Annotated in this window: 58 protein-coding genes and 2 tRNA genes (1 of these 60 cut by a window edge); 43 read left to right on the plus strand and 17 right to left on the minus strand. The window is 70.1% G+C overall.

Annotated elements, in window-relative coordinates; translation table 11 throughout:
• Window positions 1-145: 145 nt before the first annotated feature.
• The 4 genes from DEJ09_RS00005 to DEJ09_RS00020 all read left to right on the plus strand — a co-directional run bounded on the left by DEJ09_RS00005 (window position 146) and on the right by DEJ09_RS00020 (window position 4593).
• Window positions 146-1144: a RimK family alpha-L-glutamate ligase gene (locus tag DEJ09_RS00005; RefSeq protein ID WP_111087241.1), complete on the plus strand. Its 999-nt coding sequence runs from the start codon at window positions 146-148 to the stop codon at window positions 1142-1144.
• A 147-nt stretch (window positions 1145-1291) separates the two neighbouring features.
• Window positions 1292-2332: an LLM class flavin-dependent oxidoreductase gene (locus DEJ09_RS00010; protein ID WP_071406522.1), complete on the plus strand. Its 1041-nt coding sequence runs from the start codon at window positions 1292-1294 to the stop codon at window positions 2330-2332.
• A complete protein-coding gene (locus DEJ09_RS00015; RefSeq protein WP_110864074.1) occupies window positions 2332-3651 on the plus strand; it encodes an O-acetylhomoserine aminocarboxypropyltransferase/cysteine synthase family protein in 1320 nt (439 codons plus the stop codon). The genes DEJ09_RS00010 and DEJ09_RS00015 overlap by 1 nt, the downstream gene beginning before the upstream one ends.
• A 9-nt stretch (window positions 3652-3660) precedes the next feature.
• Complete coding sequence (locus DEJ09_RS00020) at window positions 3661-4593, plus strand: 4-(cytidine 5'-diphospho)-2-C-methyl-D-erythritol kinase (protein WP_111087242.1); 933 nt, start codon at window positions 3661-3663, stop codon at window positions 4591-4593.
• 63 nt (window positions 4594-4656) lie between these two features.
• Here the strand turns inward: DEJ09_RS00020 and DEJ09_RS00025 are convergent, their stop codons facing one another.
• Entirely contained in the window at window positions 4657-6309 is a 1653-nt protein-coding gene (locus tag DEJ09_RS00025) for a glycosyltransferase family 39 protein (RefSeq protein WP_111087243.1), read from the minus strand.
• A 95-nt stretch (window positions 6310-6404) separates the two neighbouring features.
• Here DEJ09_RS00025 and DEJ09_RS00030 point away from each other — a divergent pair, with 95 nt between their 5' ends.
• The 6 genes from DEJ09_RS00030 to DEJ09_RS00055 are packed head-to-tail and all read left to right on the plus strand — an operon-like array spanning window position 6405 to window position 11837.
• Complete coding sequence (locus tag DEJ09_RS00030) at window positions 6405-7463, plus strand: ThiF family adenylyltransferase (RefSeq protein WP_181433206.1); 1059 nt, start codon at window positions 6405-6407, stop codon at window positions 7461-7463.
• A 59-nt stretch (window positions 7464-7522) separates the two neighbouring features.
• Window positions 7523-7939 (plus strand): molybdopterin-binding protein, encoded by a 417-nt coding sequence (locus DEJ09_RS00035; protein WP_111087245.1) that lies wholly within the window; start codon window positions 7523-7525, stop codon window positions 7937-7939.
• A complete protein-coding gene (modA, locus tag DEJ09_RS00040) occupies window positions 7936-8742 on the plus strand; it encodes a molybdate ABC transporter substrate-binding protein (protein WP_111087246.1) in 807 nt (268 codons plus the stop codon). The genes DEJ09_RS00035 and modA overlap by 4 nt, the downstream gene beginning before the upstream one ends.
• Window positions 8743-8745: 3 nt before the next feature.
• The gene (locus tag DEJ09_RS00045) at window positions 8746-9546 is read left to right on the plus strand and encodes an ABC transporter permease (RefSeq protein ID WP_111087247.1); all 801 of its coding nucleotides are present in this window, start codon (window positions 8746-8748) and stop codon (window positions 9544-9546) included.
• Window positions 9543-10583: an ABC transporter ATP-binding protein gene (locus DEJ09_RS00050; RefSeq protein ID WP_258373736.1), complete on the plus strand. Its 1041-nt coding sequence runs from the start codon at window positions 9543-9545 to the stop codon at window positions 10581-10583. Before DEJ09_RS00045 ends, DEJ09_RS00050 begins: the two co-directional genes overlap by 4 nt.
• A 12-nt stretch (window positions 10584-10595) precedes the next feature.
• Entirely contained in the window at window positions 10596-11837 is a 1242-nt protein-coding gene (locus tag DEJ09_RS00055) for a calcium:proton antiporter (protein ID WP_258373737.1), read from the plus strand.
• On the opposite strand, the gene DEJ09_RS00060 is transcribed toward DEJ09_RS00055, so the two are convergent.
• From DEJ09_RS00060 to DEJ09_RS00070, 3 genes are read right to left on the minus strand one after another with little or no spacing between them, the layout of a single operon-like run.
• Window positions 11812-12054 (minus strand): MoaD/ThiS family protein, encoded by a 243-nt coding sequence (locus DEJ09_RS00060; protein WP_111087248.1) that lies wholly within the window; start codon window positions 12052-12054, stop codon window positions 11812-11814. The genes DEJ09_RS00055 and DEJ09_RS00060 overlap by 26 nt on opposite strands.
• Window positions 12055-12057: 3 nt before the next feature.
• Entirely contained in the window at window positions 12058-13110 is a 1053-nt protein-coding gene (moaA, locus tag DEJ09_RS00065) for a GTP 3',8-cyclase MoaA (protein ID WP_111032935.1), read from the minus strand.
• Between the two features lie 5 nt (window positions 13111-13115).
• Window positions 13116-14360 (minus strand): glycosyltransferase family 87 protein, encoded by a 1245-nt coding sequence (locus DEJ09_RS00070; RefSeq protein WP_181433207.1) that lies wholly within the window; start codon window positions 14358-14360, stop codon window positions 13116-13118.
• Window positions 14361-14429: 69 nt separating this feature from the next.
• Between DEJ09_RS00070 and DEJ09_RS00075 the strand changes: the two genes are divergently transcribed.
• From DEJ09_RS00075 to pheA, 4 genes are read left to right on the plus strand one after another with little or no spacing between them, the layout of a single operon-like run.
• Window positions 14430-16025, plus strand: coding sequence for a molybdopterin-dependent oxidoreductase (locus tag DEJ09_RS00075; protein WP_181433208.1), 1596 nt, complete (start codon window positions 14430-14432; stop codon window positions 16023-16025).
• A complete protein-coding gene (locus DEJ09_RS00080; protein WP_111087251.1) occupies window positions 16022-16510 on the plus strand; it encodes a hypothetical protein in 489 nt (162 codons plus the stop codon). Before DEJ09_RS00075 ends, DEJ09_RS00080 begins: the two co-directional genes overlap by 4 nt.
• A 28-nt stretch (window positions 16511-16538) precedes the next feature.
• Window positions 16539-17084 carry a MarR family winged helix-turn-helix transcriptional regulator gene (locus tag DEJ09_RS00085; RefSeq protein WP_027466075.1) on the plus strand — a complete coding sequence of 182 codons (546 nt, stop codon included), beginning with the start codon at window positions 16539-16541 and terminating at the stop codon, window positions 17082-17084.
• Between the two features lie 39 nt (window positions 17085-17123).
• Window positions 17124-18080, plus strand: coding sequence for a prephenate dehydratase (pheA, locus tag DEJ09_RS00090; protein WP_111087252.1), 957 nt, complete (start codon window positions 17124-17126; stop codon window positions 18078-18080).
• Window positions 18081-18113: 33 nt separating this feature from the next.
• On the opposite strand, the gene DEJ09_RS00095 is transcribed toward pheA, so the two are convergent.
• Window positions 18114-19184, minus strand: coding sequence for a diacylglycerol kinase family protein (locus tag DEJ09_RS00095; RefSeq protein WP_111087253.1), 1071 nt, complete (start codon window positions 19182-19184; stop codon window positions 18114-18116).
• A gap of 54 nt (window positions 19185-19238) precedes the next feature.
• Here DEJ09_RS00095 and serS point away from each other — a divergent pair, with 54 nt between their 5' ends.
• From serS to DEJ09_RS00120, 5 genes are all read left to right on the plus strand, one after another.
• Window positions 19239-20501, plus strand: coding sequence for a serine--tRNA ligase (gene serS, locus DEJ09_RS00100; protein WP_111087254.1), 1263 nt, complete (start codon window positions 19239-19241; stop codon window positions 20499-20501).
• Complete coding sequence (locus DEJ09_RS00105; RefSeq protein ID WP_084741461.1) at window positions 20498-21361, plus strand: HAD family hydrolase; 864 nt, start codon at window positions 20498-20500, stop codon at window positions 21359-21361. Before serS ends, DEJ09_RS00105 begins: the two co-directional genes overlap by 4 nt.
• Window positions 21362-21444: 83 nt before the next feature.
• Window positions 21445-21529 (plus strand) — tRNA-Ser (locus tag DEJ09_RS00110).
• Window positions 21530-21531: 2 nt separating this feature from the next.
• Entirely contained in the window at window positions 21532-22062 is a 531-nt protein-coding gene (locus DEJ09_RS00115) for a GNAT family N-acetyltransferase (RefSeq protein WP_111087255.1), read from the plus strand.
• On the plus strand, window positions 22059-22622 hold the full coding sequence (locus tag DEJ09_RS00120) for a GrpB family protein (protein WP_111087256.1): 564 nt from the start codon (window positions 22059-22061) through the stop codon (window positions 22620-22622). The genes DEJ09_RS00115 and DEJ09_RS00120 overlap by 4 nt, the downstream gene beginning before the upstream one ends.
• Window positions 22623-22706: 84 nt before the next feature.
• Here DEJ09_RS00120 and DEJ09_RS00125 read toward each other — a convergent pair whose 3' ends face one another.
• Complete coding sequence (locus tag DEJ09_RS00125; RefSeq protein WP_111029862.1) at window positions 22707-23402, minus strand: SDR family oxidoreductase; 696 nt, start codon at window positions 23400-23402, stop codon at window positions 22707-22709.
• Window positions 23403-23486: 84 nt separating this feature from the next.
• Here DEJ09_RS00125 and DEJ09_RS00130 point away from each other — a divergent pair, with 84 nt between their 5' ends.
• Window positions 23487-23942 carry a helix-turn-helix domain-containing protein gene (locus DEJ09_RS00130; RefSeq protein WP_111029863.1) on the plus strand — a complete coding sequence of 152 codons (456 nt, stop codon included), beginning with the start codon at window positions 23487-23489 and terminating at the stop codon, window positions 23940-23942.
• 70 nt (window positions 23943-24012) lie between these two features.
• Here the strand turns inward: DEJ09_RS00130 and DEJ09_RS00135 are convergent, their stop codons facing one another.
• Window positions 24013-25026 (minus strand): LacI family DNA-binding transcriptional regulator, encoded by a 1014-nt coding sequence (locus DEJ09_RS00135; protein WP_258370519.1) that lies wholly within the window; start codon window positions 25024-25026, stop codon window positions 24013-24015.
• A gap of 76 nt (window positions 25027-25102) precedes the next feature.
• Window positions 25103-26368 (minus strand): Gfo/Idh/MocA family protein, encoded by a 1266-nt coding sequence (locus tag DEJ09_RS00140; protein ID WP_375537946.1) that lies wholly within the window; start codon window positions 26366-26368, stop codon window positions 25103-25105.
• A gap of 202 nt (window positions 26369-26570) precedes the next feature.
• Here DEJ09_RS00140 and DEJ09_RS00145 point away from each other — a divergent pair, with 202 nt between their 5' ends.
• From DEJ09_RS00145 to DEJ09_RS00165, 5 genes are all read left to right on the plus strand, one after another.
• Window positions 26571-27545: a carbohydrate ABC transporter permease gene (locus tag DEJ09_RS00145; protein ID WP_228516654.1), complete on the plus strand. Its 975-nt coding sequence runs from the start codon at window positions 26571-26573 to the stop codon at window positions 27543-27545.
• Window positions 27546-27556: 11 nt separating this feature from the next.
• Window positions 27557-28498 (plus strand): carbohydrate ABC transporter permease, encoded by a 942-nt coding sequence (locus tag DEJ09_RS00150; RefSeq protein ID WP_181433209.1) that lies wholly within the window; start codon window positions 27557-27559, stop codon window positions 28496-28498.
• Window positions 28499-28524: 26 nt separating this feature from the next.
• Window positions 28525-29898, plus strand: coding sequence for a sugar ABC transporter substrate-binding protein (locus DEJ09_RS00155; RefSeq protein ID WP_220034900.1), 1374 nt, complete (start codon window positions 28525-28527; stop codon window positions 29896-29898).
• 96 nt (window positions 29899-29994) lie between these two features.
• The gene (locus DEJ09_RS00160) at window positions 29995-30465 is read left to right on the plus strand and encodes a BLUF domain-containing protein (protein WP_051596847.1); all 471 of its coding nucleotides are present in this window, start codon (window positions 29995-29997) and stop codon (window positions 30463-30465) included.
• A 108-nt stretch (window positions 30466-30573) separates the two neighbouring features.
• Window positions 30574-31182, plus strand: a complete 609-nt coding sequence (locus DEJ09_RS00165) for a ScbR family autoregulator-binding transcription factor (protein WP_181433210.1) — start codon at window positions 30574-30576, stop codon at window positions 31180-31182.
• A gap of 24 nt (window positions 31183-31206) precedes the next feature.
• Here the strand turns inward: DEJ09_RS00165 and DEJ09_RS00170 are convergent, their stop codons facing one another.
• The 3 genes from DEJ09_RS00170 to DEJ09_RS00180 form a co-directional block, all read right to left on the minus strand.
• Window positions 31207-31635: a BLUF domain-containing protein gene (locus DEJ09_RS00170; RefSeq protein WP_017888306.1), complete on the minus strand. Its 429-nt coding sequence runs from the start codon at window positions 31633-31635 to the stop codon at window positions 31207-31209.
• Between the two features lie 76 nt (window positions 31636-31711).
• A complete protein-coding gene (locus DEJ09_RS00175; RefSeq protein WP_111047677.1) occupies window positions 31712-32866 on the minus strand; it encodes an AI-2E family transporter in 1155 nt (384 codons plus the stop codon).
• Between the two features lie 10 nt (window positions 32867-32876).
• Window positions 32877-34094 (minus strand): MFS transporter, encoded by a 1218-nt coding sequence (locus DEJ09_RS00180; RefSeq protein ID WP_111087260.1) that lies wholly within the window; start codon window positions 34092-34094, stop codon window positions 32877-32879.
• A gap of 68 nt (window positions 34095-34162) precedes the next feature.
• On the opposite strand from DEJ09_RS00180, the gene DEJ09_RS00185 reads away from it, so the two are divergent.
• The 3 genes from DEJ09_RS00185 to DEJ09_RS00195 are packed head-to-tail and all read left to right on the plus strand — an operon-like array spanning window position 34163 to window position 36258.
• Complete coding sequence (locus DEJ09_RS00185; RefSeq protein ID WP_111087261.1) at window positions 34163-34942, plus strand: MSMEG_4193 family putative phosphomutase; 780 nt, start codon at window positions 34163-34165, stop codon at window positions 34940-34942.
• A 33-nt stretch (window positions 34943-34975) separates the two neighbouring features.
• The gene (locus tag DEJ09_RS00190) at window positions 34976-35503 is read left to right on the plus strand and encodes a DUF3090 domain-containing protein (protein ID WP_071406497.1); all 528 of its coding nucleotides are present in this window, start codon (window positions 34976-34978) and stop codon (window positions 35501-35503) included.
• Window positions 35500-36258, plus strand: coding sequence for an SCO1664 family protein (locus DEJ09_RS00195; RefSeq protein WP_111087262.1), 759 nt, complete (start codon window positions 35500-35502; stop codon window positions 36256-36258). The genes DEJ09_RS00190 and DEJ09_RS00195 overlap by 4 nt, the downstream gene beginning before the upstream one ends.
• A 71-nt stretch (window positions 36259-36329) precedes the next feature.
• Here the strand turns inward: DEJ09_RS00195 and DEJ09_RS00200 are convergent, their stop codons facing one another.
• Together DEJ09_RS00200 and DEJ09_RS00205 are read right to left on the minus strand one after the other, a co-directional pair.
• Window positions 36330-38348 (minus strand): VWA domain-containing protein, encoded by a 2019-nt coding sequence (locus DEJ09_RS00200; RefSeq protein WP_111087263.1) that lies wholly within the window; start codon window positions 38346-38348, stop codon window positions 36330-36332.
• Window positions 38341-39726, minus strand: coding sequence for an AAA family ATPase (locus tag DEJ09_RS00205; protein WP_111087264.1), 1386 nt, complete (start codon window positions 39724-39726; stop codon window positions 38341-38343). Before DEJ09_RS00205 ends, DEJ09_RS00200 begins: the two co-directional genes overlap by 8 nt.
• 224 nt (window positions 39727-39950) lie before the next feature.
• On the opposite strand from DEJ09_RS00205, the gene DEJ09_RS00210 reads away from it, so the two are divergent.
• The 6 genes from DEJ09_RS00210 to DEJ09_RS00235 all read left to right on the plus strand — a co-directional run bounded on the left by DEJ09_RS00210 (window position 39951) and on the right by DEJ09_RS00235 (window position 45714).
• Window positions 39951-41405, plus strand: a complete 1455-nt coding sequence (locus DEJ09_RS00210) for an MFS transporter (RefSeq protein WP_375537947.1) — start codon at window positions 39951-39953, stop codon at window positions 41403-41405.
• Between the two features lie 169 nt (window positions 41406-41574).
• Window positions 41575-42255: a GntR family transcriptional regulator gene (locus DEJ09_RS00215; protein ID WP_111087265.1), complete on the plus strand. Its 681-nt coding sequence runs from the start codon at window positions 41575-41577 to the stop codon at window positions 42253-42255.
• Between the two features lie 202 nt (window positions 42256-42457).
• On the plus strand, window positions 42458-43732 hold the full coding sequence (locus DEJ09_RS00220) for an LCP family protein (RefSeq protein WP_258373738.1): 1275 nt from the start codon (window positions 42458-42460) through the stop codon (window positions 43730-43732).
• A 513-nt stretch (window positions 43733-44245) separates the two neighbouring features.
• A tRNA-Ser gene (locus tag DEJ09_RS00225) sits at window positions 44246-44335 on the plus strand.
• Window positions 44336-44523: 188 nt separating this feature from the next.
• A complete protein-coding gene (locus DEJ09_RS00230; RefSeq protein ID WP_111087266.1) occupies window positions 44524-45348 on the plus strand; it encodes a hypothetical protein in 825 nt (274 codons plus the stop codon).
• Window positions 45349-45474: 126 nt separating this feature from the next.
• The gene (locus tag DEJ09_RS00235) at window positions 45475-45714 is read left to right on the plus strand and encodes a hypothetical protein (protein WP_111087267.1); all 240 of its coding nucleotides are present in this window, start codon (window positions 45475-45477) and stop codon (window positions 45712-45714) included.
• Here DEJ09_RS00235 and DEJ09_RS00240 read toward each other — a convergent pair whose 3' ends face one another.
• Window positions 45715-46068 carry a hypothetical protein gene (locus DEJ09_RS00240; RefSeq protein WP_111087268.1) on the minus strand — a complete coding sequence of 118 codons (354 nt, stop codon included), beginning with the start codon at window positions 46066-46068 and terminating at the stop codon, window positions 45715-45717. It abuts the gene before it with no gap.
• A 124-nt stretch (window positions 46069-46192) separates the two neighbouring features.
• Complete coding sequence (locus tag DEJ09_RS00245; RefSeq protein WP_146245629.1) at window positions 46193-46555, minus strand: hypothetical protein; 363 nt, start codon at window positions 46553-46555, stop codon at window positions 46193-46195.
• A gap of 252 nt (window positions 46556-46807) precedes the next feature.
• Between DEJ09_RS00245 and DEJ09_RS00250 the strand changes: the two genes are divergently transcribed.
• From DEJ09_RS00250 to DEJ09_RS00280, 9 genes are all read left to right on the plus strand, one after another.
• A complete protein-coding gene (locus DEJ09_RS00250) occupies window positions 46808-47641 on the plus strand; it encodes a hypothetical protein (RefSeq protein ID WP_111087270.1) in 834 nt (277 codons plus the stop codon).
• 338 nt (window positions 47642-47979) lie between these two features.
• Window positions 47980-48927, plus strand: a complete 948-nt coding sequence (locus tag DEJ09_RS00255; protein ID WP_111087271.1) for a tyrosine-type recombinase/integrase — start codon at window positions 47980-47982, stop codon at window positions 48925-48927.
• Window positions 48924-50711 (plus strand): hypothetical protein, encoded by a 1788-nt coding sequence (locus DEJ09_RS00260; RefSeq protein WP_111087272.1) that lies wholly within the window; start codon window positions 48924-48926, stop codon window positions 50709-50711. Before DEJ09_RS00255 ends, DEJ09_RS00260 begins: the two co-directional genes overlap by 4 nt.
• A complete protein-coding gene (locus DEJ09_RS00265; protein WP_111087273.1) occupies window positions 50704-51672 on the plus strand; it encodes a tyrosine-type recombinase/integrase in 969 nt (322 codons plus the stop codon). Before DEJ09_RS00260 ends, DEJ09_RS00265 begins: the two co-directional genes overlap by 8 nt.
• Window positions 51673-51698: 26 nt before the next feature.
• Window positions 51699-52697, plus strand: a complete 999-nt coding sequence (locus tag DEJ09_RS00270; RefSeq protein WP_111087274.1) for a metallophosphoesterase — start codon at window positions 51699-51701, stop codon at window positions 52695-52697.
• A gap of 211 nt (window positions 52698-52908) precedes the next feature.
• Window positions 52909-53133 (plus strand): hypothetical protein, encoded by a 225-nt coding sequence (locus tag DEJ09_RS17865; RefSeq protein ID WP_146245631.1) that lies wholly within the window; start codon window positions 52909-52911, stop codon window positions 53131-53133.
• A 74-nt stretch (window positions 53134-53207) separates the two neighbouring features.
• Complete coding sequence (locus tag DEJ09_RS00275) at window positions 53208-53795, plus strand: hypothetical protein (RefSeq protein WP_111087275.1); 588 nt, start codon at window positions 53208-53210, stop codon at window positions 53793-53795.
• Window positions 53792-54166: a hypothetical protein gene (locus DEJ09_RS17870; protein WP_146245632.1), complete on the plus strand. Its 375-nt coding sequence runs from the start codon at window positions 53792-53794 to the stop codon at window positions 54164-54166. The genes DEJ09_RS00275 and DEJ09_RS17870 overlap by 4 nt, the downstream gene beginning before the upstream one ends.
• The gene (locus tag DEJ09_RS00280) at window positions 54163-54564 is read left to right on the plus strand and encodes a hypothetical protein (RefSeq protein WP_111087276.1); all 402 of its coding nucleotides are present in this window, start codon (window positions 54163-54165) and stop codon (window positions 54562-54564) included. Before DEJ09_RS17870 ends, DEJ09_RS00280 begins: the two co-directional genes overlap by 4 nt.
• A gap of 74 nt (window positions 54565-54638) precedes the next feature.
• Here DEJ09_RS00280 and DEJ09_RS18495 read toward each other — a convergent pair whose 3' ends face one another.
• Entirely contained in the window at window positions 54639-54818 is a 180-nt protein-coding gene (locus DEJ09_RS18495; RefSeq protein ID WP_111087447.1) for a histone-like nucleoid-structuring protein Lsr2, read from the minus strand.
• Between the two features lie 61 nt (window positions 54819-54879).
• On the minus strand, window positions 54880-55168 hold the 3' end of the coding sequence (locus DEJ09_RS00290; protein WP_146245633.1) for a hypothetical protein. 446 nt of this gene lie beyond the right edge of the window; 289 of the gene's 735 nt are visible here — the last part of the coding sequence; its start codon lies beyond the right edge, outside the window; it ends in the stop codon at window positions 54880-54882.

Below are 55168 nucleotides of genomic sequence, written 5' to 3' on the forward strand. Positions count from 1 at the left end.
ACAAGCGCGCATCGTGCGACACGCCCGCCCCCGCCGCCAGCCCGCCCCCGCCCCGCGCCCCGCGCCCCGCACACTCCCGCCCCCGAGAAGCAACGCCACGTCACACACTTGGGCACGTGCGGTATACCGTGCCTAGGGTGGGGGCGTGAGCACTCCGCGCGTGTACGTCATCCACGAGAACCCCGAGTGGTTCCCCCCGCTCGCCGCCGCCTTCGAGGCCGAGGGCGTCCCGGTCGAGGAGATCCTGCTGACCGAGGGGCAGATCGACCTCGCGGCCGAGCCGGCCCCCGGCGTCTACTGGAGCCGCATGTCCGCAAGCTCCCACACCCGCGGCCACGAGCACAGCAAGGAGTACACCCGGGCGATCCTCGGCTGGCTCGAGCGTGCCGGCCGCCAGGTCGTCGGCGGCAGCCACGTGCTCGAGCTCGAGGTGTCGAAGGTCGCCCAGCACGGGCTCCTGCAGCAGGCCGGGTTCGACGTGCCGCGCACGACCGCCGTGTTCGGCACGACGACGCTCAAGGACGCCGCCCGCACCTTCACCGACGGGCAGGACGTCCCCTTCATCACGAAGCACAACCAGGGCGGCAAGGGCCTGGGCGTCCGGCGGTTCGACTCGCTCGCCGAGTTCGACGCCTACGTCGACAGCCCCGAGTTCGAGGCCCCGGTCGACGGCATCACCCTGCTGCAGGAGTACCTGACGGCCCGCGAGCCCTTCATCACCCGCGTCGAGTTCGTCGGCGGCGAGTTCGTGTACGCCGTCCGCGTCGACACCAGCGCCGGCAGCTTCGAGCTCTGCCCCGCCGACGCGTGCGAGGTGCCGCAGGTCATCGCGGGTGCCGTCTGCGACGTGCCCGGCACCGAGACCGTCGGCGCGCCCCCGGCGTTCGCCGTCCGGACCGAGATCACCGCCGAGCACCCGCTGGTCCAGCAGCTCCGCACGATCCTCGCCGACCAGCGCATCACCATCGCGGGCGTCGAGTTCATGGAGACGACGGACGGCCGCACCGTCGTCTACGACATCAACACGAACACGAACTACAACCCCGCGGTCGAGGAGTCCGCGCCGGCCTCCGGCCCGCGCTCCATCGCGAAGTACCTCGGTGGCCTGCTGGCAGCGGAGTACGCGGCGCAGCTCACGGCCTGAGAACGCAAGAACCACCGGACTGGAGGCCCGTGGCGGGCCCGCCACGACTGCCTCCGCTGGCTCCGGCAGCGCGACCCGCACAACGCTTCGCGTCGTCAACCAGCGGCTCCCGCCCGTCCGCCTTTCCCACACCCCCAAGGAACCAACGTGCGATTCGGATACTGGACCCCGCTCTTCGGCGGCTGGCTGCGCAACGTCGACAACGAGAACATGCCGGTCACCTTCGACTACGTGAAGCGCCTGGCGCAGCGCGCCGAGCGGATCGGCTTCGACCTGACGCTCGTGCCGGAGCTCAACCTCAACGACATCAAGGGCACGGCGGCGCCCTCGCTCGAGGCGTGGTCGCTCGCGGCGGCCATCGCGGCGACGACCGAGCGCCTGGAGATCATGGCGGCGATGCGTCCCGGGTACCACCTGCCCGCGGTGACGGCGAAGCAGGCGGCGACGATCGACGACATCTCGTGCGGCCGGTTCACCTTCAACGTCGTGAGCGCCTGGTGGGCGGAGGAGGCGAAGCAGTACGGCGGGATCTTCTCGGAGCACGACGACCGGTACAAGCGCACCGCGGAGTTCGTCGAGGTCATGAAGGGCCTGTGGCGCGAGACCCCGTACTCGTTCTCGGGCGAGTACTACGACATCGAGAACGCGCACCTCGAGCCGAAGCCCCGCGTGACGCCGCGCATCTACGCCGGTGGGGAGAGCGAGGCCGGCAAGGCTGCGATCACCGGGTACGCCGACGCCTACGTCACGCACGGCGGCACGGTCGAGGAGCTCCGCGCGAAGATCGACGAGATGAAGCAGCGCCGCGTCGACGCCGGTCTGCCGCCGTTCGAGGCGTTCGGCATGGCCGCGTACGTCATCGTGCGCGAGACCGAGGAAGAGGCGCAGGCCGAGCTCGCCCGGATCACCGACGTGCAGCACGGCAAGGCGTACGAGTCGTACCAGGACTTCATCTCGAAGTCGCAGCTCGAGCACGTGCCCTCGCTCGAGGACTACTCGGTGTCGAACCGCGGCCTGCGCCCCGGGTTCGTGGGCACGCCGTCGCAGGTGGCCGACCGCATCCGGGAGTTCGAGGACGCCGGGGTCGACACGCTCCTGCTGCAGTTCTCGCCGCAGCTCGAGGAGATGGACCGGTTCGGCGAGCAGGTCATCCCGCTCGTCCGGCAGTCGGTCGGGGCGCAGTCCTGATGGGTGCCACGCCGACCAACGCCGAGGACGGCTGGGCGTTCGAGACCCGCCAGATCCGCGCCGGCTTCAAGGCCGACCCGGGGTGGGGCGCGAACGTGCCGCCGATCGCGCAGAGCGCCGCGTACGTCTACCCGTCGGGCGAGGACGCGGCCGCGCGCTTCATGCTCGACGCTCCCGGCCACACCTACACGCGGGTGAACAACCCGTCGGCGGCAGCCCTCGAGCGCCGGATCGCCGACCTCGAGGGCGGGATCGGTGCGCTGGCGCTGGCGTCCGGGCAGGCGGCGACGTCGCTGGCCGTGCTCGGTGTCGCACGCGCCGGTGACCACGTGGTGTCGAGCGCCTCGCTGTACGGCGCGACCTATACGCTGTTCGCGTCGACCCTGCGGGACCTCGGCATCACCTTCACGTTCGTGCAGGACCCGACCGACCTGTCCGAGTGGGCGGCGGCGGTGCGTCCGGAGACGAAGGCGTTCTTCGGCGAGTCCATCCCGAACCCCCGCGGGGACGTCCTGGACTTCGCCGGGGTGGCCGGGGTCGCACACGAGGCCGGTGTGCCGCTCATCGTCGACAACACCATCGCGACGCCGTACCTGGTGCGCCCGATCGAGCACGGCGCCGACATCGTCGTGCACTCGGCGACGAAGTACCTGGCCGGACACGGCAGCGCAATCGCCGGGCTCATCGTCGACAGCGGGAACTTCGACTGGGCCGCGCACGCCGACGCCTACCCGCAGCTGGCCTCGACCGAGCAGTCCGGGTTCGCGAACACGAACTTCGCCGAGAAGTTCGGGCGACGGGCGTTCATCCAGCGCACCCGCTCGAAGCTGTCCGCCGACCTCGGGCCCGCGATCGCACCGTTCAACGCGTTCCTGGTGCTGCAGGGCATCCAGACGCTGTCGCTCCGCATGGACCGGCACGTGTCGAACGCCGCCACCGTGGCGAGCTGGCTCGACGCACACGAGCAGGTCGAGCACGTGCACTACGCCGGCCTGCCGGACTCGCCGTGGCACCACCTGCAGCAGCGCTACGTGCCGAAGGGGCCGTCGGCCGTGCTGTCGTTCGACCTGGCCGGCGGTGTCGCCGCGGGTCGCCGGTTCGTGGCGGCGCTCGAGCTGTTCGACCACGTCTCGAACCTCGGTGACGTCCGCTCGCTCGTCGTACACCCGGCATCGACCACCCACGTGCAGATGACCTCGGCCGAGCGAGCGGCCGCCGGGGTGGGGGACGGCCTCATCCGCCTGTCGATCGGCCTCGAGCACATCGACGACATCACCGCGGACCTGGCGCGGGGGTTCACGGCAGCCGCAGCGGGATAGGTTGGGCGCATGACCACGTTGGCCGCACCGACCCGCGTGCGGACGCGCGCCCCCGGCAAGATCAACGTGTTCCTGTCCGTCGGGGCGCTGCAGGACGACGGCTACCACGACGTCGCCACGGCGTACCAGGCGGTGTCCCTGTACGAGGACGTCACCGCCGAGGCCGCCGACGACTTCTCGGTCGCCTTCACCGGGCCGATCGACACGAGCACTGTGCCGGTCGACGAGTCGAATCTCGCCATCCGTGCGGCCCGGCTCGTGGCCGACGCGGCCGGACACCGCGGCGGCGTGCGGCTGACCATCGACAAGCAGGTGCCCGTCGCCGGCGGCATGGGCGGTGGCTCCGCGGACGCCGCGGCGACCCTGCTCGCCGTCGACACGCTCTGGGGCACCGCGCTCGGTCGCGAGGAGCTGCTCCGGCTCGCAGCGCAGCTCGGCGCCGACGTGCCGTTCGCCTTCGCCGGCGGCACCGCCGTTGGTACCGGCCGCGGTGACGAGCTGAGCCCGGCGCTGGCCAAGGGCGAGTTCCACTGGGTCCTCGCCCTGAGCGACGACGGGCTGAGCACCCCCGCCGTCTACCGTGCGCTCGACGAGCACCGGGAGCGGTACCGCGCCGACATCTCGCCGGCGCCGTCGCACCCCGTGGTCGAGGCCAACGTGCTGCAGGCCCTGCGCGCGGGCGACCCCGACCTGCTCGCCGACTGCGTGCACAACGACCTGCAGGCACCGGCGATGCGGCTGCAGCCCCGGCTCGCGGCGACACTGGAGCTCGGTGAGAAGTCCGGTGCCCTGGCCGGCCTGGTGTCCGGCAGCGGCCCGACCGTGGCGTTCCTGGTGGGCGACCGTGATGCGGCGCTCGAACTGCAGGTCGAGCTCAGCGCCGCCGGCCTCGTCGCACTCCGGGCCACCGGTCCGGTGCACGGCGCGCGCGTGGTGCACTGACCCGAGGCCCCGGCACAGCCGTCGTCGGTTGGACCGCCACCGTCAGCGGTTGGACCGCCACCGTCAGCGGCTGTACTTCCAGAGGATGACCGTGCCGGTGTGCCAGTAGCGCACGACGTGGAACCCCTCGGCCACGAGCGTGTCGGTGACCTGCGGGCGGAGGTTCCGTGACTTGCCGCCGACGAACCACACGGTGTCGATGCCGGAGATCCGCTGGGGCACCGTCGTCGCGATGTCCCCGTTGACGTTCCAGAGCTGCCCGCGTTCGGCACCGGTCTCGGCGACGGCGAGGTCGCGCATCCCGGTGAAGGCCTCGGGGTAGGAGTCGGCGATGACCTGCGCGGTGGTGCCCGGGTGCTCCCAGACGCTGCCGAAGACGACGCCCTCGTTCTGGTCGGTGCGCCGGTCCCGCTCGCGCTCGATGATCGCCGCCGCGTTCGCCCAGTGCGAGTCCTGCTTCGCGTGAGGCAGCCGGACGATCGTGCTCGTCGGTGCCGACACGAGCAGCATCCCGACGACCGCGAGCGCCAGCCACCGCCGGGGTCGGATCGCCGTGATCGCCAGGCCGATGAGCAGCGCGACGAACGGCAGGCTCAGGCTGGCGTACTTCGGGGAGTACAGGTGCTCCCCGGCCGCGGTCGCGCCGACGAGCAGTGCGGTGGGCAGGATCGTCAGGGGGACGGCGACGCGCACGGCCTGCATCCGCAGCAGGTCACGGGCGGCGGGGGAGGGGCGTCGGGTTGCCCGGACGGCGAGCACGACGCCGACGATCATCAGCGCCCACCCGAGCACCGCGTACGGCCAGACGGCACCGAACCAGGCGGTCGCGACGACCTGGCGCACGGTGGCCCACCCGACGCCGGTGATCCATCCGACCTGCTTGGCCTGCCCTGCGGCGAGGACGATGAACGGCGACACCACGAGCGCGGCCCCGACGGCGGCGACGCCCCAGCGCACGAACGCGGCGCGGTCGACCATCGGCGCGACCACCGGACCGCTGCGCTGCGAGAGCACGGCGTCGCGACGTGCTGCACGGTCGGCGACGGCGGTCCAGAGGAGCACGACCCCGTGCGCGACGACGGCCAGGGCCAGGTAGACGTTGAACAGCACGGCCACCACGGCGAGCAGGCCGTAGACGACCCACCACCGGGTCGCGTGGTGCCCGGTCCGGGTGCGCCGGACCGCGGTGATCCCCACGAGGGTCAGCGCGACGGCGAAGGTCGTGACGGTGGCGTACGGGCGCCCCTCGGTGCCGGCCCAGGCGACGCGCGGCAGGACCAGGAACACGATCCCGGAGACGACGCCGAGCCGCACCCCGCCGAGACGACGGCCGAGCGCGACGACGAGGCCGGCGGAGACCCCGATGGCCAGCGCGCTCGGGAACCGGAGCGTGAACGGCGAGTACCCGACGAGCGTGAACCAGACGTGCATCACGGCGTAGTACAGGCCGTGGACGGCGTCGACGTTCTGCAGTTCGGCCCAGAGCGCCGGCCAGCTGCGCTGTGCGCTCGCGATGGTCGCGGCCTCGTCGTACCAGACCGACGGCACCCAGCTGAAGGCCGCTGCGACGACGACGCCGAGCGCGCCGACGGTGATCTCGGGGGTCCGTGCGAGGGCTCGGACAGCCGCCACGACGAGCCCCAGCGAGCGCGCGCGCACCGACGCGTCCGACGTCGTGCGTCGGACCGGGACGGTACCGGTGCGCGGGGAACTCACGCCCGCGACCGTACCGATCTGCTCTGGGGATCCGCCGCGTCCGGGCGCTGAACTCTCACATGCAGGAGTTCGGTGCGACGGGCCAGAATGACGGGATGGAACCCCTCGTCGCCCCCGCCACCGCGCTCTCCCCGGGGCGGACGCAGCTCGGATCGCGGACCGCCGCGCTCGCCGACGTCGGGGTCACCGGGCTGCGACGCCTGGCCACATCGCGCATCCTCGTCGTCGGGGCCGGCGGGCTCGGGGCGCCGGTGGTCGCGTACCTCGCCGGGATCGGTCGGCTCACGGTGGTCGACCCCGACGTGGTCGACGCCTCGAACCTGGCCAGGCAGACGCTCTTCACCGCCGCGGACGTCGGCTCGCCGAAGGCGCAGGTCGCGGTCGCCCGGGCCGTCGCCGCCGACCCGGAACTCGACGCGGTCGCCGTGGTCGGATCGTTCACGCCGGACCTGGTCGCCGGACACGACGTCGTGGTCGACGCCGCCGACTCGGTCGTGGTCACCCGGGCCGTCTCGGACGCCTGCGCCGCAGCGGGCGTGCCGTTCGTGTGGGGGACCGTGCTCGGCCACGACGGGCAGGTCAGCGTCTTCCGCGACGCCGGGCCGGACGGCGTCGACTTCCACGACCTGCACCCCGACGCCCTGCCCGACGAGGGCTCGTGTGCCCTCGACGGCGTGGTCCCCGCCCTGTGCGGTGCGGTCGGTGCGGTGATGGCGGGACAGGTCTTCGCGTTGGTCACCGGCAGCGGCGACCCGCTGCTCGGACGCGTGCTGACCGTCGACGCCCGCCGGTGGCGCTGGACGGAGAGCCCCGTCCGTCGCGGACCCGCCTCGCGTCGACCGGCACCTGCTGCTGGTGCCTCCGCGACGCCGCGCATCGCGCCGTCCGCCCTGGCCGCCAGGGTGGCGGACCCGTCGGACCCGCTGGTCGTCGTCGACGTCCGGACCGACGAGGAACGCGCGGCCGGCGTGGTCGCCGGTGCCGTCACCGACGACACCGGTGCGGACGAGGTCGTCGTCTACTGCGCACGCGGACCCCGTGCGGACGCGTGGGCGGCGCGGCAACCGGCCGGGAGGCGCGTGACGGTCCTCGACGGCGGCTTCGAGGCCTGGCGTCGCGAGGGGCTGCCCGTGGCGATCGAGCACCGGTCCTGACCCAGCCTGGTCACCTCCACCGCCCCTGCCGCCGCATCCGCGGATAGGATCGGTGGATCATGACGCAACTGCGGGTACGGGACGCTGCGGCCTTCCTCGGGATCAGTGACGACACTGTTCGTCGGCTCGTCGACGCCGGCACCTTCACCCGTGCCACGGACGACGCGGGGCGAGCCGTGGTCGACGGTCGCGAGGTAGCTGCCTACGCACGGGAACGCAGTTCCGAGCTGACCGACCCGGCGTCCGCGGTGAAGAGCTCGGCGCGCAACCGCTTCGTCGGGATCGTCACCGACCTGGTCGTCGACACCGTGATGGCGCAGGTCGAGCTGCAGTGCGGCCCGCACCGCGTGGTGTCCCTGATGAGTGCCGAGGCCGTCCATGACCTGGGGCTCGAGGTCGGATCCGTCGCGGTGGCGTCCGTGAAGGCCACGATGGTCGCGGTCGAGGCACCCGCCCACCAGGAGGACCCCCGATGATCCGTCGTTCCCGCTCGCTGCTCGTGCCCTTCGCCGTCGTGGCGACGCTCGGCCTGTCGGCGTGTTCCACCGCCGACGCTCCGGCGGGGTCGTCGCCGTCCTCGTCGTCGAGCGCGGACACCGAGGTGTCGGGGTCGATCACCGTGTTCGCGGCGGCGTCCCTCCAGAAGACGTTCACCACGCTCGGCAAGCAGTTCGAGACCGCGAACCCCGGTGCCTCGATCCGGTTCTCGTTCGCCGGCTCGAGCGACCTCGTCACCCAGATCCAGAACGGTGCCCCCGCCGACGTGTTCGCGTCCGCCGACCAAGCGAACATGGCGAAGCTGTCGTCGACCGACCTGGCGAGCGGTTCGCCGCGGGACTTCGCGACGAACGTCCTCGAGATCGCCGTCGCACCGGGCAACCCGAAGGGCATCACGGACCTCGACGACCTGACGGCTCCGGGCGTCCAGCTCGTCACGTGCGCCGCCCCGGTGCCGTGCGGTGCCGCGACGGCGAAGGTCGAGTCCGCATCGGGCGTCGATCTCGAGCCGGTCAGCGAGGAGCAGTCCGTCACCGACGTGCTCGGCAAGGTCGAGTCCGGGCAGGCCGACGCCGGACTCGTCTACGTGACGGACGTCCGAGGAGCCGGCGGGAAGGTCGACGGCGTCCCGTTCGACGAGTCGGGCAAGGCCGTCAACACGTACCCGATCGGCGTGCTCCGGGAATCCGAGGACCCGGAGCTCGCGCAGGCGTTCTCGGAGTACGTCCGCTCCGCCGCCGGGCAGCGCGTGCTCGCCGACGCGGGCTTCGGGAAGCCCTGACCCGTGGCTCCCCGCGCTGACGGACGGCCGCCGGTCGCATGGTGGCTCCCGCTGCCCGCGGTGCTCGGCGGGCTGTTCGTCGTCGTGCCGGTGCTCGCGATGCTCGGCCGGGTGGACTGGTCGTCGTTCGTCGGGCTCGTGACCTCCACGGCGTCACTGAACGCGCTCGGGCTCAGCCTCGGCACGGCGCTCGCCGCCACGGGCGTCGCGTTCGTCCTCGGGTACCCGCTCGCCGTGCTGTTCGCGCGGTCACGGTCGCGCTGGGTCGGCGTCGCACGTGCCGTCGTGCTCCTGCCGCTCGTGCTGCCGCCGGTGGTCGGCGGCCTCGCGCTGCTCGCGGCCTTCGGTCGGCTCGGGGTGGTCGGGGCGTTCCTCGACGACCACGGCCTGCACATCGCGTTCACCACCACGGCGGTGGTCATCGCGCAGACCTTCGTCGCGATGCCGTTCCTGGTGTCCTCGGTCGAGGGCGCGCTCCGTGTCGAGGGTGACCGCTACGAACGGGTCGCCGCGACCCTGGGCGCCGGACCCACCCGGACCTTCCTGACCGTCACGACGCCGCGGGTCCTGCCCGGCATCGTCTCGGGGCTCGTCCTCTGCTTCGCCCGGGCCCTCGGCGAGTTCGGGGCCACCCTGACCTTCGCCGGCAGCCTGCAGGGGGTCACCCGGACCCTGCCGCTCGAGGTCTACCTGCAGCGCGAGGTCGACCCGGACACTGCGGTGGCCCTGGCGGTCGTGCTCGTCGTGGTGGCCGTCGTCGTCATCGGCGCCTCGTCGTTCCGCACCCGCGGAGCCCTGGCGTGACGGCCGAGGGTGCGGTGGGCGTCCGGGCGCACGTCGTCGTCGGGTCGCGGGACGTCGACGTCGCGATCGAGGTCCGCGCGGGGGAGTGCCTGGCCGTCATCGGGCCGAACGGTGCGGGCAAGTCGACGGTGCTCGAGGCCCTGGCCGGGCTGCTGCCGATCGACGCCGGACGGATCGAACTCGACGGGGTGCAGGTCTCGAGCCCACGGCACGCCGTCCCCACGCACCGTCGTCGGGCCGGACTCGTCGCGCAGCGGTCCGACCTGTTCCCGTTCCTCGACGTCGTCGGGAACGTCGCCTTCGGGCCCCGTGCGGCCGGAGCCGGTCGCGCCGCGGCCCGGCAGCTCGCCCGCGACGCGCTCGACGCCGTCGGGGTCGCCGACCTGGCCACCCGCGACCCACGCACGCTCTCCGGTGGACAGGCGCAACGCGTCGCGATCGCCCGCGCGCTCGCCACCGACCCGGCGGTGCTGCTGCTCGACGAACCGACCTCGGCGCTCGACGTCGGCGCGCAGGACGAGGTCCGCGCGGCACTCCGGACCGCTGTCGCCGGCCGGCCCGCGGTGCTCGTCACGCACGACCCGGTCGAGGTCGTCGCACTGGCCGACCGCGTCGTCGTGCTCGAGGGCGGACGGGTGGTCGAGCAGGGCACCCCCGCTGCCGTCCTCGGCCGTCCGACGAGTGCGTTCGCCGCGACGTTCTCCGGACTCGCGCTGGTGCACGGGACCGCCACCGGGGGCGGGATCGCGATCGACGGCGGGGGCGAGCTGGCGTCGGGGGCGCACGCCGTGCCTCCCGGCCGGCCCGCCCTGGCCGCCTTCCACCCGACGGCCGCCGTGCTGACGCGGGACGGTGCCGGAGCCGCGCGCACCGTCTCGTCGCTCGAACCGCGCGACGGACTGGTGCGGGTGCGGGCCGGTGACCTGGTGGCGGACCTGACGCTCGCGCGGCTGACCGCGCTCGGGATCGCCCCCGGCGACGCGGTGCGCATCGACGTCCCCGCAGCCGAGGTGGCGGTCTACGCGCCCCGTGGTTGAGACAATGGTCGGATGACCTCCTGGTTCCCCAAGGTGTGGCCCGTGGCCACGCCGATCCTGGCGGCCGTCGTGCTCGCGTTCTCGTACGGCCGCTACGGGCTCGGCACCGCCGTGGTGGTCATCGTCGCCGTCGTGCTCGCGGTCACGGTGCTCGCCGCTGTCCACCACGCCGAGGTCGTGGCGCACCGCGTGGGGGAACCCTTCGGCTCGCTCGTGCTGGCCGTCGCCGTGACGATCATCGAGGTCGCGCTCATCATCTCGCTGTCGAGCTCGGGCGGTGCGCAGGCCGAGACCCTGGCGCGCGACACGGTGTTCTCGGCGGTGATGATCACGATGAACGGGCTGGTCGGCCTCGCGATCCTGATCGGCACCCTGCGGCACAACACCGTGCGCTTCAACCAGGAGGGCGCGAGCGCCGCGACCATGACGGTGGCCGCGCTCGCCGTGCTGACCCTGGTGCTGCCGACCTTCACCACCGGCACCGACGACGCGTCCTTCACCGGCACGCAGCTCGTGTTCGTCGCGATCGCGTCACTCGTGCTCTACGGGCTGTTCGTCGTCACGCAGACCGTGGCGCACCGCGACTTCTTCCTGCCGGTCAACCGTGCCGGCGGGGTGCTCGTCGAGTCCGAGGACGCCCACGCCGCACGCCCGTCCGGTCGCACCACGATGGTGTCGCTCGGGCTGCTCGTCGTCGCGCTCGTCGCCGTGGTCGGGCTGGCCAAGGTGGAGTCGCCCGCGATCGAGGCCGGGGTCGCCGCGGTCGGGTTCCCGCCGTCGTTCGTCGGTGTCGTGATCGCGCTGCTCATCCTGCTGCCGGAGGGCATCGCCGCGTCGAAGGCCGCCGCACGGAACCGGATCCAGACGAGCCTGAACCTGGCGATGGGGTCCGCGATGGCGTCGATCGGTCTGACGATCCCGTCGATCGCGGTCGCGTCGCTGTTCATGCCGGGGACGCTGCTGCTCGGGCTCGGGCCGTCGCAGATCGTGTTGCTCGCGCTGACGATCGTCGCGGCGGTGCTCACCGTGCTGCCCGGTCGTGCCACGCGGCTGCAGGGCGGGCACGGGGTCGAATCGGGCGTACCTGGTCGTTCCGGGCGTACCGGGTCGGATCGGGCGTACCTGGTCGGAAGTTCGCATCAGGTATGCCCGAAAACGCCAGGTATCGCGGGAGTTCTGGGAAGGAACGGGCGTACTACCGCTCAGCCGCCGAACTCAGCCCCCGAACTCAGCCCCCGGCGAAGGGCGGCATGACGTCGACGACCTCGACCTCGTCGAGCGAGGTCGCCCGGTCGCGCGTGGTCACGCCGTCGACCAGGTACGAGCAACGCTCCTGCAACGCACCCCAACGCGCAGGGTCCGCCACGACGTCGATCGCGCCGAGGGCCGCCTCGATGGTGGGGCCCGACGTGGTCAGCGAGTCGACACCCACGGCAGCCCGGGCAGCGGCGAAGAACCGGATTGTGGTCATGCCTCAGCCGCCGATCGCACTCATGCCGCGCGTCGGGTGCACGAGCTCGTCGCTGTCGTCACCGTGGTCGCGCGGCTTCGCCCACATCGCGAGCCGCCAGAGCTCGGCGACCTGGTCGTCGTCCGCCCCGGAGCGCATCGGCCCCAGCACGTCGGTCTCCTCGTCGGAGAACAGGCAGCTGCGCACGTGCCCGTCGGCGGTCAGCCGGGTGCGGGTGCAGTCGGCGCAGAACGACTCGGTGATGCTCGCGATGATCCCGACGGTGCCGAGCGGCTCCCCGGTGACGGCGTCGTGCACGCGGTACCGCTCGGCCGGGGCGCCGTCGCGCGGGGCGTCGTCCGGCGTGAGCACGAACGACGTCGCCAGCAGCGCGCGGGTCTCGGCGGCGGTGATCATCGAGGTGCGGTCCCAGGCGTGGTCGGGGTCGAGGGGCATCTGCTCGATGAACCGCAGCTCGTAGCCACGCTCCAGGCACCAGCGGAGGAGTTCCGGGGCGGCCTCGTCGTTGATGCCGCGCAGCAGCACCGCGTTCACCTTGATGTCGAGTCCGGCGTCGTGCGCGGCCGACAGCCCGGCGATCACCTTGTCGAGGAACGGCCGGCGGGTCACGGTGGTGAAGACGTCGGGGTCGACGGTGTCGAGCGACACGTTCACGCGCCGCAGCCCCGCGTCGTACAGGCCCTGAGCACGGTGGGCGAGGCCGATCGCGTTCGTGGTGAGCGACAGCTCCGGGGCGTCGGGCAGCGCGGCGCACCGGGCGATCACGTCGACCAGGTCGTGCCGGAGCATGGGCTCCCCGCCGGTGAACCGGACCTTGCGGACGCCGAACCGCGACGAGCCGATCCGGACCAGCCGCTCGATCTCGGTCGCCGTCATCAGGGCCTCGTCGGGGGCGAACGGCAGTCCGGCCGCGGGCATGCAGTAGGTGCAGCGGAGGTTGCAGCGCTCGGTCAGCGACACCCGCAGGTCGACGGCGCGACGCCCGAAGCGGTCGACGAGCCCGGCGGGAGCCGGGTCCACGGAGCCGGTCGTGCCGAGCAGGATCGCGGGTGCCATGGTCGTCAGCGTACGTGTTCCACGCGCCGGAACGTCAGCCGCTCCCACCACCGTCGCCACTCCGACCGCTCCGTGCGCAGGAGCGTGACGACCACGATGACCGCCACGGCCGCGAGCAACCACCACCGGTAGGCGTCCGCCGACGGCCACACCCCGCGCAACGCGATGGCGAGGCCGATCGACAACCACTCCCACCGCCCGGACAGCACCACGAACGGGATGAGCAGCAGCGCGTACCAGGGGTAGCGCGGCGTCACGGCGAGGAACGTCACGCCGATCATCAGGACCTCGCCCGACCACGGCCGCGCCGGGTCGGACAACCGCCACGCCACGAACGCCGCCAGCAGCACCAGGAGCCCCACCACCAGGGTCGCCGCGTCGCCCTTGACCACGAGCGACACCAGCGCGAACCGGGAGCCGTCCTCGTAGCCCTCCTCGCTCAGGTAGCCGGGCAGGTACCCGAGCACGTCGAGCCCGGTCGTCAGCACGTAGGGCACGTAGAGCAACCCGAACACCGCGATGCCGATCGGGATCGCCCACCACGCCCGCCCGCGGCCGAGCAACGGTGGGTACACGATCGCCGGGATGAGCTTCGTCGCGGTCGCGGCCCCGAGCGCGATCCCGCCCCAGATCGGCCGGCCGAACGCGACGAGCACGACACCGGCCGTGGCGAGTGCGGCGCCGACGACGTCGACGTGCGAGTTGGTGACCGCCTCGGACGCGACGAGCGGCGACCAGGCCCAGAGCGCCGCCCACCAGGTCGGCCGGCCGATCCGGCGGAGCACCAGGACGAGCCCGACGGTCACGCCGAGCGAGACGAGCAGCCCGGCGACCTGGAACGGCAGGTACTGCGCGGTCGCCGGCACGAAGAACCGCACCGCTGCGAACCACAGCTGCGCCATCGGCGGGTAGATCGTCGTGACGTCCGGCCGGTTGATCGCGGTGCAGTGCCCGTCCGCGCCGTCGCCGAGCCCGCGGAACCGGGGCTTCAATGGATCGCACGTGCCGTCCACCTTGTCGGGGAACAACCAGTCGGGTCGGAGACCGGACAGTGCCGCGGACTGGGGGGTGTGCGCGTACGGTGAGACACCGGCATGCTGGACGATGCCGTCCCACGCGTACCGGGCGGAGTCGGTGCTCGTGTTCGGCGGGCCGACCAGCGCGGCGATGCCGATCACCACCGCTCCGCCGATGACCATGGTGGTCATCCACCGGACGGGCACGAAACGCACCGCGAGCACGGCGATCACGAAGACGGTCCAAGCGATCAGCGTCCACGCAACGAATGCAGAACGATGGCCCGATCGGAGGAACCCCAGATGCGTGACGCCGACGGCGATGACGCCCGACAGGGCGAGTACTCCCACGACGGCCAGCACCGTGCCGATCCGGGCGGCGGTGCCGTCGGCCAGGGACGGTCGGAGGGCAAGCAGTCGGTCGCTCATGGTCCGTCGAGGCTATCCGGCCTCCAGCGCCTGCTGCACGACGGACGAGCAGCTCTGGCGTCCCCCAACCGCAACGCCCGCTCGGCCGTGGTGCTCGGGCGCCTGCTCGGCATCGCGTTCCTGATCTGCTTCGGCACCGGGATCTACAGCCACCTGCTGCAGGAACCGCTCGGCTGGATGCGGTTCCCGACCCGTCCGACGCAGCTGTACCAGTTCACGCAGGGCCTGCACATCACGACCGGGATCGCGATCATCCCGCTGCTGCTCGCCAAGCTCAACACCGTCATGCCCGCCCTGGTGCAGGTGCCGCCGGTGCGCGGCGTGCTGCACCTGCTCGAGCGGCTGTCGATCGCGGTGCTCGTGTCCGCGTCGATCATCCAGGTCGTCACCGGCCTGCTCAACACGTACCAGTGGTACCCGTGGCCGTTCCCGTTCCGCCAGGTGCACAACGCCCTGGCCTACGTGATCATCGGGTCGCTGGCCATCCACATCGCCGCCAAGCTGCCGGTCATCGCCCGCTACTGGCGGAAGCGCGACTCCTACGACGCGCACGGCCGGTTCATCGCGGACCCCGCGTCCGGCAGTGAACTGCTCCCACCCGGTCTGGAGGCTCATCCCGCGTCCGTCACGCACGCTGCGGGCGCCGAGACCGCCGGGTCCACCACCCCGGGCCTGCTGGGACGCGTGTTCCGCTGGATCGACGGCGTCGACGCCGCCCCCGGCGGCGCCGAGCCCCGTCCCACCGGACCGGACGCCGCCCCGGAGACCCGCGCGGTGTCCGAGGAGCCGAGTCCCGCTCAGCCGACGGCCGACGCGGGGGAGCCGAGCCGGGCCTCCTGGCCGACGCCGGACGCCGCCACCGGACGACGCCAGCGCATCGCCCGACGCGGGTTCTTCGCCGGCGTGACGGCGGCGACCGTCGGTGTCGTCGCGCTCACGGCGGGGCAGTCCTCGAAGCTCGCGGAACCGTTCAACGTGTTCGGCGCCCGCGGTCGCGGCATCGGCGCGAACGGGCTGCCGGTCAACCGGACCGCGCGGGCAGCCGGCGTCCTCGCCACCGCGACCGCCGCCGACTGGACGCTCACCGTCGTCGGCCACGACGTGAGCCGGACGTTCGTCCGGGCGGAACTCGTCGCGCTCGGCACCGCGCAGGTCGACCTGCCGATCTCGTGCGTCGAGGGGTGGAGTCAGATGGCGACCTGGAAGGGCGTGCGGATGCGCGACCTGCTCGACGCCGTGCAGGCACCGCAGGGGTCGCACGTGCGCGTGACGAGCCTGGAGCGGCACGGCGGCTACCGGATCATGGACATGGGACCGGAGTACGCCGAGGACCCGACGACGCTCGTCGCCCTCGAGCTGAACGGTGCGACGCTCGACCTGGACCACGGGTTCCCGGCGCGGATCATCGCTCCCGGGCGGCCCGGTGTGCTGCAGACCAAGTGGATCGAGAAGATCGAGGTGCTCCGGTGAAGGCCGCGCGGATCGTGCTCGTGGTGATCGGTGTGCTGGTCATCGCGTTCGGGGCGTACGTGCTCGTGACGTCCGTCAAGCCGAACCGCATCGGCGGGCTCGGGGTCTGGCTGCTCGCGGCGGTGGTGCTGCACGACGCGGTCCTGTCGCCGTTCGTGGTCGGTGCCGGGCTGCTGCTGCGTCGGGCCGGACGCTCGCTGCGGGCCTGGGTGCTCGTCGTCGTGCAGGCGGCGATCGTGCTCGGCAGCGTGCTCGCCCTGGTGGTCCTGCCGGAGATCGCGGCGAAGGACCACGGGCAGAAGAACCCGACCGTGCTGCCGTTCGACTACGGCACGCGGCTGCTGCTCGTCGAGGGGGCGCTGCTCGTCGTCGTGGTGGTCGTGCTCGTCATCGGGGTGGTGCGGTCGCGTCGCGCTGGCGGTTCGTCGGGTTCGGCGGACTCGTCCGGTTCGTCCGGTCCGTCCGCGGTGCGCACCACTGGTTAAAGAGACAACCTTTCGGTATGATCAGGTCATGACCGACGAGACCCCGTGGCTCACCCGCGAGCAGCTGCGCGCGTGGATGAAGCTCGTCGCGGTCATGGAACTCCTGCCGGCGGCGCTCGACCAGCAGCTGCAGCGCGACGCCGACCTGACGCACTTCGACTACATGGTCATCGCGATGCTCTCCGAGACCGACACCCGGACCCTGCGGATGTCGGCGCTCGCCTCGGCCACGAACGCCTCGTTGCCGCGGCTGTCGCACGTGGTGTCCCGGCTCGAGAAGCGCGGGCTCGTGACGCGGTGCCCGTCGACCTCCGACCGCCGTGCCACCGACGTCCGGCTGACCGACGCCGGGTACGCCACGATCGTCGAGGCTGCCCCGGACCACGTCCGCACCGCCCGCCGAGTGGTGATCGACGCGCTCTCCGACGAGCAGGTCGCGCAGCTCGACGGCATCGCGGCGTCGCTCCTGACGCGGCTCGACCCCGAGGGGCGGTTCGCGGCGCTGACCTACCCGCGCGAGGACGACGACACCGCGATCTGCGAGCAGCGGCTGACGGGTGCGGCGACGGACTGAGGCCGCCTGGCCTCCGCGTCCCTGCAATAGGCTCGCCGCATGACCGACCCCGCCGCGCCGCCCGACACGTACTCCTACCTCGGACCCGCCGGCACCTTCACCGAGGCGGCCCTGAAGCTCGTCGAGGCCGCCGCCGGCAAGCCCTGGCGGAGTGTCAACAACGTCGGTGAGGCCCTGGACGACGTCATGTCCGGCCGCTCGATCGGGGCCGTCATCGCGATCGAGAACAGCGTCGACGGCGGTGTCAGCGCCACGCAGGACGCCCTGGCCCGGATCCCCGGCGTGCGGATCGTGGGGGAGTACCTGGTCCCCGTCGACTTCGTGCTCGTCGCCCGCCCCGGCACAGCCCTGGCCGACGTCCACACCGTGAACGCGCACCCGGTCGCCTACGCGCAGACGCACAATTGGCTCGAGGCGAACCTGCCCGGCCACGGCCACATCCCGGCGTCGTCGAACGTCGCAGCGGCCCTCGCCCTGCTCGAGGCGAACCCCACCGCCGACGCTGCCGTCGCGCCGCCCGGCATCACCGACCACCACGACGTCGTCGTGCTCGCGTCGTCCATCGGGGACAACGCCTCGGCGGTCACCCGGTTCGTGCTCGTGTCGAAGACCCTCGCGCTGCCCGAACCGACCGGCGCCGACAAGACCAGCGTCATCGTCGAGCTGCCCGCCGACCACCCCGGTGCCCTGGTCGACATGCTCGAACAGTTCGCGACCCGGGGCATCAACATGGGGCTGCTGTCGTCACGCCCGATCGGTGACGAGCTCGGCCGCTACCGGTTCGTCATCGACCTCGACGGGCACGTGCGCGACGAGCGGGTCGCGGACGCGCTGCTCGGCCTGCGCCGGTTCAGCCCGCGCGTGACGTTCCTCGGGTCGTACCCGCGTGCCGACGGTGCCCGCCCCGAGGTGCCCGCGCGCTACTCGGACGCCGCGTTCGTCGAGGCGCGGGACTGGCTGCGCGCGATCGTGTCGGGCGAGCCCGGGGCACGGTAGCGGCGCACCGCGGGCCGAGCGACAGGGTCAGGCTCAGGGCACCTGGCGCGAGCCGTGGCGGTCGTCCGCCGGGTCCGGCACGCGCACGGAGAGCCCCATCGGGTCGATGCGCGAACGGAAGGCGATGACCTCGCCCACCGGGTCGCCGTCGATCTCGAACTCGTCGGGCCGCTCAAGCCGTGCCGTGAACTCCTGCCCGCGCAGGTAGCGCAGGGGTCGTTCCTCGCGCGACTTCGAGACGATCTTCTTGCCGACCGCGGTCTTGCCCAGGTTCGACCGGCGGAACGCCCGCAGGATCCCGTTCTCCCAGAACACCCGGGCACCGATCCGCACCCAGCCGAAGAACCCGCGGGGACGCATCACGGCGATGTCGAACACCCCGTCGTCGATCTCGGCGTCCGGGAGCAGGATCGCGCCGGCCTGCAGCATGCCGCAGTTGCCGACGATGAGCGAGTGTGCCCGGAGCGAGTGGTTGCCGTCGTCGTCGAGCTGGTAGCGGAACTCGAACGCGTTGGCGTCGCGCACCGAGCGGAACAGCGAGTCGACGTAGGCGAGCCAGCCGACCTTCTTCTTCAGCTCGGGGCGGGTGTTCACGAGCATCCGGGCGTCGAGCCCGAGGCCCGCCATCACCAGGAAGCCGAAGCGTTCGCGCTCACCGCCGGGGCGCTCGACCTTGAGCATGCCGAAGTCGATCTTGCGGTCGTCGCCGTGGAAGATCGTCCGGACGCTCGCGGCCAGGTCGTCGAGGGGGAGCTTCATGTTGCGCGCGAGCAGGTTGCCGGTGCCGCTCGGCAGCAGCGCGAGGGTCGATCCGGACTCGTGCACGACCTCGGCGACCGCACGGACCGTGCCGTCACCGCCGGCCGCCGCGACGACGTCGGCACCGGCCTCGATAGCTTCGCGGGCCATGCCGCCGCCCGGGTCTTCTTCCGAGGTCTCGAACCACAGGGTCTCGGCCCAGCCCGCCTGCTGCTGGTGTTCCGCGACCGTGCGCTTGAGGGTCGGCAGGTGGACCTTGACCGGGTTGTAGACCACCGCGGCCGTCCGCTGCTCGGTGGGGAGGGCGTCCTGGTCCGCGGGCGCGGTCTCCGAAGGGGTCGACATACGTCCACGCTACCGATCGAGGCTGCGTGCGGTTGCCCCGTCTAGGATGGGGCGGTGATCGATCCACAGCTGCTTCGCGACAACCCGGACGTCATCAAGGCTTCACAGCAGGCGCGTGGTGCCTCCGTGGCCGTCGTCGACGAAGCCGTCGCCGCCGATTCCGCCCGCCGCAGTGCGATCACCTCGTTCGAGTCGCTCCGCGCCGAGCAGAACGCCTTCGGCAAGACCGTCGCCAAGGCCCCGAAGGACGAGAAGGCCGCGCTCGTGCAGCAGGCCCAGGCCCTCGCCGCAAAGGTGAAGGAGGCGCAGGCCACCGTCACCGCGGCCGAGGACACCTTCAACACCGTCGTCCGCGGCATCCCCAACGTCGTGCTCCCCGGTGTGCCCGAGGGCGGCGAGGACGACTTCGTCACGCTCCGCACCGTCGGCACCAAGCCCGAGTTCGACTTCGAGCCGAAGGACCACGCCGACCTCGGCGAGCACCTCGGCATCATCGACATCCCCCGCGGCGTGAAGGTCTCCGGCTCGCGCTTCTACTTCCTGCGCGGCATGGGCGCCCGGCTCGAGATCGCGCTGATGTCGCTCGGCCTCGACCGTGCGATCGCCGCCGGCTTCGAGCCGCTCATCACCCCGACGCTCGTCCGCCCCGAGACGATGGCCGGCACCGGGTTCCTCGGCGAGCACGCGGCCGAGGTCTACCGGCTCGAAGCCGACGACCTGTACCTGACCGGCACGAGCGAGGTCGCCCTGGCCGGCTTCCACGCCGACGAGATCCTCGACATCGAGAAGACCGCGCACCGCTACGCCGGCTGGTCGACCTGCTACCGGCGTGAGGCCGGGTCGGCGGGCAAGGACAACCGCGGCATCCTCCGCGTGCACCAGTTCAACAAGCTCGAGATGTTCACCTACGTCCACCCGGACCAGGCCGAGGCCGAGCACGAGAAGCTCGTCGGGTACCAGGAGCAGATGCTGCAGGACCTCGGGCTGCACTACCGCGTGATCGACGTCGCCGGCGGTGACCTCGGCACGAGCGCCGCGAAGAAGTACGACATCGAGGCCTGGGTCCCGACGCAGGGCACGTTCCGCGAGCTCACCTCGACGTCGAACTGCACGACGTACCAGGCCCGCCGCCTCGACATCCGCTACCGCACCGAGAGCGGCAAGACCGCCCCGGTCGCCACACTGAACGGCACCCTCGCCACCACCCGCTGGATCGTCGCGATCCTCGAGACGCACCAGCAGGCCGACGGTTCCGTCGTCGTGCCGGAGGTCCTGCGCCCCTACCTCGGTGGCGTCGAGGTGATCGAGCCCCGATGAGCACCCAGGGACGGTTCGTGGACGGCACCGAGCAGGGCGCGGGCACCGACGCGCCCGCCCGCACCAAGCGCTGGCTGGTCGCGCTCGACATCGACGGCACCACCATGCGCGAGGACGGTGTCATCACCGAGGCCGTCGTGGCGGCAGTCCGTGACGCCGAGGCCGCCGGGCACGAGGTCATGCTCTCGACCGGCCGCAGCGAGGGCATGACCGTGCCCCTGCTCGAGACCCTCGGCATCCGGCCGAAGTACCTGGTGTGCGCGAACGGTGCGCTCATCCTGGCCCGCCGCGCCGACGGCTCCTACGTGCGCGAACACGTCGAGCGGTTCGACCCGTCCGAGGTGCTGCAGACCATCCACGGCGCGCTCGAGAACGCCGCGTTCGGCGTCGAGGACGAGACCGGTCACTTCCTGCTGTCCGGCAACTTCCCCGACGACACGATGACCGTCGAGGGCGAGCACGTGCCGTTCGAGCAGCTGCTCGGCGTCGAGGCCACCCGCGTCGTCGTCATCTCGCCCGGCCACGACACCGAGGACTTCCTGCAGATCGTCGAGCAGATGGGCCTGCACAAGGTCTCGTACTCCGTCGGCTGGACGTCGTGGCTCGACATCGCTCCGGAGGGCGTGACGAAGGCCACGGCGATGGAGCGCGTCCGCGAGTGGCTCGACATCCCGCGTTCCCGCGTCTTCGCCGCGGGCGACGGCCGCAACGACATCGACATGCTCCGCTGGGCCTCGACCTCCGGTCGCGGCGTCGTCATGGGCCAGGCCCCCGACGACGTCGTCGACGCCGGCAACGAGCTCACCGGCGGCATCACCGACGACGGCCTGGCAGCGGCGCTCGACTCCCTGCCCCGTTAGTCCGCGCTCGCGCGCACCCCTGCCTGGAGGCCCGGGTAGACTTCCCGGGACGCGATCACGTCTCGCCACGTGGTCGCGTCACTGGAGGGTTGTCCGAGCGGCCGATGGAGCCTGTCTTGAAAACAGGTGGGCAGAGATGTCTCGTGGGTTCGAATCCCACACCCTCCGCGATGGACACACGGTTGCGCCCACTCCGCCTCGACGACGCGGCCGTCCTGGCCGCGGTCATCACCGAGAACGCTGACCACCTGCGACCGTGGGAACCGGCCCGAGCGCCGTCGTACTACACGGAGTCCGGCCAGCGGGACGTCATCACGCAGGCCCTCGCCACGCAGCGCGCCGGCAACGCGGTGCCGTTCGTCATCGAGTCGACCGACGGGGAACTCCTCGGCCGCATCACGCTGAGCGGCGTCGTCCGCGGCGCCCTGCAGTCGTGCGCGATGGGGTACTGGGTCCGCGCCGACCGCACGCGACAGGGCCACGCGTCCCGCGCTGTCCGTGCGGCGGCCGATCACGCGTTCGACGTGCTCCGCCTGCACCGCGTGCAGGCTGAGACCCTGCCCGAGAACGTCGGCTCGCAGCGCGCGCTCGAGTCGGCGGGCTTCACCCGGTACGGCTTCGCGCCGGAGTACATCAAGATCAACGGCGTCTGGCGCGACCACGTCATGTTCCAGCTCCTCGCGCCGACGCCGGCCCCGTGATCGAGGTCGTCGAGTACCGGTCGTCCTGGCCCGAGCGGTTCCGGCAGCTCCACGACGCGTACGCCGCCGCGCTCGACGGCGCCGACGTGCCGTTCCGGAGCATCGAGCACGTGGGCAGCACGTCCGTGCCGGGCCTGGCGGCGAAGCCCGTGCTCGACGTCGACGTCGTGGTGGACGCTGCCGACGTCCCGGCTGCAGTGGCGGCGATGGCGACGATCGGCTTCGAGCCGCGTGGTGAACTCGGCGTCCCGGGGCGGCAGGCGTTCCGGGCTCCGGAGCGGTTCGCCCCGACCAACACCTACGTCGTCGCGGCCGGGTCGCTCGCGCTGCGGAACCACCTGGCCGTCCGCGACGTCCTGCGTGCGGATCCGGCGCTGCGTGACGAGTACGCCGCCGTGAAGCGCCGGGCAGCCACCGAGGCCGAGGACATCGACGACTACATCGAGCGGAAGAGCGACGTGCTGAGCCGGATCCTCCACGCCGGTGGTCTGTCCGACGACGAGCGGTCCGCCATCACCGCCACGAACCGTCGGATCACCGAGCGTGGCGCGGGCGGCTGACGCGATCGGGGCGGGTGACGGTTCTGGTTCACGAACACGGGTGTTCGTGAACCAGAACCGTCACCGTCCCGACGAGAACCGGCCTCAGGCGCTGGCGAGCATCGGGTAGAGCGCGGTGAGCGGGGCGCTCAGACCGGCACGGACGTCGCGGCTGACCTGGTCGGCGAGGACCTCGTGCTCGCCGGCCTCGACCGCGTCCCAGATCGACCGGACGATGTCGGCGGGGTCGGACTTCTCGACGTCGAGGTCGGCGATCATGCCGGTGTCGGTGTAGCCGAGGTGGGCGCCGACGACCTGGGTGCCCTGGGGTGCGAGCTCGAGACGCAGGGAGTTCGTGATCGACCAGAACGCGGCCTTCGACGCCGAGTACGCGCCGGCGAGGGCGACCCAGCTCAGGGCGGAGTGCACGTCGATCAGCGCACCGTTGGCGATCGAGGGGGCGAAGGCCTTGGCGACGCGGAGTGCACCGAAGACGTTGGTGGCGAAGATGCGCTCGACCTCTTCGACGGAGACGTCGACGAGCGGGTCGGAGCCGGCGATCCCGGCGTTGTTCACGACGACGGTCACGTCGGCGGCGGTGCGGGCCGCGGCGTCGACGCTCTCCTGGCTCGTGACGTCGAGGGCGAGCGGGACGATGCGCTCGTCGTCCCAGGTACGGGGGTTCCGGGCGGTCGCGTAGACCTTGGTGGCGCCACGCTCCAGGGCCTGGCGGACGAACTCGGCGCCGAGGCCGCCGTTCGCTCCGGTGACGAGGACGACGGCGTTGGTGAGGTCGGTCATGAGTGCTCCAAAGAAGGGAAGGTGAGTACGGAAATCGAACCTAGCACGTTGTGTCCGGAAATCGAACCCAGCTAGGATGAACGCATGCTCGGCATCCTCGGCGGCGACGAGCGCTGCCCCATCGCACGCTCCCTCGACGTCCTCGGCGAGAAGTGGACGCTCATGATCGTCCGCGACGCCGTCGGTGGCTCGACCCGCTTCAGCCAGTTCCAGCAGAGCCTCGGCATCCCGCGCGAGGTCCTGACCGCACGCCTGGCCTCACTCGTCGACGGGGGAGTGCTCGAGCGCACGACCTACAAGCCCGAGGGGGCACGTGCCCGCGAGGAGTACGTCCTGACCGATGCCGGCCGCGACCTGTCGCTCGTGCTGCTCGCCCTCGGCGGCTGGGCCGACCGGCACCGCCCGTCCGAGCGAGCGTCGGACCTGCGCTTCGTCGACGCCGAGACCGGCGAGGCGGTCGAAGCTGCCGCCGTGACCGTGGATGCGCAGCAGCGCATCCCGACCGCACGCCTCCGCGCCGTCATGGAGCCGGTGTCCTGAACGCGACCGGCTGACGGACAGGAGGCCCGTGGCGGCCCCGCCCCGCGCCTCCAGGCTGTCGGTGGGTGCGTCAGCGACGCACGTCGCACCCGCAACTCGCGCCGAGGACCAACTCGGCGGGGACCAGGTCGCGGTGCCACTGGTTGTCGGCGTCGAGGCCGAGCACGCGGTCGACCGCGGCGACCGCCATCGTCTCGATCGGCTGCCGGACCGTGGTGAGCTGCGGGTTCGTGTAGTCCGCCTCGGCCGCGCCGTCGAACGACACGATCGCGACGTCCTCGGGGACGCGCAGACCGAGTTCCCACAGTGCGCGCATCAGGCCGATCGCCTGCATGTCCGAACTGACGAAGACGGCTCGGGGGCCGGTCTCGTCGGCGAACATGCGGAGGCCGGCTTCGTAGCCTCCGCGCCGGGTGAAGTCGGTGCGGACGATGGGGCCGTCGGGCAGGCCGGCCTGGCGGAGGGCCCGCATCCAGCCCTGCTCGCGGAGCTCCATCGAGCCGGTGTGCCCCATCACGAGGCCGATCGAGCGGTAGCCGTGCTCGACCAGGTGCTGCGTGCCGTCGAGAGCGCCACGCAGGGCGTCGACACCGATGCTGGCGTACTCGGGGACCTCGAAGAACGTGTTGAGCAGGACCATCGGCAGGCCGGGGTCGGTGACGGTCGACAGGTCGGGGTGGGTCATGATGCTCGTCACGATGATGCCGTCGACCTGGCGCGCGGAGAGGCTGCGGAGCCGCTCGCGCTCCTGGGCGGCGTCACCGTCGCTGTTGGCGAGCAGGACGTCGTAGCCGCGTGCGGCGGCGGCGTGGGTGACGGCGACGGCGAGCTCGGACCAGAACGGGTTGTCGAGCTCGGGCACGATCAGGCCGAGCATCTTCGACGAGCCGGTGCGCAGGGCCTGGGCGCTCGCGTTCGGGCGGTAGCCGAGGACGCGGATGGCCTCGCGCACGCGGGCGGCGGTGGCGGCCGCGACGGGGCGCGGTCCGTCGTGCACGACGTAGCTGACGACGGAGGTGCTGACCCCGGCGTAGCGGGCGACGTCCGCACGGGTGACCGCCCTGGGGTTCGTCGGGACGGTCACGGGTGCCACCTTCGTCGGGTCCGGGAGCGTCGTTCGGGTGCCGGCCCACGACGGACCGGCACCCGAACGACACGTGTTACTCGGACGCGATCGTAGCCGACGACGTGCTGCCTGCTGACGTCGGTGCGCTCGCCGTCGCAGCGCTCGTCGTCTCGGGGGCGTCACCGAAGTCCGGCACGTCGAGGCGGGCGCCGCCCTGCAGCGCGGACTGGTGGGCGATGATGCCCGGCAGGGTGAAGCGCGCGGCGGTCCAGGCGTTCACCGGCGGCAGGGTCCGGTCGACGACGGCACGGACGAAGTCGTCGGCGAGGAACTGGTGGCTGCCCTCGTGCCCGGTCGGCACGCCGTCGTACTCGGCGGGCAGGCGGTCGGTGTCGTGCACCTCGGCGTAGCCGGAGACGAACGCGTCGCGCAGGGACGGGTCGACGTCGGCCAGGCGCGGGTCGTCGAGGGACATCGTCGCCTGCGTGTCGATCTTGTCGCTGATGTCGTACGAGTCCTCCTTGTCCTGCCAGACGCTGGTCTTCGCGAGCTGCTCGAAGCTGGCCTCGGTGCCGAAGTAGCGGAAGCGCGACTCACGGATGTGCGACGGGTAGCCGACGCGACGCATCTCGTTGATGCGCATGACCCCGCCGTTGTCGAGCTCGAACACGGCGGTGGCGTTCGAGAAGTCGTTGTCGAACTGGCTGACGTCCTTGTCGAAGACGCCGTCGCCGCGGTCGTCCTTGACACCGATGCAGCTGACGCTGACCGCGTGCCCGGGGATCGCGCCGAGGACCCCACCGACCGAGTGCGTCGGGTAGAGCATGGGCGGGTAGCTGGCGGTGCGCTTCCACTCGTCGCCGCCGCTGTACTGGTACGCGGCGTAGAAGCCGAGGTCCATGTCGTGCACGTAGTCGCCCTCGGCGTAGAACACCCGGCCGAAGGCGCCGGCGGCGACCTGCTTGCGGGCGAACACCGTCGCGGGGTTGTAGTAGCTCGTCTCGCCCATCATGTAGGTCAGGCCGGTCTCGCGGACCGCCTGGATGATGTCGCGGATCTCGTCGACGGAGATCGCCATCGGCACGGCGGAGTACACGTGCTTGCCGGCGCGCAGGGCCTTGACCACGAGCGGCCCGTGGGTCCAGCGCTGCGTGAAGATCGCGACGGCGTCGACGTCCGAGGCGAGGACCGCGTCGAAGTCCGGGAACGTGCCGTCGAGGTGCTGCGTCTCGACGAGTTCCGACGCGCGCTCGTCGACGAGGTCCGTGACGTAGACCCGGTCCACGTCGGGGTGGAGCTTGAACAGCTTGGCGAACTGGGGGGCGAACTGGCCCGCGCCGACCATTCCGACAGAGATCATCAGTGACCTTTCCAGGGGTGTGGGATGCGTCGCCGAGCGGGTCGCTCCGATGCGATCGAGCGCCATCCTGACACACGCTGTCTACACGTGACAACCCCTTTCGACGGCCCGAAAAGAGCCTCTTGCCAGCAGTGGTCCCCACGTGTAGATTCCCGGCTCACGGACTGCTGCACGTCAGTCCACCGCAGACGAAGGAGTCGCGATGGCAACCGAGAGCCCTGTGTCGTCACCCTTGACGACCGCCAGCACGAGACGGAGGAGTCGGTCCGCCGACCTCGCCCGTGCCCGCACCACCGCACCACGGCGCCGCCCCAGGAACGACCTGTGGCTCGCGCTCGTCTTCATCGCCCCGGCAGCCGTCGGGTTCGCGGTGTTCCTCGCCTGGCCGACCGTGCGGGGCATCTACCTGAGCTTCACCTCGTACAACCTGCTCACCGAGCCCGAGTTCACCGGCCTGCAGAACTACGCCCGCCTGGTGCAGGACTCGATCTTCTGGCACTCGATGGTGGTGACCGTCGAGTACGTGCTCATCAACATCGTCATCCAGACCGTCGTCGCGCTGTTCATCGCCGTGATGATGCACCGCCTGACCAAGTCGACCTTCGTGCGCGGCATCGTGCTCGCGCCGTACCTGGTGTCGAACGTCGTCGCCGCCCTGGTCTGGCTCTGGATCCTCGACACCCAGCTCGGCATCGGCAACGAGATGCTCGCCGCACTCGGGCTCGACCGCATCCCGTTCCTGCAGAGCGACGTCTGGGGCATCCCCTCGATCGCGCTCATCAACGTCTGGCGGCACGTCGGCTACACGGCACTGCTCATCTTCGCCGGCCTGCAGTCGCTGCCCGAGACCGTGTACGAGGCCGGACGCATCGACGGTGCGAGCGAGTGGAAGATGTTCTGGCGCATCACGGTGCCGCTGCTCCGCCCGATCCTGTCCCTGGTGCTGATCATCACCGTGATCGGGTCGTTCCAGGTGTTCGACACCGTCGCCGTCACCACGCAGGGCGGCCCCGCGAACGCCACGAACGTCGTGCAGAACTACATCTACAACCTGGCGTTCGGCCGGTTCCAGTTCGGCTACGCGTCCGCGGTCTCGGTCGCGCTCCTCATCGTCCTCAGCATCATCACGATCATCCAGTACCGCCTCACCCGCTCGGGTGAGTCCGACCTGGACTGAACGGAAGCGCCATGACCACGACACTCACCCGTTCCGTCACCACGGCCCGCCCGCCTCGGATGGGGGCCGGTCACCGCCGCCGCCCGTCGCTCGGCCGGGTGCTCGCCTGGGTCGCGATGATCCTCGTCATCGTCGTCACCCTGTTCCCGTTCTACTGGATCCTGCGCACCGCGCTGTCGTCGAACACCGCGATCAACTCCGACCCCACCTCGTTGCTGCCCGTCGGGTTCAGCCTGGGCGGGTTCGAGCGGGTCTTCGGCCTGCAGTCCACCGAAGAGGCGTTGGCGCAGGGCGGCTCCGGCGCCGCGCTGAACTTCTGGCGGTACCTGCTCAACTCGATCCTGGTGTCGACGCTCGTCACCGTCGGCCAGGTGTTCTTCTCGGCAGCGGCCGCCTACGCCTTCGCCCGGCTGCGCTGGCCCGGTCGCGACAAGGTGTTCGGGGTGTTCCTGGCCGGGCTGATGGTCCCGGCGATCTTCACGCTGCTGCCGAACTTCACCCTCATCAAGCAGCTCGGGCTCGTCGACAACCTGCTCGGCATCGCCCTGCCGACGATGTTCATGACCCCGTTCGCGGTGTTCTTCCTGCGGCAGTTCTTCCTCGGCATCTCGAAGGAGGTCGAAGAGGCGGCGCTCATCGACGGTGCCGGCAAGGTCCGCGTGTTCTTCCGGCTCGTCATCCCGATGGCGGCGGCCCCGATCGCCACCCTCGCCGTGCTGACGTACATCACGAGCTGGAACGACTACTTCTGGCCGCTCATGGTGTCGTACACCGACAGCTCGCGGGTGCTGACCGTCGCGCTCGGCGTCTTCAAGTCGCAGACCCCGCAGTCCGGCACCGACTGGGCCGGGCTCATGGCCGCGACCCTGGTGGCGGCGCTCCCGATGATCCTGCTGTTCGGCGTCTTCGCCAAGCGGATCGTCAACTCCATCGGCTTCTCCGGGATCAAGTGACCCGGCTGTCGGACAGGACGAACACCATGACGAACCAACTGACCCGCCGCACGCTCTTCGCCGGCGGCGCCTCCGCCCTGGCCCTCGGCGCGCTCGCCGCCTGCTCGTCGCCAGGTCGCCGCACAACGAACCGATCGGGTGTGCGCACCGTGAGCTACTGGCTCTGGGACGCCAACCAGCAGCCCGCGTACCAGGCCGTCGCCGACGCGTTCCACCGCACGAACCCGGACATCACCGTGAAGATCACCCAGCTCGGGTGGAACGACTACTGGACCAAGCTCACCGCGGGCTTCATCGCCGGCACCGCGCCCGACGTCTTCACCGACCACCTGACGAAGTTCCCGCAGTACGCCGACCTCGACGTGCTCTACAAGCTCGACGAACTCGACGCCACGAAGGGCCTCCGGGACGACGACTACCAGTCCGGACTCGCCGAACTGTGGAAGGGCCAGGACGGCCACCGCTACGGCTCGCCGAAGGACTGGGACACCGTCGCGATGTTCTACGACCGGAAGGCAATGGCGAAGGCCGGGGTCTCCGCCGAGGAACTCGGGTCGCTCGAGTGGAACCCGGAGGACGGCGGCACGTTCGAACGGATGCTCGCGCGGCTGACCGTCGACTCGAAGGGCCGGCGCGGCGACGAGGACGGCTTCGACAAGGACGACGTCGCCGTCTACGGCATCTCGTCGAACGGCTCGGGCGGTGACGGCTTCGGCCAGACCCAGTGGTCACCGTTCACCGGATCGGTCGACTGGTTCTACACGAACGAGAACCCGTGGGGCGACAGGTTCCGCTACGACGAGCGGGTCGTGCAGGACACCCTCGCCTGGTACTACCGGCTGGCCGAGAAGGGCTACATGGCGAAGTACGGGGTGTTCTCCACCACGACCGGGCCCGAGGTCCAGCTCGGCGCCGGCAAGTGCGCGCTGTCGTTCAACGGCTCGTGGATGATCGGTTCGTACCTCGGCATGGAGGACCTCGACGTCGCGGTCGCCCCGACCCCGATCGGCCCGTCGGGTCACCGTGCGTCGATGTTCAACGGGCTCGGCGACTCGATCACGAAGCAGGCGAAGGACCCCGAGGCCGCGGCGAAGTGGGTGGCGTTCCTGGGCAGCGACGAGGCGCAGCGGATCGTCGGTGAGAGCGGGATCGTGTTCCCCGCCCGTCCCGCTGGCACCGAGGCTGCCGTGGCGTCGTTCCGGAAGCGCGGGCTCGACGTCTCGGCGTTCACCCGGCAGGTCGAGGAGGACACCACGTTCCTGTTCCCGGTCACGAAGAACCCCGCCGACGTGCAGGCCCTGCTGCAGCCCGCCTTCGACGACGTCTACGCGAACGGCAAGCCGATCTCGACGCTGACCGGGGTCAACGAACAGGTCAACAACCTGCTCGCCCTCACCTGATCGAAACCCCGCCCGTCGTCCGCATGCCGCACCGTCCGGTGCGGTGTGCGGACGACGCGTTGACCGTCCCGCCGACCACGACCCAGACTGCAGGGGATGACTTCCCTCACCTCCCTCGTCTACATGTCCGTCGCCGTCGACGACCTGACCGACGACCAGCTGGTCGCCATGCTGCGTGAGGCGCGGCTCCGCAACCACGCGCTCGGCGTCTCCGGGCTCCTGCTCGCCAAGGGCGGCCGTTTCATGCAGGTGCTCGAGGGTCCGGTCTGGAGCGTCGAGGACCGCTTCGCCGCGATCGAGCGCGACCCGCGGCACACCGGCGTGAAGTCGTTGTCGCGTGAGTCCATCAGCACGCGTCGGTTCGACGGCTGGGCGATGGCGTTCGGCAGCCCGACCGGGGACGAGCTCCGTGACGAGCCCGGGTTCAGTACCTTCCTCAGCGACCGCACCGGTTTGCCGACCGGGGTGGCGGGCACGCCCGCCGACTGGCTGCTCCGCTGGTTCCGTGGGCGCGACCTGCAGGACCTGCCCGAGGAGCGCATCACCCTCGGCCGGCACGCGGCCTGAGCCGCACCACACCTCGGACTGCCGGCACGCGGCCTGAGACGCACCACCCCTCGGACTGGAGGGACGGTGCCAGCTGGCACCGTGCCTCCAGACTGTGAGACTGGTCCCGTGGAACGACGTGAGCAGATACTGGTGGCCGCGGCGGAGGAGTTCGACCGCGTCGGCTTCGCCGGCGCGACGATCGCGGGCATCGCCCGCGCGGCGGGCGTCTCGCAGGGAACGCTGCACTTCCACTTCCCGACGAAGCTCGCCCTGGCGCTCGGCGTCATCGGCGAGCAGAACGCCCGCACCTTCGACGTCGTCAGCCACACCGACAGCTCGCCGGTCGCCGCGCTGATCGGGGCGTCGCACGGCATCGCCGACCTGCTCCGGACCGACCCGATCGTGCGGGCGGGGATCCGGCTGTCGCTGGAGCGCGGCGAGTTCCAGACCGCGACGCTGAGCTTCTACGAGCAGTGGATCGGCGGGATCGTCGACGTGTTCCGGTTGGCGGTCGCCAGCGGGGAACTCCGGACGGACCTGACCGCGGAGCAGCTCGGGTCGACGGTGGTGCCCTACTTCACGGGCGTGCAGCTCGTGTCCGACGTCCGGACGCGGCGCACCGACCTGATGCCGGCCGTGGCGACGATGTGGCGCGTGGTGATCGCGGCGACGGCGGACCCGAAGCACCGCGACCGGCTGCTCGACGTCGTCGAGGACGCGTTCAGCGAAGGCTGATCCGCGACGGCGTGCGGGGTCGGATCAGAGGTCGTGCAGCTCGCGGTCGCGGAACCACTTCAACAGCCAGGCCGCACTGGTCCGGTCGAACGAGCGCGGGAAGTCCATCGTGCCCGACAGGAAGGGACTGAAGCCCGCTTCGGACCGGATGTCCGAGTCGTCGAGCGCGCGGTAGGCCATCGACCAGCCGTCGAACCGTCGGCGCTCGATGTCCTCGCGCACGAGTGACTTCACCTCACCGTGACGGCGGTCCTTCGCGATGACGTCGTACCGGTCCTGCACGCTCCACGCCGGCCCCTCGAGCAGCTGCATGAAGCGGCCGCCCTTGGCGAGCAGGAGCCCGGAGACCCCGAGCGCTTCGTTGCGCAGCCGGGACTCCGCGAGCAGCACCGCCATGGCCTGGTCGTCGAAGGGGACGACGGCACGGCTCATGTAGACGATGGAGACGAGCACTCCTCCATCCTGCTGGGTGGAAGGCCGCTGCGCGAAGCGGATGTCCGCAACGCGCCTCACGGATCGGTGCTGCGGATCAGCCCTGCGGCAACTCGTGCGCGGTGACGTCCTCGTTGCGCTTCTTCCGCCACGGTCGGGCCGGGGTGTTCGGGCCGTCCCACACCAGGATCGCGCCCCAGGCGGCGGCGATCAGCGGCACCGAGATGATCGCGCCGGTGATGCCGGCGAGGACGGTGCCGGCGGTCAGCCCGATCAGGATGACGAGGCCGTGCAGCTTGAGGGTGCGCCCCATCAGGACGGGCTGCAGCAGGTTGCCCTCGAGCTGGTTCACCAGCACCACGATGCCGATCACGATGAGTGCCTGCACCGGACCGAGGGCCACGAGCGCGACCAGGGCGGCGAGGATGCCGGCGGCGGTGGCACCGACGATCGGGATGAACGCGGTGATGAAGACGATGACGGCCAGCGGCAGGGCGAGGGGCACGCCGACGATGGCGATGCCGACTCCGATGCCGATCGCGTCGACCGCCGCGACCGTGGCGGTGCCGCGGACGTACCCGCCGAGGGTGGAGACGACCCGGTCTCCGACGCGACGTGCTCGGGCGTAGCGCTCACCGGTGAAGGGGCGGAGCAGGAACTCCCAGATGCTCGGGCCGTCCTTCAGGAAGAAGAACAGCACGACGATCATCAGGACGAGCCCGGTCAGGAAGTTCGCGGTGGCCGAGGCACCAGCGAGGGCACCGGAGCCGAACTGCGCGCTCGTGACGAAGTCGGACGCCGACGCGACCGCGTCGTCGATCTGCTTGTCCGAGATCGAGAACGGCAGGTTCTTCGCGAACTCCTGCAGTTGCTGGAACCCGTCGACTGCCGACTTCTGCAGCTGCGCCCACTGGTTCTCGACGGCGACGACGATGAGCCAGCCGATCAGCCCCAGGATCGCGAGGACGCCGATGAGCACCGCGAGGGTGGCCAGCACGGACGGCACCCGGTGCTTGCGGAGCCACGACACCACGGGGTGCATGGCCGACGCGATGATGAGCGCGAGGAGCACCGGGATCGTGACGACGCTCAGGATGTTGCTCGCCCAGACGACGCCGGCGACGACCACCACGACGATGATGAGCTGCAGGCACCGGGTCGCGAAGTGCCCGGCGGAGTCGGACCACGCGGCCTGGACCCTGGACGGAGCGGCTGGGGTGGTCGGGCGCGGAGCGTCGCGGAAGAACGGCATGCCGGAGACGCTACCGACCGGACGGCCGACGCGCCGGTTCCGACGGCTCGTTCGTCCGACCGGTGTCCTGTCCCCGCGTCGCCGGGGCGACCAGGAACGCGGCGACCAGCAGGACGAGCGGCACGAGCATCGCCGTCTGCAGGCCGAGGTGCTCCCCGACGAACCCGAGCAGCGGCGGCCCCACCAGGAACGCGATGTACCCGGCGGTGGCCACCACCGACACCCGGCGATCGCCGTCGGTGGGGTGGTCGCCCGCGGCGGAGATCGACAGCGGGAACCCGAGGGCGATGCCGAGCCCCCAGACGCCGGCGGCAGCGGCGGTGACGATCGGACTCGGTGACAGCACGACGAGCAGGACCCCCACCGCACCGACGGCTGCGCAGACCCGGACGACCGGGGCGCGCCCGAACCGGGCGACGAGCGGGGTGCCGGCCGCACGACCGATGAGCATGGCGAGGGCGAACCCGGTGAACACGAGGGACCCGACGGACTCGGGGGCGTCGTGGTCGGTGGTCATCAGCAGCGGGAGCCAGTCGCTCGCGGCACCCTCGGCGAAGGCCATCGCCAGCGTGATGACAGCGATCATGGCGAGCTGCACGGTGAGGACGGAGCGGCGGGCTCCCCGACGGGTGCCGCGGGCAACGGCAGGCGCATCGGTCGGTGTCTCACGAGGCACCGGCCGCAGGTTCAGCGCCGCGAACACCGCCAGCGTGGCCATCACCGCGGCGCCGACGAGCAGGTGCACCCGGACCGGGGTCCCCGCAGCCGTCATGGCGATGCCGACGACCCCACCCACCACGCTGCCGAGGCTGAAGCACGCGTGCAGCACCGGCACGACCGGTCGTCCGATCTGCCGCTCGACCGCGGCGGCCTCGACGTTCAGCCCGATCTCGGCGACGCCCGCCCCGAAGCCGATCAGGAACAGCCCGGCCCAGACCCCGGCAGCGACCTGCGCCGGGGCGAGCAGCGCGACGAGCACCATGCCGACGACGGGCAGCGCGCCCCCGAGCAAGATCAGCGGGCGGTTGCCGGTCCGTCGCACCAGCGCCCCGGCGCCGAGGATCCCGATCATCGACCCGATCGACAGCCCGAGCAGGACGAGGCCCATCGCCTCGATCGAGGCGCCGAGCTCGTCGCGGATCGCGGGCGTCCGGGTGATCCACGTCGCGATCCCGAACCCGGTCACCGTCGACGTGGCGAAGAGTGCGAGTCGATGCCGCCCGGCCATGCCCCCATCTGATCGGTCCCCGGACGGCCCGTCAAGGGCGACCGCGTCCCGCGCTTAGGATCGGGCGCATGGCGACCGTCCTCCTCGTCCGTCACGGACGCACCACCGCGAACGCCACCGGCGTCCTGGCCGGACGCACCGCCGGCGTGCGACTCGACGCCGTCGGCCGCACGCAGGCAGAGCGGACCGCGGAGCGCATCGCCGCGGTACCCGTCGTCGCCGTCGTGTCGAGTCCGCTCGAGCGCTGCCGACAGACCGCCCGCGCGATCCTGGACCGGCAGACGGACCGGCAGACGGACCGGCAGACCGGTGCACCCGCCTCGCTGATCGAGCGGGCCATCACCGAGGCCGACTACGGGCAGTGGCAGGGCCGGAAGCTCGCCGACCTGGCGAAGGAGCCCCTCTGGCGCACGGTGCAGGCGAACCCGAGCGCCGTCGTGTTCCCCGGCGGTGAGTCCATGCAGACGATGCAGTCCCGGGCCGTCGCAGCCGTCCGGCGCATCGACGCCGAGGTCGAGGCGGAGCACGGACCCGGCGCCGTCTGGGTCGCGGTGAGCCACGGCGACATCATCAAGAGCGTCCTCGCCGACGCCTTCGGCATGCACCTGGACCTGTTCCAGCGCATCGGCGTCGGCCCGGCCTCGGTGTCCGTCGTGCGCTACGGCGAGCACCGCCCCGAGGTCGTCGCGACGAACACCGAGTCCGGTGACCTGTCCTGGCTGCGCACCGCCCCGGCACCCAGCGGGGACGCCGCGGTCGGCGGCGGCGCGGGCCATCCGGAACCCGATGCGCACACCGGCACCGGGCGTCCGGCACCCGACGCGCCCGTGGGTCCTGCCGGACCCTGAACGGCCGGAGCCGAGCGCTCCTACAATGCGGGTATGCCCACCATCGTCCACGGCTTCGACTGGCCGGACCGCCTCGTCGTCGGCACCATCGGCCGTCCGGGTGAGCGCGCCTTCTACATCCAGGCCCGCTCCGGTCGGCGCGTCACCAGCGTCGCGCTCGAGAAGGAGCAGACCGCCGTGCTCGCCGACAAGATCGACGAGCTCCTCGACGAGGTGGCGACCGTCGACGACAACCGCTTCAGCGTGCCGCCGTCGGTGCCCGTCGAACTCCGCGACCCGGAGCCGCTCGACCAGCCCGTCGAGGCCGAGTTCCGCGCCGGGGCCCTGAGCCTGGGCTTCGACCCGTCCACCGCGCAGGTCGTCATCGAGGCGTACCCGATCGACGACGAGGTCGAGATCGTGTCCGAGGAGAGCGAGGACGGCATCGAGATCGAGGCCGTCGTCGAGATCCCCGAGCCCGCCGAGCTGTTCCAGGTGAAGATCCCGGTCGGCACCGCCCGGGCCTTCGTCGAGCGCACGCGCGAGGTCGTCGCCGCCGGTCGTCCGCCCGGCGACGCATGAGCGACGGCTCGCTGTCCGTCCGGGCGCGCATCCGTGAGGCGTCCAACGCCACCTTCCTCGCCGAACTCGACGGCGCGACCGTCGTCTACAAGCCCGTCGAGGGCGAGCGCCCGCTGTGGGACTTCCCGGACGGCACGCTCGCCGGCCGCGAGATCGCCGCGCACCTGGTCTCCGAGGCGTTCGGCTGGGGTGTCGTCCCACCCACGTGGATGGGTGACGGTCCGTTCGGGCCCGGCATGGTGCAGCGCTGGCAGGACGTCGACCCCGAGCAGGACGCCGTCGACCTGGTGGCACCGGAGCTCGCCGAGGCGGACGGTTCGCCCTGGCTGCCCGTGCTCGAGGCCATCGACGAACACGACCAGCCCGTGACGCTCGTGCACGAGGACTCCGAGGCCCTGCGCCGGATGGCCGTCTTCGACGTCGTCGTGAACAACGCCGACCGCAAGGGAGGGCACGTGCTCGCGATGCCCGACGGCCACCGCTTCGGCGTCGACCACGGGCTCACCTTCCACGTCGAGCACAAGCTCCGGACGGTCCTGTGGGGCTGGATCGGGGAGCCGCTCGGGCCGGACGAGCTCGAGGGCCTCGACCGGGTGTCCGACGCCCTGCGCGGCGGTCTCGGCGACGAGCTCGCCGAGCACCTGACGGACGAGGAGATCGACACGCTCCGGGCGCGCTGCGCGGCCCTGCGCGCCGTCGGGATCTTCCCGCCGCCGCCCGGTCACGGCCCCGCCGTGCCCTGGCCGCTGTTCTAGACGCACCCAGAGACGGACTGGAGGCCCGTGGCGGTGTCGCCACGGGCCTCCCGTTACGTCTCGTGTGGGCTTCAGAGCCCCCAGTCGTCGCGGAAGAGCGCGCCGCCGGCCCCGCGACGCGAGCCGAGGTACGAGCCGACCACGGCGACCCCCAGGTCGTCGTTCTCCGGTGCCACGACGCTGCCGTCCACCCGCTTCGCCATCGCGTCGATGAACCGGGCGAGCCCCGGGTCCTCGCCGAGCCGGAAGAACGTCGTCTGGGCACCGAGGCGTCCGGCGTTCTCGAGCTCCCGCACGGTCAGCGCGATCGTCACCGGGTCGGGCGGGTAGTCGAACCAGACCTGTCCGTTCGGCTCGAGGTGCGACGTCGGCTCGCCGTCGGTGACGATGAGGAGCACCGGTTGGGCCGTGGGGTGCTTCCGGAAGTGCCGGTTGGCGAGCAGCAGGGCATGGTGCAGGTTCGTGCCCTTGTCCCACATCGCGTCCAGACCGACGAGCTGTTCGACGTCCATCACCTCGGCCTCGCGACCGAAGGCGATGAGCTGCAGGTCGTCGCCGCGGAACCGGGTCGACACCAGGGTGTGCAGCGCCAGGGCAGTGCGCTTCATCGGCACCCAGCGGTCCTCCATCGCCATCGAGAACGACGTGTCGACGAGCAGCGCGACACAGGCCTGGGTGCGGGCCTCGGTCTCCTGCACCTCGACGTCCTCGATGCTCAGGCGCACGCCGGCTCCCTGCCGCCCGCTGGCCGCCGTCCGCACGACGGCGTTCGTGATCGTGCGGGGGATGTCCCACGGCTCGGTGTCGCCGAACGCCCACTGCCGCGACGCCCCCGAGGGCTCACCCGCGGCGCCCGAGCGACGGAGGTCCCGTGCGCCCTGACGACCGGACATCCGCTGGGCGACGTCCTTGAGCAGGCTCTTGCCGAGCTGCCGCATCGCCTTCGGGGTGAGCCGGAGCTGCCCGTCGGCTCCGCGGCGCATCGCCCCGGAGTTCCGGAGCGCCTGTTCGAGGCGCTGCAGGGTCTTCGCGTCGACCGCCGCCTCGTCGCCGAGCTGCCGGGACAGCGCGTCGAGGTCCAGGTCGTCGAGCTCCGAGCCCGGCCCGGACTGGGCGAGCTGGTCGGCGAGGGCGTCGAGGTCCGCGATGTCCTGGAACACCCCGGTGCCGTCGCCCAGCCCGAGCCCCTGTTCGCCCTCCATGCGCTCGGATCCGCCCCAGTCCTCGCCGGGACGCAGTGCGCGCAGGGTACTGTCGAGCTGGGACAGCTGCCCCATCAGGTCGGGGGAGCCGAAGGCCTGCTGGGCGAGGGCGTCGAGTTCGTCCCGCTGCTCCTGGGTCATCGAGTTGCGCATGCGCTGCGCCGCGGCCGCTCGGGCTGCCAGGTCGTCGAGCAGCTCGTCGACGTTCGCCGGGTCCGACGGGAAGTACTCCCCGTGCTGGTCCATGAAGTCGTCGAACTGCTGCCGGGTGTCCTCGCCGCGGGCGTGCGCCTCGAGCAGGGCGTTGAGGTCCTGCATCATCGCGCTGACCGCGGCCCGGTCCTGGTCGGTGGCACCCTCGAGCGCCTGCTTCATGCCGGCGAAGCGCTGGTCGAGCACCTCGCGACCGAGCAGGTCCTTGATCTCGTCGTACTTCTGGCGCGCGGTCGGGCTCGTCCAGTCGTAGTCGCCGAGTTCCTGCACCGCGGCGGCGGGGGAGGGCGACAGGCTGTCGAGCTGCAGTTCGGCCAGGGCCCGGTCGCCGTCGTCGAGGTCGACGTTGCGGGCGAGCTCCCCGCGCTCGGCGAGCAGCGCCTGGTCCAGGAGCTCGCGCACCTGCTGCAGGGTGCCGTCGAGGTTGTTCTTGCTCGTCAGCTCGCGGCGGCGCTCGGCCACCCGTCGGGCCAGGTCGTCGAGACCGCGCTGCGTCCGGCCCCCGCGTCGCAGGAACTCCCGCATCGCGCGCTCGGGCGACGTGCCGCCCATCACGTCCTGCCCGATGGCGTCGAGCGCCTCGGCCAGGTCGACCGGGGCGGCGAGCGGGTCGGGTCCGTCGGTGTACCGGCCGTACCGGGTGTCGCGCGTCAGGCGCCGGTTCTGCCTAGCCATAGACGGCTTCGCCCCCGCCGGACTCCTTGCTGATGCGCCGGGCCAGGAACAGGCCCTCGAGGGCGAGCTCGATCGCGCCGGCGCGTTCGCCGTCGTTCGTGGCACCCATCCGGTCGCACACCTGGTCGTACAGGTCGGACTCACCGATCGACGGGAGCCCTTCGAGGAACACCCGGGCGCTGACCTGCTCGCCCGTGGTCACCATCGTGCCGCCGTCGAGCGCGTCCACGAGCACCGCGAAGTCGAGGCCCTTGAACCGGGAGCGCACGGTCTCGGCGGTCGCGGTGCGGAGCAGGTGCTCGAGGACCTCGTCGGCACGGTCCTCTTCGCCGTTCTCGAACTCGATCTTGCCGCCGAGGACGTCCACCGCGGTCTCGAGGTCGATCGGCCGGGCGACCGCCTCGTCCTCGCCCTGGCGGGCTGCGCGGTGCACCGCGGCGGCGGACACCGTCTCGGCACCGGCGATCGCGAACCGGGCGCTCACACCGCTGCGCTGGTCGACGGCGCTCGAACCGCGCAGTGCGCGGGTGAACCGGGCGAGGATCTCGATCAGGGCGTCCGGGACCTCGGCCGTCAGCTGGGCCTCCTGCCGGATGACGGCGATCTCGTCGTCGAGCTCGATCGGGTAGTGCGTGCGGATCTCGGCGCCGAAGCGGTCCTTCAGCGGCGTGATGATCCGGCCGCGGTTCGTGTAGTCCTCCGGGTTCGCGCTCGCCACGACGAGCACGTCGAGCGGCAGCCGCAGCACGTAGCCGCGGATCTGGACGTCGCGCTCCTCCATCACGTTGAGCATCGCGACCTGGATGCGTTCGGCCAGGTCGGGCAGCTCGTTGATCGCGACGATGCCACGGTGCCCGCGGGGGACGAGTCCGAAGTGGATGGTCTCCGGGTCGCCCAGGCTGCGACCCTCGGCGACCTTCATCGGGTCGACGTCCCCGATCAGGTCGGCGACGCTCGTGTCCGGTGTCGCGAGCTTCTCGACGTAGCGGTCGTCGCGGTGTCGCCAACTGATCGGCAGGGCGTCGCCGAGGTCGTCGGCGCGCCGGATGCTGGCGGTGGTGATCGGTTCGTACGGGTGCTCGCCGAGCTCGGAGCCGGTGATGACCGGCGTCCACTCGTCGAGCAGGCCCTGCAGGGTGCGGAGCAGGCGGGTCTTGCCCTGGCCGCGCTCGCCGAGCAGGACGACGTCGTGCCCGGCGATGAGGGCGCGTTCGAGCTGGGGGATGACGGTGGTCTCGAAGCCGTGCAGGCCGGGCCACGGATCGGTGCCCTGGCGCAGGGCGGTGAGCAGGTTGTCGCGGATCTCGGCGCGGACCGTCTTCTGGACGTGACCAGAGGTGCGGAGCTCGCCGACCGTGCGGATGTCAGGTCGGGTCACCTCTCCGACGCTACGCCGCGTTCGCGACGGCGACCAGGGTCGGACTGGAGGCCCGTGGCGGGCCCGCACCGCGCCTCCCGTCCGCTTGTGGGTTTCCATCGCACTTGCGATCATTGAGATCCCGGCGACGGAGCCGGATTCGAAGTAGGGGGATCCGGCTCCGCCCCCGGTTGCTCGTTCCGCATCTGAACCACATCGGCGATCTCGGCGTACGGTCCCATCTCGTGAGCAGCGCGAACGCAACCATCAAGAGCCTGGTGCCCGCCAGGATGGACCGCTTGCCGTGGACTAGGTTCCACTGGAGCGTCGTCGTCGGACTCGGCGTGTCCTGGATCCTCGACGGTCTCGAGATCCAGATCGTCTCGAACGCGGGGTTCCAGGCGGACCTGAACCTGTCGACGCAGCAGGTGACGTCCCTCGGCACGATCTACCTGGTCGGCCAGGTCGTCGGTGCCCTGGTGTTCGGGCGCATGTCCGACCGGCTGGGGCGGCGCAAGCTGTTCATCCTGACGCTCGCGATCTACCTGATCGGTTCGGGCATCGCGGGCCTCGCGCAGGACTTCTGGTTCCTGGCGGCCTTCCGGTTCGTCGCGGGGCTGGGCATCGGCGGCGAGTACGCGGCGATCAACTCGGCGATCGACGAGCTCATCCCGGCGAAGTACCGCGGGCACGTCGACATCGCCATCAACGGCACGTACTGGGGCGGTGCCGCGCTCGGCGCGTTCGCGAACATCTACCTGCTCGACACGGCCTACTTCGCCGAGAACATCGGCTGGCGCATCGGGTTCTTCCTCGGCCCGGTGCTCGGCATCGCGATCATCTTCCTGCGACGTCACATCCCGGAGAGTCCGCGGTGGCTGATGACGCACGGGCGCGAGGAAGAAGCCGAGGCCACCGTCTCCCGCATCGAGGCGTCGGTGGAGAAGGCGACCGGCAAGCCCCTGCCGGAGGTCGACCAGTCGAAGGCGATGACCGTCACGCCGACCGACCGTGTCGGGTTCCTGGCCATCGCGCGCGTGCTGCTGAAGCAGTACCCGACCCGGACGCTCGTCGGCGCGACGATGATGATCACGCAGGCGTTCCTCTACAACGCGATCTTCTTCACCTACGCCCTGGTGCTCACGAACTTCTTCGGCCTGAAGACGGCGGAGACGGCGGTCTACTTCTTCCCGTTCGCGATCGGCAACCTGCTCGGCCCGATCATCCTGGGGCGCTTCTTCGACACCTGGGGTCGTCGGCAGATGATCTTCCTGACGTACCTGGTCTCCGGCCTCGTGCTCGCCACGTCCGCGTTCCTGTTCCGGGCGGACGCGATCTCGGCGACGGTGCAGGTCGCGTTCTGGTGCGTCTCGTTCTTCTTCGCCTCGGCCGGAGCGTCGAGCGCCTACCTGACCGTCAGCGAGATCTTCCCGCTCGAGCTGCGGTCGCAGGCGATCTCGTACTTCTTCGCCCTGGCGCAGATCTTCGGTGCGGTCGCGCCGGCGATCTACGGTGCCTTCATCGGTGACGGCTCGTCGCGGGAGCCGCTGTTCTGGGGGTACCTGCTCGGATCCGCGGTGATGATCGGCGGCGGCGTGGTGGCCTTGATATTCGGGGTCGACGCCGCGCGGAAGGGGCTGGAGGACGTCACCCAACCGCTCTCGGTGCTCACCGGGGACGCGAAGTCCGACCGGAGGTGAGCCCTGTGGCGGCGGCCTGACATTCTGTATTCAGAGTGTTTAGCGCCGCCGTCGCAGCGCTGTCACTGTGCCTGCATGGCACTCCTCCACAGCGCGACACCGGCGACCACGATCCACGGCAGCGACCGCCCTCGCCTCGGGGGTGCCGTCCGTGCGTGAGCCTGGGCTGATGGAGCACACCCCCATCCGAGCAGGCGCCGGCGGCCTCGATCCCCACGGCCTGCGCCGTAGCCTGCTGCGCGACGCGGTGTTCCTGCGACTGCTCGACAACGTCCTGCGGGGGGAGTACCGCCGCGGGCAGCGGCTGCGGCTCGACACCCTGGCATCGGACATGCGGGTGTCGCGCACACCGGTGCGCGAAGCCCTCGTGACCCTCGAGTCCCTGCAGCTGGCCAGCGTGCAGCGGTACGTCGGTGTCGTGATCTCGCAGTGGTCGGTCGACCAGATGATCGAGCGGCTGCGGATCGCCCAGGCTCTGCTCGTCGATCCGCCCTCGAACTCCGTCGGGTACCACGACCGGTTCGACAAGGTGTGGCTGCGGGAGTGCTGGACCGAAGCCGGTGCCTTCGTCGAACTCGGCGCGTGGTACCTGCGGCGCCGCGGGTCGTCGGTCAGCGGCGACTGGTTGCTGTCGCAGCGCATCCTGCTCGACATGTTCTTCACCGACGACGTCGCCCTGGCGAACGGGATCGATGCCGTGGTCGACCGGCGACGACGGGTCGAGATCGTCGAGCGGGCCGTGGCCGCTGCTGAGCGAGACGCCCTCGACGACTGTGCCGCCGCGCTCCTCGACCTGTCGTCCGCCCTGGTCGCCCTGCCGGACCGCTTCCGGGTGGTCGTGTCCGCCTGAACCGACGTCGGCTGCGGATCCGCTCAGGTCCGCGCCGACCGCCGTGCATCCGCAGGTCGCGGCACTGAGCAGCGAGTGTCACCGGTGTCCCTCGCACTGGATCGTCAGGCAACGTCGTGGCAGCCTTGACCGGTTGCCGTCCCCGGCGTGTCCACCGACGACAGGAGTGCCCGTGAACGACGTCCGCGATCGATCCCACCGCTTGAACCGAGCGTCCGGGATCGCACGGCACGGACGTCTGCGGCGCTCGAGCCCCTTCGCGACCGCTGCCAAGACGGTCTCCGCCGTCGTCGCGGTGGCCCTGGTGAGTTCGGTCTCGGTCACGGCGATCGCGGCGAAGCAGGTCACGGACGACCTCGGTGACGGCGTCGAGATCCAGGGCCAGCCCGCACCGCAGGCGAAGGGCGGCGCGAAGCCGATCAGCGCCTTCAAGGGCGGGTTCAACATGCTCGTGGTCGGCACCGACAACGACCCCGAGCAGAGTGCTGCCTTCGGGGAGCGTGATGCGACCCTCAACGACGTCAACATCCTGCTGCACGTCTCGGCCGACCACACCAACGCGACCGCGGTGAGCATCCCGCGCGACCTCGTCACGCCGATCCCGGCCTGCAAGAAGACCGACGGCACGGGCACGGCCCCGGCGATGGCGGCGCAGCCGATCAACACCTCGTTCGGCGAGGGCGGCCTGAACTGCGTCACCCAGACGGTCGCCGGGCTGACCGGCCTCGACATCCAGTACTCGGCCGCGGTGTCCTTCAAGGGCGTCATCGAGATGTCGAACGCGATCGGCGGCGTGCCGGTCTGCGTCGCCCAGCCGATCACCGACTCGTACACCGGGCTGAACCTGCCCGCCGGCACCTCGACCCTGCAGGGCGACGAGGCCCTGGCGTTCCTGCGCACCCGGCACGGGGTCGGCGACGGATCGGACCTCGGCCGGATCTCGAGCCAGCAGGTGTTCCTGTCGTCGCTGCTCCGCACCGTGAAGTCGAACGACACCCTCGGTTCTCCGGCCCGCCTGTACAAGCTGGCCCGGGCGGCGGCGTCGAACATGCAGCTGTCGCAGAGCCTGAACGACATCGGGACGATGGTGCAGATGGGCCTGGCGCTGCGCGACCTGCCGCTGGCGCAGGTGAACTTCGTGCAGTACCCGGGCACCACGGGCGGTACCGGCGTCTACGAGGGCAAGGTCGAGCCGACGACGTACCTGGCCGACCGGCTGTTCGCGAAGATCAAGGCCGATCAGTCGTTCTCCCTCGGGGCGGACAGCACGGGCATCGGGTCGGAGACGAGTCCGACGCAGCCGAACCCGACGCAGCCGACCGCTGCACCGAAGCCCGCGGTCCCCGCGACCCCCGCGACACCGGCAGCGCCGTCGTCCGCTGCGCCGCGCACCCCCTCGGCGACGCCCGAGACCATCGACGGGCTCGAGGGCCAGTCCGCCGACCAGCAGACCTGCTCCAAGGCGTTCGGGTACTGAGGCGCGGGCGGGCGGACGGACGCTTGCTTGCCGCCTCCCGCCCCTGCCCCCTTCCGCGAAAGCGACAGAGTGCCGCCGAACATCCGCGGCACTCTGTCGCCCTGGCACCTGTGACGGCCGAGCTCGGCGGCGCAGTGTCGCTTTCGTGGGCCCGCCGTTGCCGTGCGCACGCCCGAACGTCAGCAGCGCACCCGCCCCCGAACGCAGAAACGGGGGCGCGGTGGTGGGCCGCGCCCCCAGGGGAAGTCGCTCCCCGCCGGGCGCCACGCGATCGGGCGCGCCGGGCCCGCACGGGGAACGACGTCGGGTGCTGTGTCGCGACGACGGGGACGAGCCCCGGAACGTGATTGCCGCGTCCCGATGATGGTATGCAGTGGGGTACGCCCCGACAACCCCCACGTGTCCCCACTTCGGGGGACCGAGTGTGACGGGTTGTGCCACGCGCGGGTGTGCGTCGGGTCGAGAGTGGCGCGGTCCTCCTGTATGGTGGTCGCAGCGCTCGCGAGAGTGCTTGGAGACGTCGCATAGTCCGGCCGAGTGCACCACCCTGCTAAGGTGGAGTCCCCTTTGAGGGGACCGAGGGTTCAAATCCCTCCGTCTCCGCACGAGGACTGTTCACGGGTTAGAGCCGCATGAGTTCATGGATTCTAGCCCGGCGGGCAGTCTTGACGCGGTTTTCGAGAACATTGCGGTTTTGCGCCGAAAGTTGGGGTGAGTGTCACTGTCAGGCTCGGGGAGGCTTGCGGGGCGCGCGCGACGGGGATCAGGCGCTGTGCCAAGAAGGCGCTCTCATGGCTGATCTTGTCATCATCGGCAGTTGCGCGTCTGGGGTGGTTCAGCGATCGATTCAGCCTTCTCTGATCGATGACACGTCGATCGTCGATCTCAGCGGTGCGAGATGGTTTACGCCGTTTGGGTTGGTGAGCGTGCTGGCCTTCATCGAAGCGCAAGCTCGGACAGGGGTCAGCGTTCGGTTCACCCCGCCGACTGATCCGAGTCATCGCAGCTATCTCTCGCGGATGCGCTTGGGTGACCGTTTGGACCACCTCGGTGTGAGCCACGAGCTGCCGTCCGTGCGGAGTCATCCAAATCGGCGGCTGGTGGAGCTGTACTCGTTCGAGTCGCGCGACGACGTGGGTCCCCTCGCGGAGCGGATCTTCGACATGGTCAACCCGCTCGACTCGGTGGCTGCCCGTGCGCTGTATCGGTCGCTGTGTGAGGCCGGTGAGAACGTGGAGTTCCACGCCGGGCTTTCGAACGGGTACATGGCCGCGCAGACGACGCGAGACTGGGGCACGGACCCGACGTTGCGGTTCGCCGTCGCTGACTCGGGACATGGCTTCCTGTTCAACCTGCTCGCGAAGGGGGCAACCGATGATGCTCACGCGTTGCGGCTGGCTTTGAGCGGAGTGAGCAGCTCGTCGGCGCCTGGTAACAGGGGTGGTTTGAAGGGTCTCGCTGGCCTCTTGACAGCGGTTGGCGGTAGCATCACGGTGTCGTCAGGCAGCGCAGCGGTCTCCAAAGATCGGTCCTCGACCACGGAAAAGAGCTTCGATGAGCCGTTCCAGGGCTCGGTTTTCGAAGGCGTGGTGCCGCTACGGGCCAGGGCGTCGTGACAGAATGACTGCCATCAGTACTGTTAGAGACGAAGTGAGCTGGAGATGACTGGGGCCGTGGTAAAGCACGTGGTTCCGTTGCAGCTGCCCCGACTCGCAGGGACGCGTGCATCGGCTGATCATCTAGTGGACTCCCACCGCGACGATTATCAAGGCGCGCTCGTTCGTCTGTTTGGCGAGGATCTCATTGATTCGTCACCGTCCTTCACCGATCAGCTCGTGCAACGCGTGGTTGAAGGCGGCGCTGCCGAGATCGTGACCTATCTCGTTCCAGCGGAGTTCTTCGAACAACTCACTACCTCCGCGCGCGCGGCTCAGTTCCCGAGCTTTCGAGCAGCGACCGAAGCTGAGATCGCGGCGCTCTAACTACCTGTTGCGGTGAAGGAAATCCGTCATCGCGGTGAGCAGGGCGTCGTACTGGCTTTCGACCTCCACCGCTGTGTAACCGGGGTGCCCGTCAGCCCATCGCCGTCCTGTCAGGACGAAGTCCTTCACCTTGCGGCGAAGGTCTGTGTCGCCGGTCTTCGCCGTGCTGATTCGTGCTTGTGAGGCGAGGCCGATCAGGAGTCGCTGTTCGGGTTCGGTGAGGGGCCGGCTGATCGCGCGGTGCTCGTAGACGCTCAGGTAGAACGCGTGCAGGGCGTCCAACGCTTCGGCGGCCCCGCCTCGCTGAACCTTCACTCGGTCGGCGCGGGAGGGCAGGATCTGCTTCGCGATCACACCGCCCGCGCTTGAGCCCACAACCGTCAGAACGAACAGTAGCGCCGCCTGCCACCACAGATCGGGCCGAATTGCAGAGTTGCTGCGTCTGGTGCTGCAACGAGGGCTGCGGAGAGGGCAGCCATCAGCCGACGTCCCAGCTGCCGGGGTGCGCGACTTGACCGCCGACTGTTCGGATGCCGTTGACGAGGCCCTGGCTGCGGGACCCGTCGGTTCGGTACACGTATCGCGGATCAACTCCGCAGGCGATCGCGAACTCGTGCAGATCGAGATTGATGTCTGCGTGGAGCAGGACCTGAGCGGTGACCCACATCACGTTCACTCGGACCGTCTCGGTCTCGTCGGGCTCGAGCTGCTTCGTCGTCGCGGCTGCCCGGCGATCTAGTGCCCGGTCGTGCCCGGCACGGTCGGCACGCCACGGTGCGTCGGACCAATCGTGGTTCCGGATTTCTGCGGCGAACTCTTCCGCGAGCCTGCTGAGCGTCATGGTGTCCCTCCGATGGGATCGGGCGCGGTAGCCCCCCGACGGGGCCGTGCGCTCTGGGAGCAGCATACGCACGGATCTCGTCTGTTGGGGACCGAGGATCAGCGGTTCAACGCGAACGGAGTACGCGGCGGTGTTGGGACTTTCTGATCACTACGCTCCATGTTTGCTGCTGCAAATGCTGCATTCGCTGCATCTTGTCGACATACTTGATCCGTGCCGCCCGCTCCTCGACCTTCCCGCCGGCGCTGGGAAGTGGGGCTCGAGGAGTTCCCATGCCCCGACCCGTTCTGCGACCGGTGCGCTGACGCCGGCCCAGAGTTCCAAGCCGTCGGGATCGTCCTGCGCTACGCCGAGGACCGCATCACCGACATCGAGACGATTCGCGGAAACCAGCCACAGGGCATCGCGAAACGCCTGGTGAGGAGCGAACTGCAGCTGTCCAAGGACGTGTTCTACAACCTTCGCAAGGGTGAGCGATACCTCACCGCCGAGGAACTGGTGCGGTTCCTGCAGCACCCGATTCTTGGACTCGACCTCATGACGGTGCTGTCGAACTCGGCGATGCTTCGCACGGTGACCGAGCAGTGGCGCTCAGACGGCGGGCAGCTACATTACGACGCGCGGACGTTGCGCCATTCAAAATTCCACCCGTGGACTCCCGTCGACTTCGCGGTCATCGTTGACGCAAGAAGGAGGCTGGCGATGGACCCCAAGACCGACGACAAGCAGGCACTCACCGACGTGACCGAAGCAATCACACACCTCGTCGCGCTTGCCGCGCAGCTGCAACGCACCCACGGAGGCCGTGACCCCGACGCGGTCGACTGGCAGTACGAGCAGCAGCGACTGCAGTCAAAGCGAGTGATCGCGGAGGCAGACACCTCCGGGTCGCTACGTCAGCAGGTGCTGGGGGCGATCGGCGCCGACGGAACGTCGACGCGCACCATTCGAGCTGCCCTTGAACTCCGGGGTGTCGAAGCATCGCCTCGCGCCATCGCACAAGCAACCAGCGGTCTCCACCGAAGCGGCCACATCGAACCCACCGGGGTTCGCGGGGTGTGGCGCAAAACAGTCGAGGAACAGTAAGGAGCAACACCGACCATGCACAACCGCCGAATCGGCGGTGAAACGACGAAAGCCACCGCAGCGGTGGCTTTAAAGGCCCAAACGCTCGATGGCTCCCGAAGAATCTTTCCTACGGATTACCTTCACAATACCGCGAGCCGGTCACGCCCGCAAGCGCCTGTTTCACCTGCCCACGCACTCACCGAAGTCCCCCACACCGCTGCAGACGAGGGTCCCCACATCGTCCGCACCCATCTGCCCCGCTGGTCCCAGCCATCCGGCCCAGGCCGATACGCACCGCGTCGACGCGCCGAGAGGCCGCCGCGGCACCGTCAGCCTCGGAGAAGCGGAAGTCCGACGTGGTGAGCCGCGCCTACGTCGCCGGACGATGGGCATACTCGGCGACCGAAGCGATCAGCTGGTACCGGCCCCGGTTCCACGAGGAGCAGTGGTACCAGCAGGTGCGTGCCCTTCTCGAGGAGCTGGTCACCGCGATCCGCCCACCGACACCGGCAGCTGCCTACAAGTCGATGGTCGCGGTCAGCTACTTCGTGCGTTTCATGCGCGAGCAAGACGCCCCCATGGACGTTGAACGCCTGTTCACTCCGGAGAACGTCGACTGGTACGTGGCGGTGCACTTGCGCGAGCACGGTGAGCACAGCCGGTCGACACAGCGCGGCGCCCTGGAACAGATCGGCCGAACGGCCACGCGCCGCGCGAAGTGGAAACCGGATAGGCCGCAGTTCGCGAAAACAGCAGCCGCGCAGCCCTACACGAACGCGCATCTGAACGAGTACTTCTCCCTTTCGACCCAGCAGCGCACCGAGGCGCGATGCCGAACGTTCCAAGGCATCCTCGTTGGCGCGCTCGGCAGTGGGCTCCGTGGGCAGGAACTGCAGGCGCTGTCCGCCGCGGACATCGACCGCGAGGGCCAGCTCGTCTTCATCCGCGTTCATGGCGATCGAGCGCGACGCGTGCCGGTGCGCCGGGAGTACAGCTACGCGCTGTTGCAGCTGGCGTTGGAGTACCCGGACGGACCGCTTCTCGGTCGGTTCCGCCAGCACCAGAAGAATCCGCTGTCCGCGATGAAGTCACATCTGGAGCTTCATGACGATACGCCTCCACTCGAGTTCCGACGGCTTCGTGCCACCTGGATGGTCACCGTTCTGAACGAGGACATCCAGCTCGCCACCTTCGCGCAGATCGCTGGAATCACTGACCTGCGCATCTCCCATCTTCTGCCCTACCTCACGACCAGGAAGGACGCCGACACGATCGCATCGATCGTCGCCGGCTACGCATCATGACCGACTACGGCATTACCCACCTCCCCGGCTTCCTCCCGACCGGCCGCATCCTGACGAACAACGAAGCGATCACCGAAGCGCTCGATGTCCTCGAGTACTCCGGAATGAAGCCGGTCCTCAGCCGCGTCCACACGCAGCGCTCGGGTCCTGCCCCGAAGCTGACCTACCTGACGCTGCTGCTCCTCGCGATTGCGTTCAAGGTGCAGGTACCCAAGCGGGATTTTCTGCAGACGGACCTCGCACGGTGGGCGTCCACTCTGACCCCACGACAGAGTCGCCGCGTCGGGCTCCCGACGCATTGGAAGCTGTTCCAGCTCTACGTCGCCTTTCAGGGTCTGCGGGACCTGCTTGAACCCGCCGACAGCGAGAAGCGGTTCACGGCGGACGGTGAACTCACCTCACCCAGAAGGGGTGATGTGCCGCCCCTGCCTGTCTTCGTCAACGCTCTTGTCGGCGCATCCTGCCGTCTTCCTCACTGGGCAGGGATTCTGCCGCCAACACCAGTTCAGGCCATCGACTCCACGGACATCGAAACCTCCGCGCAGCCCAAGGCAGGAACCAAAGAACCAGACTCACCGGACAGCTACCGGCCCGAGAACGCAAAGCCCGGAGATGAGTGGTCAGAAGACTCATCGACGTGGCCTCGCCGAAGCCCCGTCGACGGCAGGCTCGTCATCAGTGCTGACCTCGAAGCACGGATCGGGTGGCGCACGCGCACGCTCGGACGGGCCACGAACCACTTCAACGGTTTCGACGCGCACACCCTCGTCGACGCAGGCGCACCCGGCATGGAGTTCTGGGTTCCCGTGATCCGCGGCGTACTCGTCGGCCCCGCAGGCGGATACAAGGCCCAAGCCGGGCTCGACCTGCTCGACAGCCTTCTCGGCGACGTCCACTTCACCCACCTCGCGGCAGACCGCGGCTACAGCTACGCCAAACCGGAAGCGTGGGCGTCCCAACTCGCAGCACGGAACATCATCGGGGTCCACGACCTCCACACCGGGCAGCGCCGGCCCCACCCCACGGAAAACGTTCCCGGCGCGTTCTGGCTCGACGGAAGTCTGTTCCCCGACGCTCTGCCACAGCGACTCCGAAAGATCCCTGGCTTCAAGGTCCGAAGCACGCAAGCAGAGATCGACCGCATTCACGCCCTGTACGACGAGCGCAGCAAATGGGCCTTCACTCCGAACCGCCGCTACGACAACGGCGACGTGCAGTTCAAGGGTCCCGCCCGCGCAGGCCACATCCGCTGCCCGAACTACGCCCCCTCCGAACGACTCCCCGCCAGCACCCCGCGTACCACCTGCCTTCCCGATGTCGACTGCGCGTGCGCAGTGACTCGAGTGATCAGCGCGTCCGAAGCAGCATGGGAGCGACAGCGGTACATCTACGGGACAACGCGCTGGGCGGCCTACTACGGGCTCCGGAACCTCGTCGAGAGTCAGAACGCGCAGCTCAAGCACTGGCGCGGCAGCATGCGCTCCCGCAGCACCCTACTGTTCGGCACCACTGCCAACGCGCTCGTCTTCGCGCTGAACTGCATCGCGGTGAATCGCAGCATGCTTCGCGACGCCTACGGGGAAGAGTTGGACCCGACCGCAACCGATTACAAGGCACATCAGGGCCCACGACGCCGCCGCGCACCCAGATCGACGCCACTGCACCTGCGAAAGACGACTCCTCGTCGCGGCACCACCCGACGCGACCCTGCGCCTTCTCGGGCGCAACGTTCCGGAGTGCGGCGTCGAGCTGAAACCCAGAACCCGGGGGAACAGCATGGATGAGCGCACTGACATCCCCGGCACGATCGCTGACTACACTCCTGCAACACCGATCGAGGGCTGGGAAGAAGCGACTGGCACCTTCGTTCGGAAGCTGATCGTCACGACCCGCCCCACAAGCGCTCGCGACGCCTACCGACTGATCGCCGTCGCGGCACCCTACGTCGGCTGGGGGATCAGTCACGGAATCGACCTCAACGCGGAGCACCTCCTCACCCCCGATCGCATGGAGGAGTACCTCGCGACCGGCAATCGCGCGGCGTGGGTGCACGGAACACACATCTACGTCCGATGGGCGCTTCGCCGGATCGGAGTCGCCAACACGCGCCGTGCACCGTGGCGCCCCAAGTCCAGGACACCGGGAGCCAAGACGGTGACCTTCCCCTACACGGGCGACGAAATCTCTCGATACCTCGATGCCGCTCAGAAGCAGCGAACGGAACGCCGCGGCCGTTACATGTTGGCCTCGCTCGCATTCCAGCACGGAGCCGGCCTGCACAGTGTGGAGTTGCTGCGCCTCCGCGCGAGTGATGTCGAGTATCGGGAAAGCCACTGGGTCGTCCACCTCACAGAACAGCACACTGCGGCAAGCCACTCACCACCACGGTCAATCCCGATCTTGGTGCAGTACTCGACCATCGTGCGGCAGCTCGTCGACGGCAGCGGGACGGGAATCCTCGCCGCAGCTGAACCAGCGACGATGAGCGCCGTGAAGGGGCTCCGCAGCAACCTCGCCTACGCAGCTCGTCTCCCAAGCTTCTCACCGAGACGACTCCGCGCGACCTGGCTGCGCGATGCACTGAACACCCCCGTACCGCTGCGCGCCGTTCTCACCGCTGCCGGACTGAACAGCCTCGACTTCATCGCGCTCGGGCCCACACTGACCGACGACGCCCCCGCCCGGCACGCCGCGATCATCGCCGGCGCCGAACACTCGCCCATCGAGCGCGACCACGCGGCCTGACCGCGCCGTCCAAATAGGAACCGAAGATGCGCCACACATCATCGACACCAGCCGAGCCGCACCGCCGCCGGCACCTGAACGCCTCAGCACACCGGGTCTGGCCAACCGCCGACGGATCAGCGTCTACCGACCTGTCGCTCCCCAACGAACCACGCATCGCGATCGCAGGCGACTGGGAATCGCTCAAGGACCCTGTCGACGCGACTCTCCGCCACCTCCGACGAACGGCACCCGATGTGCAAACGATCCTGCATCTCGGTGATCTCCGCTACGCCGCCCCCATCCTGCACAACGGCAAGCAACAGAGCCCGGGAGGCGGCTTCATCGAATGGCTGGACGCGCAGCTCGCGGCCAACGGAATCCGCAGGCTCCTTGTCACTCCGGGCAATCACGAATGGTGGCAGCAGCTGCACGAAGAGTTCTCCCGGCAGCCAGCTCGCCCCTACCGCATCGCCTCCCGAATCTGGATCGCGCCGCGTGGATTCCGCTTCGAACTGCACGGAATCCGATTCCTGTCCTTCGGCGGCGCAGCCTCCCTTGACCGAGGTCCCGCCCACCGAACCTGGGACCGGCACGAACTCGCAGAACCCGCCGACGTCGACCGGGTCGCCGCCGCTGGCGAAACTGACGTACTGCTGCTGCACGAAGCACCAAACAACGACCTGTCTCAGATCACGGCGATCACCGCACGAGCGAGCAGATGGCCGCCGAAGCGACTGCACGCGAGTGCCCAATCCCGGGCGCTCGTCACTGACCTGCAGCAGCGGGTCCACCCCCGGTACACCTTCCACGGCCACATGCACGTGCGCGATACCCATCAGCACGCGGACGGAACCACAACAGCCAGCCTCGCGGTAGTCGGTACGCCCGGCAATATCGGCATCCTCGCACTCCACCCGCTTCGTTTCACCTGGCTCGACGCCGTCCCAAACGCCAAACCAGACCCAGCCGCCAAGGCCTCGTGCGAACACGCACCCAACCCATCTGAGGCTGATCGGCAGCGAGAGAGCGGGCATGGGGAGTGACCGCTCACATCGAGCAGACACGAATACGACGTCAACCTCGACCATCGCACCCTCCATCACTCAGCCGCCGTTGAACCCCGGCAGCTGAAGGCGTCGGCGAGCACGATGACCAACCACACGCAGGGTCACTGCCCGCAGGTCGACTGCACCGTTCCACCATCCGACCAACCACAACCGCCCCACAACCACACTCCACGAAGGAAAACTCATCATGACTCAGCACACAGGCATCCAGCGAGCAGCCCGCCTTCTCCAGCGAAGCGGCGACCCCGCGTACGCCAAGTACACCGTGGCACTTCGGGTCGCCACAGCGAAGGCGGCCGCCGAGCCCGAATGGGCAGACCAGCTCGTTCAGCAGCATCTCGCCGAACGTGATGAGGAGCGCGACGCAGGCCGCGATCCGGGACGATTCGGCACCCCGATGAGGCACTCCTGACCCGCCCCACCAGACACCAATCGACGGCCGCCGCGCTCCGAGCGGCCCAGAACCCAGAACTGGGAGAACCACCCATGACTCGAACGCCCGAGCTGATCGATCGCATCGATCATCTGCTTCGCCAGTACGACATGAACTCTGACGCGTTCTATCGCGCCGTCCTCTACGCGTTGCACCGCAGCGGGCCGCCGGACAGGCCCCCAATCCCGCCGACCCTCGAACCGGACGATCCTGACGTGCAGGATGCGGTAGAGCAAATCGCAGCAGGAGCCTTCCAGACGTACGCTGCCGAGAACACCGCGGTCGCCGTCGCCGAATCGGACTCCGCCGCAACTTCTGCTCGGCTCCTCCGGATCGAACTCGAAGTCCTGCTGGCCATGGCCAGCGAAGGCCGCGTCCTCACGGTCGACATCGCCGGGAGCATCAGAATTCCGCGTTGGCAGTACACCGACACGCTGCCCACGAGTCTTCTCCCCGGGCTCCCCGCGATCCTCGCCGCCGCACGCGACGCCGGTGTGACAGCGCAAACCATGGCGGGCTTCATGAGCCTGTCCCAACCCGCTCTTCACGCCGAAGCAGCTCTGACCCCGCGCCTCTGGCTGATGGCAGGACACCCCGCTGCCGCCGTCGTCCACTTGATTGAAGGCTGGGCTCACCGATGAACCCCACAAATAATGCAACCCGCCACATCACCATCGAACTGTCCACCCGGACCGCTAACCTCCTCACCGCGAGTAGCGTCCACGAGGGCATGAACGTGGAGGACTACGTTGTGGCTGCTGCCGTGACCGCTGCCGGCAGGCTCATCGATGAGGATCTTGCCGCCAAGCGCACTACCACCCCCTGGCAGTTCGTCGACGAGCGCTGGTTGCGCCGCCATGCTCGCCGACTCCACCGGTACCTCCGCCGTCACCGTCACCGTCAATACATCATGACCCTCCACGGCGAACCAGTTGGCTACCTACTCCACCCCGCCGCCAGCGACGGGGGAGTCCTTAACGTGCCTCGTCCCGCCGGGAAGCGGCACCGATGACCCTCACCGGCCTGAACCGCAGGACCCAAGCGACGTTCCCAGTCGACGTGGCAACGGACGCGTCCTACGTCTTCGTTCGAAGCTTCGGGCTCGAGCCGCGCAACCCGGGCCCGGGGATCGACATCCTCATAACGCTGGGGTACGCCGTCGGTGCCGACGGGACCCCCGCGGGCATTTCGCTGCTCGCCGTGATCGGCGCGACCGTCACCGACCCGGTGACGCGTAGCGACCTGCGCCCGCGCGTCTACGACGAATGGGGTCCCGTTACTTGGGCGGCGCGTCCTGCATCGATTCGAATCGCTGCCCCGTTGTCTGCGCCGTACTGGGGCGCGCCCACCGCGGCTGACGTCGACCTTCGCGTCACCGTGTGGCGCGCCCAGACATCGGCATCGTCATGATGCGGGCGGCGGCTACGCGCGACAGCGGGCGGTGACCGGTCCATGATGCGCCCCGGTCGCCGCCTTATAGCGCGTCAGTGGGCTGCTGCGTACGCGTCTCGCACGGCGCGGCCGATACGGCCCCGAGAATGCACCTCGGAGCCGTTCTTCGCCGTCCAGCTGCGGATCTTCGCGAGTTTGGTCGGGTCAGTTTGAGACGACGGGGAGCCGGACGGTCGGCGAGAGGTGTTCCCGATTTTCCGCGCGGCCGCGATGTAATCGGAGAACTACTCCCGGATTACATCAGGCATCGGCGTCCGGATGCGCGTGACTACCTCAGACGTCGAACCTCGCCTCCGCTTCCCAGCGCTGGAGGATGTCAGCCTTGAACGGCCAGGTTCCTTTCAGCTGTACCGTTCGGCCCGCGGCGATCTTCTCGGTCATCTCGCGAAGTCGGTCGGCGCCACGAGCCGGCCACCCATGCGCCAGTGACCAGGCGTACACATCGGCCGCCGACAATGGGTAGCCGCCCTTGTGCAGGGTGCGAAGAACAGCGACTGCGTCGCGGCGATCGTACGGGCCCACCAGGTTGCTGGCATGGTTGACCATCGATGTCAAATGAGTG

Source organism: Curtobacterium sp. MCLR17_055 (assembly GCF_003234305.1).
In the GTDB taxonomy this organism is placed as follows: domain Bacteria; phylum Actinomycetota; class Actinomycetes; order Actinomycetales; family Microbacteriaceae; genus Curtobacterium; species Curtobacterium flaccumfaciens.

What these genes read in the sequence shown, in the direction of transcription:
- DEJ09_RS00015 (WP_110864074.1), top strand. Translation starts at nt 2,332, where the DNA reads ATGGGTGCCACGCCGACCAACGCCGAGGACGGCTGGGCGTTCGAGACC.
- DEJ09_RS00020 (WP_111087242.1), top strand. Translation starts at nt 3,661, where the DNA reads ATGACCACGTTGGCCGCACCGACCCGCGTGCGGACGCGCGCCCCCGGC.
- DEJ09_RS00030 (WP_181433206.1), top strand. Translation starts at nt 6,405, where the DNA reads ATGGAACCCCTCGTCGCCCCCGCCACCGCGCTCTCCCCGGGGCGGACG.
- DEJ09_RS00035 (WP_111087245.1), top strand. Translation starts at nt 7,523, where the DNA reads ATGACGCAACTGCGGGTACGGGACGCTGCGGCCTTCCTCGGGATCAGT.
- modA (WP_111087246.1), top strand. Translation starts at nt 7,936, where the DNA reads ATGATCCGTCGTTCCCGCTCGCTGCTCGTGCCCTTCGCCGTCGTGGCG.
- DEJ09_RS00055 (WP_258373737.1), top strand. Translation starts at nt 10,596, where the DNA reads ATGACCTCCTGGTTCCCCAAGGTGTGGCCCGTGGCCACGCCGATCCTG.
- DEJ09_RS00060 (WP_111087248.1), bottom strand. Translation starts at nt 12,054, where the DNA reads ATGACCACAATCCGGTTCTTCGCCGCTGCCCGGGCTGCCGTGGGTGTC.
- moaA (WP_111032935.1), bottom strand. Translation starts at nt 13,110, where the DNA reads ATGGCACCCGCGATCCTGCTCGGCACGACCGGCTCCGTGGACCCGGCT.
- DEJ09_RS00075 (WP_181433208.1), top strand. Translation starts at nt 14,430, where the DNA reads ATGCGTGACGCCGACGGCGATGACGCCCGACAGGGCGAGTACTCCCAC.
- DEJ09_RS00085 (WP_027466075.1), top strand. Translation starts at nt 16,539, where the DNA reads ATGACCGACGAGACCCCGTGGCTCACCCGCGAGCAGCTGCGCGCGTGG.
- pheA (WP_111087252.1), top strand. Translation starts at nt 17,124, where the DNA reads ATGACCGACCCCGCCGCGCCGCCCGACACGTACTCCTACCTCGGACCC.
- DEJ09_RS00095 (WP_111087253.1), bottom strand. Translation starts at nt 19,184, where the DNA reads ATGTCGACCCCTTCGGAGACCGCGCCCGCGGACCAGGACGCCCTCCCC.
- DEJ09_RS00105 (WP_084741461.1), top strand. Translation starts at nt 20,498, where the DNA reads ATGAGCACCCAGGGACGGTTCGTGGACGGCACCGAGCAGGGCGCGGGC.
- DEJ09_RS00115 (WP_111087255.1), top strand. Translation starts at nt 21,532, where the DNA reads ATGGACACACGGTTGCGCCCACTCCGCCTCGACGACGCGGCCGTCCTG.
- DEJ09_RS00125 (WP_111029862.1), bottom strand. Translation starts at nt 23,402, where the DNA reads ATGACCGACCTCACCAACGCCGTCGTCCTCGTCACCGGAGCGAACGGC.
- DEJ09_RS00130 (WP_111029863.1), top strand. Translation starts at nt 23,487, where the DNA reads ATGCTCGGCATCCTCGGCGGCGACGAGCGCTGCCCCATCGCACGCTCC.
- DEJ09_RS00140 (WP_375537946.1), bottom strand. Translation starts at nt 26,368, where the DNA reads ATGATCTCTGTCGGAATGGTCGGCGCGGGCCAGTTCGCCCCCCAGTTC.
- DEJ09_RS00145 (WP_228516654.1), top strand. Translation starts at nt 26,571, where the DNA reads ATGGCAACCGAGAGCCCTGTGTCGTCACCCTTGACGACCGCCAGCACG.
- DEJ09_RS00150 (WP_181433209.1), top strand. Translation starts at nt 27,557, where the DNA reads ATGACCACGACACTCACCCGTTCCGTCACCACGGCCCGCCCGCCTCGG.
- DEJ09_RS00155 (WP_220034900.1), top strand. Translation starts at nt 28,525, where the DNA reads ATGACGAACCAACTGACCCGCCGCACGCTCTTCGCCGGCGGCGCCTCC.
- DEJ09_RS00160 (WP_051596847.1), top strand. Translation starts at nt 29,995, where the DNA reads ATGACTTCCCTCACCTCCCTCGTCTACATGTCCGTCGCCGTCGACGAC.
- DEJ09_RS00175 (WP_111047677.1), bottom strand. Translation starts at nt 32,866, where the DNA reads ATGCCGTTCTTCCGCGACGCTCCGCGCCCGACCACCCCAGCCGCTCCG.
- DEJ09_RS00180 (WP_111087260.1), bottom strand. Translation starts at nt 34,094, where the DNA reads ATGGCCGGGCGGCATCGACTCGCACTCTTCGCCACGTCGACGGTGACC.
- DEJ09_RS00185 (WP_111087261.1), top strand. Translation starts at nt 34,163, where the DNA reads ATGGCGACCGTCCTCCTCGTCCGTCACGGACGCACCACCGCGAACGCC.
- DEJ09_RS00190 (WP_071406497.1), top strand. Translation starts at nt 34,976, where the DNA reads ATGCCCACCATCGTCCACGGCTTCGACTGGCCGGACCGCCTCGTCGTC.
- DEJ09_RS00195 (WP_111087262.1), top strand. Translation starts at nt 35,500, where the DNA reads ATGAGCGACGGCTCGCTGTCCGTCCGGGCGCGCATCCGTGAGGCGTCC.
- DEJ09_RS00200 (WP_111087263.1), bottom strand. Translation starts at nt 38,348, where the DNA reads ATGGCTAGGCAGAACCGGCGCCTGACGCGCGACACCCGGTACGGCCGG.
- DEJ09_RS00215 (WP_111087265.1), top strand. Translation starts at nt 41,575, where the DNA reads ATGGAGCACACCCCCATCCGAGCAGGCGCCGGCGGCCTCGATCCCCAC.
- DEJ09_RS00230 (WP_111087266.1), top strand. Translation starts at nt 44,524, where the DNA reads ATGGCTGATCTTGTCATCATCGGCAGTTGCGCGTCTGGGGTGGTTCAG.
- DEJ09_RS00245 (WP_146245629.1), bottom strand. Translation starts at nt 46,555, where the DNA reads ATGACGCTCAGCAGGCTCGCGGAAGAGTTCGCCGCAGAAATCCGGAAC.
- DEJ09_RS00260 (WP_111087272.1), top strand. Translation starts at nt 48,924, where the DNA reads ATGACCGACTACGGCATTACCCACCTCCCCGGCTTCCTCCCGACCGGC.
- DEJ09_RS00265 (WP_111087273.1), top strand. Translation starts at nt 50,704, where the DNA reads ATGGATGAGCGCACTGACATCCCCGGCACGATCGCTGACTACACTCCT.
- DEJ09_RS00270 (WP_111087274.1), top strand. Translation starts at nt 51,699, where the DNA reads ATGCGCCACACATCATCGACACCAGCCGAGCCGCACCGCCGCCGGCAC.
- DEJ09_RS17865 (WP_146245631.1), top strand. Translation starts at nt 52,909, where the DNA reads ATGACTCAGCACACAGGCATCCAGCGAGCAGCCCGCCTTCTCCAGCGA.
- DEJ09_RS00275 (WP_111087275.1), top strand. Translation starts at nt 53,208, where the DNA reads ATGACTCGAACGCCCGAGCTGATCGATCGCATCGATCATCTGCTTCGC.
- DEJ09_RS17870 (WP_146245632.1), top strand. Translation starts at nt 53,792, where the DNA reads ATGAACCCCACAAATAATGCAACCCGCCACATCACCATCGAACTGTCC.
- DEJ09_RS00280 (WP_111087276.1), top strand. Translation starts at nt 54,163, where the DNA reads ATGACCCTCACCGGCCTGAACCGCAGGACCCAAGCGACGTTCCCAGTC.